A 57671-nucleotide genomic window follows, 5' to 3' on the forward strand; every position below is an offset into this window, starting at 1 on the left:
GGTCTTCAATTCCGAGGAGATTTAGGATAGAATTATTTAGGGACATCTGTATAACCTTCTTTACATGATTTTTGTGGTGAATTGATTGTACAACACGAGGGCAACAGTTGTCCTTTTTGTGTACAAAAAACTGGTATTGATTTTTCATCAATACCAGATAGTGTATACCCAAAAAGAAAAAGATGTGATGAAAGTTCATCACATCTTTTTTATTACTACTTGATTAAATAGTTAACTAAACCAACTTTAGTCATACCATCAGTAGCAACTTTCTTTAGAGCTTCAGATGACTTAGCCATCGCTTCACTCTCCCGTTCATTCAACGGAACTTCGATCACCTTTGAAACACCAGATGCATTAATTACAGCCGGAGTTCCTAGGTAATTATCCTTAATACCATACTCACCATCGACATAAGCCCCAACAGGTAATACAGCATTTTCATCCCGAAGAATTGCCCGTGTAATTCTCATTATGCAAGTTGCAACTCCATACGCGGTAAAGCCTTTACGATTGATGATTTCGTATGCCTTATGACGTACATCATCTTCAATCTTTAGCAATTCATCATTACTAATACCCCTTTCTTCACAAATTTGAAGAAGAGGCTTGCCACCAACAGTTGCACTGGAATACGCAGCGAATTCTGAATCACCGTGTTCTGCCATAATATTAGCACTAATATCTAATGGACTAACTTCAAGCTTCTTAGCTAAGGCAATCCGAAGACGTGCTGAATCAAGTGAAGTACCAGATGAAATAACACGATTAGTAGGTAATCCAGAAATCTTTTGAACCGCATAGGTCAAAATATCAACCGGATTAGTAGCTAACAAGAGAATTCCATCAAAACCGGTAGCCATAATACTCTTAGTAATTTGCTCCATAATTTTGAGGTTCTTCTCAACTAAGTCAAGACGAGTTTCGCCTGGCTTTTGAGCAGCACCAGCACAGATTACAACTAGGTCAGCATCCGCGCAGGCATTATAATCAGCCTGGTAAACTTGTTTAGGAGCAGTAAAAACAGTTGCGTCTTCTAAATCGAGGGCGTCACCTTCTGCGTGTTCCTTTGACAGGTTAACGATTGCCAATTCTTCAGCCAAGCCCTGTTGAACTAGTGCATAGGCGTAAGCCGAACCAACTTGTCCGTCACCAACAAGAACAACTTTTTGATGATTTTTTGACATAATTCAGTTTCTCCTTAACGATAAATTAAATTACATGAATAGGTGAGCGTAAATTGGTACCAAAATATCCATAGCCAGTGAAATAATCAAAACGGAAACACCGGCCATAGCACCTTGAACTTCACCAAGAGAAAGAGCCTTAACAGAACCAACAGTGTGCCCGGCAGAACCTAAACCTAAACCAGTAGCAACCGCAGAAATCTTCTTCAAGCCAAGAACCTTGATGAGGAATTCAGCCAATGCGTAGATAACAACGGCGTTAAGGATACATGCCATCGCAGTAACAGCTGGAACACCATGTACACCAGCAGCAATTGGCATGGCAACAGCAGTAGTTGCAGCTTGTGGCAACATTGATGCTGTTGAAGCAGCAGAAAGGCCGAACAACTTACATACAAGGTTGATAAGGAACAATGAAATAAATCCACCAACGAAGCAGATTACGATAATATCAAACCAGTACTTCTTGAAGATGTTGTTAACACGGTAAACTGGAATAGCGAAGGCCATAGTAGCTGGGTTCAAGAACCAGAAAATCATGTTACCACCAGGAAGGTAGAACTTCTTGTAAACAGCAGCGGTAGTAGAACCAGTACCCTTAGCCCAAATTGCTAAGACAACGATACCAAGTACCATACCAACAAGTAATGGGTTAAAAAGGAAGAATCCATTACTAATCTTTGTTAACCACATACCAATTAGGTAAACAATCAATGAAATGAAGATACCAGTAAATGGTAATGCTAGATTTGTAACAATCGTATTAGCCATAATTATTGTGCCTCCCTAGTCTTCTTTAGTACCAGTAATCTTGTGGTGAATGCTCATAACAAGGGCACCAACGTAGGCAATAACAACAAGAATGATAATCGTAGAAATAATGATTACGATAACATCTTGAAGTCCTTCCTTTTTCATGATGTCAAGGTGAGCGGCTAATTGGATACCTGATGGAACGAACAGGAATGCAATTAGTCCGATCATAAAGTCACCAAACTTAGCAACTTGGTGAAGCTTAACAATGTGACATGCCAACAGAATGTAAAGCAATACCATACCAATTAAAGGAGTTGGTACAACAAAGCTCTTTGGAAAAAGATCAGAGATCAATTGAGAAACAAATAAAATAGCAGCAAAGATTCCCATTTGAACATAAATGTTGGAATCCTTAGGTTGTTTGTCCTTTTCCATAACTTATTCCCTCCCACAGAAATAAAAAATTAATTTTGTTCAGCGTTATTCTAAAACGCCTCTTCGATTATTAATTTACACTTTTTTAACGATTTGTGTTCGCTTTCACACTTAAATAGCCATATTTTAAGATGAAATGCCCTAAACGAGGTGTGAAATGCCACTAGACTTTGTTACCATATTTACAATTTCGAAAATTAAGCAGCTATTTATATTAGAATTCTCTAACCAAACGTTGGTATATCAATATAATCATTGTCTATTCTTCTTCAATATATTTGTACACTATTGATCGAATATTAGTTTTTTGATTTCTCTTAATAATAGAAAAAGGAAGAAGTTCATGTAATCATTATCACGATCTTCTTCCTTTTTATTAGTTTAACTTCACTTTACTCCTAAAGCTTGCTTCGTTGCGGAAACAAATGACCGACTTACAGGAATTTTACTTCCATCATCAAGAGTTAACTCATAAGTATGGTTAAAACTTGGCTGCAATTCATGTACCTTATTAAGGTTAACAACAAAGCTACGATGAACCCGGATAAACCTGTTTGGATCTAATAAACTAATCATGCTATTTAACGTTTGTTTACTAATTATTTCCTGATCCTCAGTATGGACAACCGCTTTTCCATTTTGTGCCTGAACATAAAGAATATTTCGCTTCTGAATTACAATTGTTCGTTCATCATTGGTTAGTGAGATTCGAGGATTCTTCTGTTGAGGGGTAACTTCATTATTGTGCTGATTATTCTTCAACAACTTAGCAACCCGATTTACCGCATCGTTAATTCGCTCTTGTTCAAATGGTTTTAAAACATAATCAATCGCATCAGCCTCAAAAGCATCCAAAGCATATTGATCATAAGCCGTGGCGAAGACAATGTAGGGACCATTATTGATCTTCTTTAGCCGTTTAGCAAAAGCCATCCCACTACCATCACCTAATTGGATATCCAGAAAAATTAGATCAGGCTGGTTCTTTTCAACCTCCTCCCGAGCTGAATTAATTCCATCAGCCTCATTAATTTCATTAATGAGATCATTTTGTTCCAGTAAATAATGAAGCTCATCCCGCGCTAATGGTTCATCATCCACAATTAAGACTTTCATTCACTTGACCTCCTTTTTTAGTAAATGGAATGGAGATCATAACAGTTGTTCCTTGCTCACTACTCTTAAAATGAAGGCAACTATCTTCTCCATACAATCCAATTAATCGTTGATTTAAGTTATGTAATGCAGTTCCTGAACCGTGCTCAGACGGTACGGCTCGGTGTCCAAGATGGTTTATTAGGTCATGGGAAATTCCTTGACCATTATCTTTAACTTTAATAATCAATCGATCATTTTGTTTATTAATGTTTATAGTTACATAATTTTCGGTTTTTCGCTTTCCAAAAGCATGTTTTAACGCATTCTCAACTAGGACTTGGATTGTAAATGGTGGTAATAAAACATCGTCACTAACGGTACTATTTAGTTGAACATCATATTTATTTGGAAAACGGGTCATCTCTAAACTGAGGTAGGCATTAAGATGTTGACGCTCCTGAGTTAATGTTATCTGTGTTTCACGTGCACCAACAAGGTTTGAACGGAAATACGTACTCAACTGAAGAAGAAGTTGTCGAGCCTTTTCACTATCTCGCCGCATCAACGCACTAATTGTATTAATGGCGTTAAAGAAAAAATGCGGATTTACTTGTGCCTGAAGTGATTTAATCTCAGCGTCGCGAACTAATTTCGCCTGCATTTCCGCATTCCCTAAAGCAATTTGGTTAGCAAAAATTTCCCCTAGGCCAGTTGCTAATTGAATCTCAACCGGTGTTAATTTCCAACTATCCGTATAATACATCTTTAATGTCCCAACAACGCTATCCGCACCTCGAAGTGGGACAACAATTGCCGCCTGTAAAGGACAATTAATATGGGAACATCCAATTTCTTCCGCATTTCTTGCAACCTTTACCTGGCCACTTTGAATGACAGATTCGGACAAGGTCGTTACCATTGTCTTTCCTGAAATATGGTGATCGCTTCCTGCACCAATATGAGCGAGAATGGTATTGCGATCGGTAATACTAATTGCATCAAAGTTTGTATATTTTTTAATAATTCGGACAACTTGCTGGGCAGATTTGAAATTAAGCCCATTTCTGAAATATGGCAATGTTTGATTAGTTAATTTTAAAACCGAGTGAGTTTGGGTTGCCCGGGTTTCCTCTTCTTGACGAAGATACATTGTAATAATTGAAATAAAAATTGACGTTCCTAAAGAACTAATTAAAATCATGGGAATTGCAATATAGCGAACCAGGAGCCAACCAGTTGGGCTAAACAGGAATACAAAAATCATCTGGATTGATTCCATTGATAAACCAACGACAAAACTCTGCCACGGTGTCATAACAGTAAAGGAACTATTCTTATCCTTGTACAGATAACCAGAAAGGAGCCCAATTAACGTAGAACTTGGAATATAGAACCAGGCTTCACTGGCAAAACCAGCTTGAAAAGCCCGGTGGATCCCAGCAATTAAGCCAACTGATCCCCCTACCCATGGACCACCAATAATTCCCGCTGTTGTAACAGCAAGAATTCGCGCATTCACAACTGAATAATCATGTGATACAGCAGTTAGAAGAACCTTATTATGTAATTCATTGGTGGGGTCAATTTCAATCCCGGTAATATTCGCCATAATCGCAAAGAAGGAAAAGATTACTACTAATTGTAATTTTGCAGTAATCGTTTGGGCAAATAAACATCGCCGAAAGACGGGAATATTAACAAGAAGGAAGGCACAGATAATAACAAAACCGACCCTCTCGGCCATTAAAATTGTTAAATATAACATGTGTTTTTTCGCTCCAGTTACTGCTGAGTTCCGGTATTAATTACCGGTTGGGTTCCCCGTTCACTAATGATTGCCACCATAATATTATTGATAATTTGAAGACGCTGTTCATCAGTTAGCTCTAAATTTGCTTCCTTTGCTAAGCGATCGATTGCATCTTCAGTAATTGATACAGCACCCTCAACAATAATTTTTCTTGCTGAAAGGATGGCCGATGACTGCTGTTTTTGTAGCATCGCACTAGCAATTTCAGTTGCATAAGCCAAATGAGTCAATCGGGTTTCAATAATCTTAACCCCAGCAACGTTTAATCGTTCTTGCAACTCATTTGCTAACCGATCTGAAACTTCGGTTGGATTGCTCCGCAGGGTTAACGCATTTTCATTTTCAAACGTGTCATACGGGTACTCACTGGCAACATGACGAATTGCCGATTCACTCTGAATTTGTACAAATTGCTCGTAATCATCAACCGAAAATAGTGCCTTAGCAGTATCAACTACTTTAAAGACTATTACCGCTGCAATCTCAACCGGGTTCCCTTTAGAATCATTTACCTTAAGGATTTGACTATTAAAGTTCCGTACCCGAAGAGAAATAGATTCTTTATCAGTGAACGGTACGGTCATAAACAAACCGGCATCACGAATACTCCCAATATAGTTTCCAAAAAACGTTAATACCTTGGCCTCGTTTGGCTGAACAATAGTTAAGCTACTTGTCAAAATTAAGATAAGAATAACTAAGATGATTCCAACAATCATTGTTAATAGATGTCCTAATCGAAATCCACTATATACCAGCCAAAGACCAACTAAACCACCGATGATTGCCCCCAGTAAGCCAAGGTACCCATTAACATGAAATGCCCGTTTTTCCTTCATTTTATTTCCCCCTAAAACCGTAATCCTTTTGGATAGAAGTTTTTGACTGTCCCTTGAACTAACTTACCAAAACCACAGGGATGGTTATCACAAATTAATAGGTACCAGCCGTTAGGTAACTGGTCCTTAATTGTAAAGGTATCACCATGAACATATTGACGCCACTGCTCTTTATTTACTTCTAGAGACTTTTGGGTATCTTCTGGTTTTAATGCAAGTGCTAAAGCCAACGATGGTTCAAACCGCCGTTTTTTAAATGTTCCGAGATGTAAACCCGGGCGAAGAATATTTAGGTTATCAATTTCACTAATCCCTGCTGGCAAGTCATAAAGTTGATCTCCAAATAGGAGCAGTTTATTTGGCTGGTAGTTGGGAATTACCTTTTGCCGAAAATCATTAAATAACAATTGTTGTTCCCTGCTTAGGCCATACTTATTTTGCTGCTTCTTCTTTTTCCGTTCCTTTCGCTTTGAACCATCCACTGCTAGTGCGCTACCATAACGGAACTTCGAAATAAAGTGACCTTCTCCTTTAAGATGATGCGGAAATAAGCGAATTGCCTTTGTTAATTCAGGATTACCATCCGCCCATTCAGGACGTCCTCGATCCATTCCCGGATATGCTTTAATTTCTTCCATTCGCATCTCGAGGTAATTTTTAAGAATCCAACTCGCATTCTGTTCATCTTCTTCAGGAGCAAACGTGCAAGTCGAGTAAACCAGTATCCCACCTGGTTTCAACATCTTTATTGCCGAAGCGATAATTTTTCGTTGACGATTAGCACATTCAGCCGGATAGTCAGGATTCCAGTATTCAATTCCTGCTGGTTCTTTCCGAAACATTCCTTCTCCAGAACATGGTGCATCAATTAAGATTCGGTCAAAAAAGTGGGGGAATTGTTTTTCTAATTCTTCCGGACTCTCATTGGTAACTACTGTATGCCGAGTCCCCCACCGTTCTAAATTTTCGGCTAAAACTTGTGCCCGTTTTCGAAAGATTTCATTGGCAACTAACAGTCCTTGGTCCTTCATCAATGAAATTAAATGGGTCGATTTTCCTCCAGGTGCTGCGCAAAGATCAAGTACCTTTTCACCGGGCTGTGGATCAACTACCTCGCCTACATACATTGCTGATGGTTCCTGACTATATATCCACCCTGTAACATGATCAAGTGATTTTCCATTAACCTGTCCATAATACCCAGTCGGAACATAAGGGACTTTCCCTTCAGCTTTACTAATCGTTTCTTGCGGGAGACCATTCTTAAGAGGGTTAACTCGAAAGCCACTTACACTTTCCTCATTACTTAATGCTGTCAAAAATGCCGGCGCTTCTTCTCCTAACAATTGCTGATATTTAGCTTTAAATGCACTCGGTAGTTGCATTTCTTTCATCACTCCATCAATTTAATCTTAATCAAATTATAACTTATTTTAGCTGGTTCCTAAACATTTCCTCAGCGCATTCTTGCATTTCATTTAACTTTTTCTTAATTCCAGGTATAATATTTAATTATTCGCAATAATAAATCAAAGGAAGTGACAACTTCAATGGATCAACACCTAATTGCCATCGACCTTGATGGAACAACATTAAATAATCAATCAAAATTAACTGCTGAAACAATTAACACTTTACGTATTGCGGCCAAGAAAGGTCACATCGTCAGCATTATTACTGGTCGCCCTTATCGAATCGCTCAACATATTTATGACCAGATTGGAATTAAAACTCCAATGGTTAATTTTAATGGGGCTCTCACCCACATTCCTCATGAAAATTGGGATAAGGAATACGAAATTGAATTAACAAAAGAGCTTGCCCTTGATCTCTTAGTCCATAAAGCGGAACTAGGAATTGAAACAATCACCGTTGAAAGTAAGGAACGGTTCTGGGCAAACCAAGCAACCGAAGATGTTCCTGAATTTCTCCCAAACAAACTTAGACCAGAGCAATCTCTTAGTAAAAAAAACCTTAGCGACGACCCAATTGCAATGACGATCGAATACACGCCCGGTAGCAAAGATCGGATCATCAAAGCCGTTAACGAAAAATACGGGGAGTTTGTCGAACCACGGGTTTGGGGCGGCCCATATCATATTCTTGAGTTAATTCACCGCGGAACTCATAAGGAATCTGGCATGTTTTACATCGCTAAACAGTATGGAATTGACCGGACCCATATTATTGCTTTCGGTGATGAAAAGAACGATCTGGAAATGATTGATGCTGCTGGTCGTGGCGTTGCAATGAATAACGCCATTCCAGAAATTAAGTCAATTGCAGACGATGTAACCCCACTTGATAACGAACATAATGGTTTAGCTAGGTACCTCCAAGATTATTTAGAATTAATCTAATTTTCTTTTGTTAGGTCATCTCGATTAAAAAAGAGGGGCGGCGAAAAGTGATCTTTCGTCGCCCCTTATATATCTATTTCTTAAACTTCAGGATCGCCAGTAAACTTACCAACTACTGGTAAACTTTCAAGAACCCGCTTCATATGAAGTGAACGTTTAATTGCGGCGCTCACATCATGACCAGCCAAATTACCGTGATGTTTCCCGTTACGCCAAGCGGGAATATTACTAACATCATAAACCGTTCCTTCCACTGCGACATAGGCTGGATTACCATCTTGACCATTATACTTTGCAAGTTCTTCAGCGGAAAATGTCCTTGTAGTCATACTAAAATAGCTCCCTTCGATACCCATTGTTAGATTTATTATAGCACTTTTATAATTAACACTGGCCATTAGTGTTAATTAACAATACAATAATAATCTTAAAATTAAATTCACTTAAAGAACGTTCAATTATACAACAAGTATCAAAAATTTTGTTATAATGAAAACGAAAGTGATTCTGCAATTACTTTCGCTAAATACTTCTACTTAAGGATCGCGATATGTCATGTTATCGTGATCCTTATTTTCTATCTAATTAAACCGTCTAAAAAAGTGACAATATAATACAATAAAATTGCGGCAATAATGAGGGAAAGAACATCCCAGAGTTGACGCCAAATATTTTTCTTCATTTCCTTACCTTCCTCAAATCAATATTTCATATTATACACCAGATAACTTTTCCCCATACTATATTTCTATCCGAAAATCAAAAAAACGACATTCCAAAATAGGAACGTCGTTTTTTTACTTCTCATCTACTTCTTCATCGGTCTTAAGGACAGCCATAAAGGCTTCTTGCGGAATATCAACTTTTCCCACAGCCTTCATCCGTTTCTTACCACGCTTCTGCTTTTCCAAAAGCTTGGCCCGCCGATCGGGGTCACCAGTATGGATCCGTGCGGTAACATCCTTCCGGTAAGCCTTAATATTTGTTCTGGCAATGATCTTTGAACCAATTGCTGCTTGAATTGGAATTTCAAAGTTTTGTCGGGGAATAATCTTCTTTAACTTAGAAGTAATATCCCGTCCTCGCTCCGCTGCAAAGTCCTTATGCGCAATAAAGCTCAATGCATCAACCTTATCCCCATTTAGGAGGATATCAATCTTCACTAACTTACTTGGCTTGTAATCGTCAATCTCGTAATCAAGTGAAGCATAGCCACGAGTCGAACTCTTTAACTTATCGAAAAAATCAAAAATGATTTCGGATAACGGAATATGGTAGATCACGTTTACCCGAGTATCACTTAAATATTCCATTGTTTCAAAAATCCCACGTTTACGTTGGCAAAGCTCCATTACCGGCCCAACATAATCGTTTGGAACCATAATAGAAGCTTTTACGTAGGGTTCTTTAATATCCTTAATTGAGGAAGCATCAGGCATTTCTGCTGGGTTTTCAACTTCTTTTGTCGTGCCATCAGCAAGATCGACATGATAAGTAACCGAAGGCGCAGTGGTGATCAAATCAAGGTTAAATTCTCGTTCAAGCCGTTCCTGAATAACGTCCATATGTAATAATCCAAGGAACCCACACCGAAATCCAAAGCCAAGTGCTTGTGAAGATTCAGGTTCAAATGTTAAAGCTGCATCATTTAACTGTAACTTTTCTAACGCATCTCGTAAATCGTTAAACTTTGCGTTATCGGTTGGATAAAGTCCAGCATAAACCATTGGAGTCATTTGCCGATAACCTTCCAGTGGCTTATCAGTTGGAGTATCCGCATTTGTAACGGTATCACCAACTCGGGTATCCTTAATATCCTTGATCGCAGCAGTGATGTAGCCAACATCCCCCGCCATCAAGACATCCCGGGCAAGTGGCTTTGGTGAATTAATTCCAACTTCAGCGACTTCATATTCAGTTCCACTATTCATTAGACGAATTTTATCGCCCTTTTTAACGGTTCCTTCAAATACGCGAACACTAAGAACAACCCCACGATAATCATCATATTTTGAATCAAATATTAAGGCCTTCAAAGGTGCTTTTAAATTACCAGTTGGCGCTGGTACTTTCTGGACAATTTCTTCTAGTACCTTCTCAACACCTAAACCAGTTTTAGCACTAATATCTAAGGCATCATCGGTATCCAAACCGATTTCATCTTCAATTTGCTTCTTTGTTCCTTCAGGATCAGCCGATGGTAAGTCGATCTTATTGATTACTGGTAAAATTTCCAAATCATTATCCAAAGCTAGGTAAACATTTGCCAAGGTCTGCGCTTCGACCCCTTGCGTAGCATCGACTACAAGGATTGCACCCTCACAAGCTGCCAAAGAACGGGAAACCTCATAGGAAAAGTCGACGTGCCCTGGCGTATCAATCAAGTGAAAAATATAATCCTGACCATCCTTAGCATGATAGGTTAAAGCAACCGCATTTAGCTTAATGGTAATTCCCCGTTCACGTTCAAGGGGCATATCATCAAGAATTTGATCCTTCATCTCTCGCTTACTAATTGAGTCTGTCATTTCCAAGATTCGGTCAGCAAGCGTTGATTTCCCGTGATCAATGTGAGCAACAATTGAAAAGTTACGAATGTGCTTTTGCCGTTCTTTCATTTCATCAAAATCCATTGTCATGAATTAGTTCACTACTTTCTAAACTTGTAAAATAACTAGTACTAGTATACCAAAGACCGTCCTGCCTTGAAAAGTTAATCAATCAGGACATTAAAATACAATAAGCCAGTAATTTCAGTTAGCCACCGAAAATTACTAGCTTATTCTTTGTTTATTTATCTTCAAACGCATCTCGGAGCTTGTCTAAGACAGTCTTCTTAACTCCCTTAACCTCTTCACCACTCGCAGCAGCAAATGCCATCATAGCTTCCTTTTGACGCTTGTTAAGACTCTTCGGCGTATGAACGTGGACAGTTACATGTTCATCACCGTTACCATTACCGTTTAAATGCGGAACACCCTTCCCCCGAAGACGGAAGTTTGTCTCTGATTGGGTACCAGCAGGAATCTTCAAGTTAACGTCACCATGAACGGTCTTTACTTTAACCTCATCACCAAGTGCGGCTTGAGCAAATGAAATATCTTGATCAACATAAATTGTCGAACCATCTCGACGGAATTCACGACTTGGGGTTACTCGGAACACAATGTAAAGGTCACCATAAGGACCACCATTTTCGCCAGCATCTCCCTGGTGTTCCAAGCGCATTTGCTGACCGTCATCAACCCCAGCAGGAACCTTAACTTCCAATTCGTGTCGTTCATGAACATGACCTGTACCGTGACACTTAGTACATTGATCTTCTGGCTTAATAATCTTCCCAGTTCCGTGACAGTCAGGACAAGTTGTTTGCGTCTGGATATTGCCAAGTGGCGTCCGTCGTACGGTAAATATTACCCCACTACCATGACAACGTGAGCACGTTTCAGGAGACTTACCAGGTTTAGCACCAGTCCCATGACAAACATTACATTGGGCATCCCGTTCATACTTGATCGTGGTCGTCTTTCCGAACACAGCATCCATAAAGTCTAGGGTCATTGAATATTGTAAGTCACGACCCTGACGAGGTGCCGTTGGATCAGCCTGACGACGACCACCACCACCAAAGAATTGGCTAAAAATATCGCCAAAGTCACCACCAGCAAAATTGCCGTAACCTTGTTGACCACCAAAGCCACCGAAACCACCATCAGCATTAGGGCCCGCAGAACCAAATTGGTCATATTGAGAACGCTTCTGCGGATCACTCAAAATTTCATGTGCTTTATTAATTTTCTTAAACTTTTCTTCAGCACCAGGTTCATGGTTAATATCTGGGTGGTATTTTGCGGCTAATTTCCGGTAAGCACGGTTAATTTCTTTTTCCGACGCATCCTTTTTTACACCAAGGATGTCGTAATAACTTTCTTCTGCCATACGGAGATCCTCCATTTTTATTGCTTGTTTAGTTATACCACAGGTAACAAATGAAAGTAAAAGCCAAAGTCCTCATCCCGGCCTTTGGCTTTTAACAATTGTTTACTAACGTATCCTAACGTTATTTCTTGTCATCTGGAGTAACATCCTTGAAGTCACCATCAACGGTCTTACCATCATCGGAACCAGAATTATTGTTATTTCCAGTTGCACCATTGTTACCGGCAGCGCCAGCTTGACCGCCTTGAGCACCTTGAGCTTGTTGATAAAGCTTTACACTAAGGTCTTGGATAACCTTATTTAAGGCGTCCTTCTTAGCCTTCATGTCATCTAAGTTGCCGCTTTCTTTAGCCTTCTTCAAGTCGTCACGAGCACTTTCAGCCTTCTTAATATCTTCTTCAGGAACCTTACCCTTAACTTCCTTTAGAGTCTTATCAACTTGGAAGAGTTCTTGGTCAACCTCGTTCTTTAAGTCAACTTCTTCCTTCTTCTTCTTATCGGCTGCGGCGTGTTCTTCAGCATCCTTCTTCATCCGTTCAATTTCTTCATCACTCAAGCCAGAATTAGACTTAATAGTGATATTTTGCTTCTTGTGGGTTCCTTGATCTTCAGCTGAAACATTAACAATCCCGTTCTTATCGATATCAAAGGTAACCTTGATTTGAGGCACACCACGAGGAGCAGCCGGAATGTCTGTTAGTTGGAAGTTCCCTAAGGTCTTGTTATCAGCTGCCATTGGACGTTCACCTTGAAGAACGTGAATATCAACGGCTGATTGGTTATCAGCAGCAGTTGAGAAGATTTGACTCTTTGATGTTGGAATCGTAGTATTCCGATCAATCAACTTGGTGAAGACACCACCCATGGTTTCAATCCCAAGTGAAAGTGGAGTAACATCAAGCAAAACAACATCCTTAACATCACCAGTTAGCACACCACCTTGGATAGCAGCTCCAAGAGCAACGGCTTCGTCTGGGTTGATAGAGTGGTTAGGTTCTTTACCAGTTAATTCCTTAACCATTTCTTGAACAGCTGGAATACGAGTAGAACCACCATTAAGGATAACTTCATCGATATCATCAAAAGTCAAGTCAGCGTCTTTTAAAGCGTTGATAACTGGTTGCTTAGTCCGTTCAACCAAGTCATTAGTTAATTGATTAAATTGGGCACGACTCAAGGTCTTTTCAAGGTGGAGGGGACCATTTTCACCAGCAGAAATGAATGGCAAGCTGATTTGGGCTTCTTGAACACCAGATAAGTCTTTCTTTGCCTTTTCCGCAGCATCCTTTAACCGTTGAAGAGCCATCTTGTCCTTAGATAAGTCAACACCATTTTCTTCCTTAAAGCCTTCGATTAACCAATCCATAATCTTCTTATCGAAGTCATCCCCACCAAGGTGAGTATCACCATTAGTTGAAAGTACTTGGAAAACACCATCCCCTAATTCAAGGATAGAAACATCAAAAGTACCACCACCAAGGTCGTAAACCAGAATCTTTTCATCCTTGTCCTTCTTGTCAAGACCATAAGCTAATGATGAAGCAGTTGGTTCATTAATAATCCGCTTAACATCTAAGCCGGCAATCTTACCAGCATCCTTAGTTGCTTGACGTTGAGCATCATTGAAGTATGCGGGAACAGTAATAACTGCCTTATCAACAGTATCTCCAATGTAATCTTCAGCGTACTTCTTCAAGTACTGAAGAATCATTGCAGAAATTTCTTGTGGAGTATACTTCTTACCATCAACTTCAACTGTGTATCCTGCTTCACCCATGTGACTCTTGATTGATGAAATGGTGTTAGGGTTAGTAATCGCTTGACGCTTTGCAACTTCACCAACTTGAGTTTCACCATTCTTAAATGAGACAACTGATGGAGTTGTCCGACTACCTTCCGGATTTGTAATAATCTTTGGCTCGTTACCTTCCATAACGGCAACGGCGGAGTTAGTAGTACCTAAATCAATACCAATAATCTTGTTACTTGCCATTGTTTATTCCCTCTCTTATTTTTATTGTGCAACTACAACCATTGCGGGACGAAGAACCCGGTCCTTTAATTGATAACCGGCCTGCAACACTTTAACTACTGTTTCAGCCTTCTGATCACCTTCAACCGGAACAGTTTGCACTGCCTGGTGGAGGGTCGGATCAAACGGCTTACCGTCGGCCTCAATTTCCGTAATTCCATGATCCTTTAACGCGCTAATTAAGTGATCATGAACCATTTGGATCCCCTTCTTTAGTTGTTGACCATTTTCATCATGAACTTCAATTGTCAACGCCCGCTTAAGGTTATCTAAAACTGGTAAAATAGATTTTGCCAAATCTTGACCATCGTACTTTAATAACTGAGCACGTTCCTTTTTAAAGTGAGCATTCATATTTTGAATCTCTGCTTCAGCGCGTAAGTACTGGTCATCCTTATCACTTAATTGCTGTTGTAGATCTTTAACTTGATCTTTTAACTTGGTTACTTGACTTTGTAACTCTTTAGCATCAAGTTTACCATTCTTTTCAGGAGCAGCACTCTTAGATGCTTGCTTTTCATTCTTACTTTGTTTTGCAGCTTTGTCTTCTGCCAATCGACTCGCCTCCTATGAATCGTAATAGTGACGGTAAAAGTCCAAAAGTCGCTTTGCAAGTTCCTGACGGAATGCGTTCACTAACCCAATTGTCCGTGAATAAGGCATCCGTGTAGGACCTAGCACCGCAATAATTCCCTTACCATATTGGTCAACATCATAGGTTGCCGTGATCAAACTATAGTTATCCAAGGCCTTCTCCTTAGAAATTTCAGAACCAATCTTAACATTTACCTTATCATCAGAAACGTTTGAATCTAGTAAGTGCGATAATTGATCGTTGTGATCAAGTAGACTATACAATGTTTGCAAGTCTACAGCATCATGTTTTTCTGAGAAATCTAATAGGTTTAACCGGCCGCCAACAAAGAATTGTTCACGTGCTGCCCTTGATACGACACTATCAAAAAGATCCAAGAAGCCATCCGCACTTTGCATGTAGTTCATTACCCGAAGTGGAATATCATCATTCAACCGTTTCATTACATCAGCTAATGGCTGTCCAACTAACTGATCATTAATCATGCGGATAACTGCTTGAAATGCATCAGTATCATAATTTCGTGGTAACGTAAATGCTTGACTTTCAACATCCCCACTATCGGTAACCAGAATAGCAATAACTTTCCGATTACCTAACGTGACAACACGAAACCCACTTAAACGGACATCTGCCTGTTCAGGTTTTAAAGTAAAAGCAGTGTAGGAAGTAAGATCGGATAAAATATCAGCCGAGTGCGAAATGATTTCATCGATCTTTTGAAAACTGGTTCCTAACGAATTTTGAATTACCACTAAATCATTGTTAGTAATTGCTTCCGAATCGAGCAAGTGATCAACATAATAACGGTAACCCTTTTTTGACGGCACCCGTCCAGAAGATGAATGCTCCTTAGCAACAAAGCCACTATCTTCAAGAACACTCATCTCGTTACGAACTGTAGCTGGACTAACCTTAAATGGCAATTTCTCAGCTAAGTGTTTCGAACCAACGGGTTGACCGGTTGAGGTATATTGACGTACAATCGCTTGCAGGATCTTGTTTTGACGCTGTGTTAGCATTTTTATCACTTCCCCTTTTAGCACTCTATAGGGTTAAGTGCTAAACACATGTATAATATACCAATCTGGTAAGTAAAAGTCAAGAAACGTCAAATGAAAATTTAGGAGTTTTTGAATGAAGCATAAAAAGCAACGATATATTCAACCAAGTGGTCCTGAAGACGCCATGCGGATTATTCAGAAGCTCTTTAACAGTTACCGGAATGCTCCGTTAACTAAAGAGCTCTTAGATTATCATAATAATCTAATTAGTCGCCTTCAATCAGACATTCGCGAAGCAGCAGTTAAAAGCAATAACAAACATCTGCTCAAGCAGCTTGATGAGATGACCGATATCCTACGACGGTGGGTTTCAATTCGACTATCGAACCGACCATTTAACGCAAAAATGCGTCACTTTAAGTTAGTTTCAGATGGTCGGATAAAGTTTAAGCGACATGTTCATAAAATTAATCAAACTGGTGATCACCGTTCAAGTCACCATTAATAAAATAGGGTTCCAAAGCTCGGAAAAATCCGAATTGGGGAATCCTATTTTTTATATTAAAGAAAAGTTTTTAGTTGCTGTCTTCTTAAGGTACTTGCGTGATACTTGTTCATCATGGTTCATCTGAGCAACCAAGTCATCAGCACTATTAAACTTTACCTCACCACGTTGATAGTAAAGCCAACGTACTAGTACTTCTTCGCCATAGACCAATTGGTTAAAATCAAAGAGAAAAATTTCAACTGTAAGTTTATTTTGATCGCCAAAAGTAATATTATGGCCAACACTTGCCATTCCACCATACCACTTTGAACCGATTTTTACCTGTACCGTATATACACCAATTCCTGGAAGACGCTCAGTCTCTGGCGTTTCAACATTAATCGTTGGGAAGCCTAAAGTTCTTCCTCGAGCTAAGCCATGTACAACAATTCCTGTTGTCATATAACGATATCCGAGCATCCGGTTAGCTTCTTCGACATCGCCGTCGTCAATTACCTTGCGAATGCTTCTTGAACCAATCTTTCGTTTATCTTTACCGGTAAATTTAGGAACAGTTACCACATTAAAACGCCCCTTTGCATATTCAGGTAATTTTCCCATAGTGGCAACCGTTGCTTTACCATAAGTATGATCAAACCCTGCTACAACTGTACTAGCATGAAAGCCGATCAAATATTGGTCAACAAATTCCTGAGGTGAAAGACTAGCAAAAGCAGAAGTAAAGCTAACAAGATATACTAAGTCAACACCAAGCTGTCTAAATAAAGATAATTTTCGGGTGGTTGTTGACAAGTATTTGAAACCACCGGAATACTGTCGATAAACAATTCCAGGAGCGTGGTCATAAGTTAAAACCGCTAAAGGAAGGCCTTCTTTATTAGCAATTCTTTGGGCAGTTTTAATTACTTGCTGGTGACCACGGTGAACGCCATCAAAAAATCCCATTGCCAAAACTACTTGTCCTGTAGGAACTAACTCTTTTTGCAATGGGTGGTGGATTTTTACAACTTCCACTAGTCCTTCCTCCTTTATTTTACTGAGAACATTTTGGTTGGTTTATACCCTTGAGAAGTTAAATGATACAACGCCTTAGTTGAACCATTATATTTCAAAGCAACTTCATTAGCAGTCGTTGACAATTCATTCTTTTTCAACCACCCACCATGTTGAACAACCTGCCATTGATTTTCGGTTAATTCCACTGATGGATACTCTTTCAAGGCATAGTCGAGTGGATAAAGGTGCCGATCAATCGTCTGGTGAGCAACTGCGTCTTGGACATCACTTAAACTCATAGTTTGATCAAGCGTAAAGCCACCACTTTCTAATCGAGTTAACCATTTCATTGTACCGGGATAGCCAAGTCCACGGGCCAAATCAGCAACCAACGTCCTGATGTAAGTTCCCTTACTACATTTCACCTTAAAGTAAACATGTTGCTCTTGAGCCTTATCATCATACTCATTCCGACACATTACAAATTTACTAATCACAGCTTTTCTGTGAGGACGCTCAACCGTTTCGCCCGCACGAGCATATTCATAAAGACGTTTCCCATTAACCTTTACAGCTGAATACATGGGAGGAATTTGGATAATCTCTCCCGTCATTTTCTCCATGGCTGCCGTAACTTTTTCATCACTAATCGATGTCGTGACTGGTTTAGTTTCTACCACTTCACCATCAAAATCTTCAGTTGTCGTTGCTTTACCAATTACCAATTCACCCTGGTATTCTTTTCCAGACTGCATCAGGTATTCTACTACTTTAGTCGCATTTCCCACACAGATCGGCAAAACACCATCAACTGAGGGATCCAATGTTCCAGAATGACCAATTTTTTTAGTTTTTAAAATCCGTCTTAATCGACTTACGCAATCAAAACTTGTCATTCCTCGTTCTTTGTATAAAGGAATAATTCCGTCCATCTACTCTCACTCCATAAAAAACGGGCCAAGAGTGGTTCCTCCCAGCCCGTTCATTTAATTACTTATCTTGTTCTTGCTGGTGAAGCTTGTTGATCAATTGATCAATTCGACTTCCATAAGCAATTGACTTGTCTCGTTCAAATTTAATTTCGGGTGTCTTAAAGATGTTTAACCGTGCACCTAATTCACTCCGAATCAAGCCCGTTGCCTTGTCTAACCCGGCTTGAACCTTTTCCATATCAGAAGCCTTATCAGACAAGATGCTGTAGTAAATAGTTGCCTGTTGAAGATCACCGGTAACATCTACCCCAGTAATGGTTACCCCTTGTACACGAGGATCACGAACCCGTTTCAAAAGAATTTCGTCAACGTCTCGTTGAATTTCTTGAGATAACCGATCAACACGATATTGTTTATTAGGCATTTTATTCACCTCGGTTTTATTTAACTGGTACTTCCTTCATTTGGTAAGCTTCAATAACATCGTTTTCCTTGATGTCATTATAATTTTGAATTGTCAAACCACATTCAAAACCAGACTTAACTTCCTTGACGTCATCCTTAAACCGCTTCAAACTACCAAGTTCACCACTGTAAACAACGATTCCATCACGAACTAACCGCACTTTTGCATCACGGGTAATCTTACCGGATGTGACCATTCCACCAGCAATTGTTCCAACCTTAGATGCCTTGTAGATTTGCCGTACTTCAACCTGACCAATTGTTTCTTCTTTATAAACAGGTTCAAGCATTCCCTTCATAGCATCTTCAACTTCTTCAATTGCATTGTAGATAACTTGATGAAGACGGATATCAATCTTATTAGAATCTGCTAACGACTTAGCAAGAGACGTTGGACGAACATTGAAACCAATAATAACCGCATTGGAAGCTTCAGCCAATGTAACATCGGATTCATTAATTGCACCAACAGCTTGGTGAATAATATCAACCCGAACACCATCGACCTTAATCTTTTGGAGACTTTGACTCAATGCTTCTACTGATCCTTGAACATCAGCCTTAATGATCAATGGAAGAGTCTTCATTTGTCCCTTCTTCATCGTATCAAATAAGTTGTCCAAAGTAACGTGAGAAGTCCGTTTCCGTTCTTCTTCTTGTGCTTGTTCGGCACGTTTTTCACCAGCAGCCCGGGCCGTCTTTTCATCATCAAAGACTACAAAGCGGTCCCCTGCTTCTGGAACAGAATTTAGACCAGTAATTTCAACTGGTGTTGATGGGGTGACTTCTTTGATCCGCCGACCATTTTCATTTATCATGGTCCGAACCCGTCCATAGGTGTTCCCAACAACAATTGGATCACCGACATGTAAGGTCCCTTGTTGAACAAGAACAGTAGCAACTGAACCTTTACCTTGGTCAAGACGAGCTTCAACTACAGAACCTGCAGCATTTTGTTCCGGATTAGCCTTTAATTCCATCATTTCAGCTTGAAGTTGAATCATATCTAGTAATTCATCAATATTCTTACCAAACTTAGCTGAAATGTTAACAAAGATGGTGTCACCACCCCAGTCCTCGGGAATTAAGTTATACTTAGCTAATTCTTCAATTACTCGTTCTGGATTAGCACCTGGCTTATCAATCTTGTTAACAGCGACAATAATTGGGGTCTCAGCAGCTTGAGCGTGGTGAATTGCTTCAACAGTTTGTGGCATAACCCCATCATCAGCGGCAACAACCAGTACAGTAATATCAGTAATGTTAGCACCACGCGCACGCATTTCGGTGAAGGCCGCGTGCCCTGGAGTATCCAAGAATGTGATCAAGTCATCCTTGTAGTGAACTTGGTATGCACCAATTTCCTGAGTAATCCCACCGGCTTCATGTTCAGTAACATGGGAATGACGAAGTTTATCTAGTAACGTGGTCTTACCATGGTCAACGTGTCCCATAACTGTAACAACTGGTGGCCGATTAACTAGGTGAGCCGTGTTGTTTTGTTCTTCTTCGAACATCTTATCGATATCAGAAATATCTTCTTCAACCTTTTCCTTAGCTTCAATTCCATAATCTGTTGCTAATAGTTCGATTGTATCCTTATCTAAGGATTGGTTTTGGTTAATCATTACACCAAGCATAAACAGTTTCTTAATAATTTCCGCTGGTGAACGGTGAAGAAGCTTACCAAGATCTTGGGCATTCATCCCTTCAGTGTACTCAAGAACATCTGGTAACGGCTTATCCTTTCGTTGAGTTGGTTGTTGGTGTTTAACCTCACGAAGACGACCATTATTATTGTGCTTCTTATTCCGCTTCTTGTTCTTCTTATTAAAACGTTTACCCTTACGACCAGATTCATTTAAGCTACCGCCAAAGCGACCGTTATTATCATTTTGGTGCCGGTTATTGTTTTGGTTATTTTGCTTTGAAGAATGGTTATTATTTTCATGATGTTTCTTATTATGATCAGAGTGCTCATTCTTCTTATTGTTATGGTTATTAGACTTGTTTGTTGGACGTTGGTTATCTTTATGACTAGCCTTAGCTTGAGAATTCTTCTCGTGCTTTTGAGACTGGTACTTAGGTTGCTTAGGTTGACCATTGCTGCTATTGTTTCCCTTAACAATTTGACGCAGCTTTTGAGCTTGATCTGGGGTTACGGATGACATATGACTCTTAATATCCATTCCTTGATCCTTAGCTACCTTTACTAAGTTCTTGCTTGGCATCTTGAGTTCTTTGGCTAATTCATAAATTCGTTCTTTGGCCATGTACTCACGCTCCTTAATTCATTGTTAGTAATTCCTCAAACTTTCTTGCAAATCCAGATTGCGTAACACAAATAACAGTTCTTGACTGTCCGATTGCTTGACTTAGCTGTTGCTTTGTAAATAATTCACACAACGGAACCTGATAAAAGGTACACTTATCAGTAAACTTTTTTATCGTTGCTGAACCAGCATCTTTTGCTAAGAAAACAAACTGGGCTTTTCCTGTTTGAATTGATTTTAATACACTACCTTCGCCACTTTGGATTTGTTTAGCGCGGCGTGCTAACCCGAGTAAATTTAAAATAAATTGTTGGTTATTTTTCATTATTACCAAATAATGCTTGTCGTGCTTGTAAATGATCTGTATATTTGATCAATTCATCATAGAATGAATCATCCATTTTAACATGGAAAGCTTTTTCAAAGGTTTTTTCATCCTTTGCACGCTTTGCGATCTCAACATCAACCGCAATGTATGCACCTCGACCGGCCTTCTTACCGGTAGGATCGATCGAAACCTCACCTTCCTTGTTTTTTACTACCCGGATCAATTGTCGCTTAGGCATCATTTCACCAGTAACAATATCTTTTCGCATCGGTACTTTTCTCTTTTTCATTTATTTCACCCCGCTGCTTTATTCTTCTGAAGCGTTAGTTTCATCTACATCAGTGCTATCTTCCATTTCAGAAGCTGGCTTAATGTCAATCTTGTACTTTGTCAAACGTGCAGCTAAGCGGGCATTTTGACCCCGCTTACCAATTGCAAGAGAAAGTTGACTATCAGGAACAACAACGGTACAAGAGCGTTCTACAGAAGTAGTCATTGCTGGTCCTTCTGCATTCTCTTCACTGTTTTCAGTTGCTACTGAATTATCACTTGTTTCTTCTACAATTTGTTCCGCACTTGTTGGTGTTTCTGGTTCATTAAAGATCACATCAAGAACTTCTGCCGGATTAAGGGCATTAGCAATAAACTGTGCTGGATCCTTCACGTATTCAACAATGTCCATGTTTTCACCATCAAGTTCATTAACAATTGCTTGAACTCGTGAACCTCGCGGACCTACACAAGTCCCAACAGGATCGACGTTTGGATCATTAGAGTACACCGCTACCTTAGCCCGGTCACCAGCTTCCCGCGCGATATTTTCAATTAAAACAGTGCCATCCTTGATTTCAGGAACTTCACGTTCAAATAACCGCTTTAATAATTCTGGTGCTGTCCGACTAACGAAGATTTGTGGGCCACGACGATCGTCATTTACTTTTGAAACATAAACCTGGATCCGGTCATGGATGTGGTAGTGTTCGTTTGGCATCTTATCACGATAACCCATTGCACCCTCAACACCATCACCAAGATCGACCCATGTAAAACGCTTATCCTCACGTGAAACTTCACCAGTGATGATTTCGTTTTCGTAAGTCTTGTACTTGTTATAAATGATCTTACGTTCTTCTTCACGTAATCGTTGCATAACTACTTGTTTGGCAGTTTGTGCGGCAATTCGCCCAAAATCTCGTGGGGTAACTTCTTCACGGATTTCATCACCAACATCGTATCCTTGACCGTGAGGTAACTTCCGTGCATCAGCGAGACTCATGTATTCGTTGTCGTCTTCTTCAACTAAATCTTCATTATCAGTAATAGTCTTAACTGCATAAACTTTAATGTTACCAGTAACTCTGTCGAAGTCTACTTCAACGTTTTTTTCACCGTAGTTTTGCTTATAAGCTAATTCGAGAGCTTGTTCCAAAGCCTCAACCACAACATCTTTCTTGATCCCTTTTTCCTTTTCAAGGTAATCAAGAGCAGCGATCATTTCAGTGTTTACTTTTGTTTTGCTCACCTTTTAACACTCCCTTTAAATCTTACTAAAGTCGATTGCTAACCGTGCTTGTGCAATCACTTTACGGTCAATCTTTACTTGACGCTGACGGGTCTTATCCATGTATTCCAGCGTTAATTCATCCGGCTTAAGGTCAACCAATGTCCCTTCATATACTTTCTTCCCTTCAACTTGTCGATAAAGGGAAACGTGAATATAATCGTTCACTGCACGTTCATAGTCGGCTTCCTTCTTTAATGGCCGTTCGGCACCTGGTGAAGAAACCTCAAGGAAATATGCCTGAGGGATCGGATCCGGTTCAGTATTGTCGAGTGCTTCACTCAATTCATCACTAATATCTGCACAGTCTTCTAAAGTTACTCCCCCATCCTTATCAACATAAACACGTAGGTACCAGTTTTTACCTTCCTTAACGAATTCAAGATCATAAAGATAGCAACTATGGTTTGCTAAGATTGGTTCTGCTAATTCAGTTACTGTTTCAACGACACTGCTCAACTGCGTCACCTCCATTGTTTGCAATAAAAAGAGCGAGCATTTCTGCTCACTCCAACGAGTTATTTACCATGTATATTGTAGCATGAACAATTACAACTAGCAAGCCGTGATGATTAGAAGAGGCTTAGTTGGTTTTCATCAGGCAAACCATCCAGAACATGATTCTCCGTTAAGAAATCAATAATTGTTTGTGAAACCTTTCCGCGTTCAGCAAGGTCCTGCTTAGACAAGAATTTCTTTTCTTCCCGTGCAGCAACAATTTGCTTAGCAACGTTTAACCCTAAACCAGGTATTGCCCGGAATGGTGCAATTAATGAATCACCATCAATTAGCCAGTTACTTGCATCTGACCGTTCGAGATCCACCATCTTAAATTTAAAGCCCCGCTCTAACATCTCATTCGCCAATTCAAGAATGGTCAATAAACTCTTATCCTTTGCACTAGCATCATTTCCTTGGTCATTGATTTCCTTCATCCGTGTTTTAACCGCATCCTTACCATGAGACATAGCAACGACATCGAAGTCATCAGCCCGAACAGAGAAAAATGCACAGTAATAAACGAGCGGGAAGTAGACCTTAAAGTAGGCAATTCGTAACGCCATTAAGACATATGCTGCCGCGTGGGCCCGCGGGAACATGTACTTAATCTTCAGACAAGAATCCATATACCATTGTGGAACATTTACATCTCGCATCTTCTTTTGCCACTCATCTGGAATACCACGTCCATGTCGCACTGATTCCATTACCTGGAAGGATGTTTCAGAATCAAGGCCATAGTGAATTAGGTCGGTCATAATGTTATCACGACATCCGATCACATTGGCAATTGTTGCAACTCCCTGCTTGATCAATTCTTGTGCGTTATCCAACCACACCCCTGTTCCGTGGGAAAGTCCAGAAATCTGTAATAACTGAGAATAGTTTTTCGGATGAGTGTCTTCAAGCATTCCCCGCACAAAACGGGTCCCGAACTCTGGCAATCCAAGTGTCCCTGTCTTACTTTGAATTTGTTCTTCCGTTACTCCTAATGCTTTGGGACTAGAGAAAAGACTCATCACCCCAGGATCGTTCATTGGAATGGTCTGCGGATCAACCCCAGATAAATCTTGTAGCGCACGAATCATCGTTGGGTCATCATGTCCCAGAATATCCATCTTCAAAATATTATCGTGAATTGAGTGGAAATCAAAGTGGGTTGTTTCCCAGGCAGCATTTTGATCATCTGCCGGATATTGAACCGGTGTAAAGTCATAAATCTCCATATCATCGGGAACAATAATAATTCCCGCTGGGTGCTGACCGGTTGTTCGTTTTACCCCAGTAGCACCGTGGGAAAGACGGTCTTCTTCTGCCCCGCGGAATTGCTTATCGGTGTCTCGTTCATAAGCTTTAACGTATCCGTAGGCAGTCTTATCAGCAACCGTACCAATCGTTCCCGCACGAAATACGTTCTTTTCCCCAAACAAAACTTTCATATAGTTGTGGGCAATCGGTTGGTAATCTCCAGAGAAGTTCAAATCAATATCCGGAACCTTATTTCCCTTAAACCCTAAGAAAGTTTGGAACGGAATATCATGACCATCTTTAACCAGTAATGTCCCACAACGCGGGCAATTCTTTTCAGGAAGATCAAAGCCAGAACTATATTCTCCCTTAGTGTAGAAGTGGGAATAGTGACACTCGGGACACCGATAATGTGGTGGCAATGGGTTAACTTCCGTAATTCCGGAAAGAGTCGCAACCACACTTGAACCAACAGAACCACGAGAACCTACCAAATACCCATCTTTATTCGACTTTGCTACCAACCGCTGGGCAATTAAGTAGATAACTGAGAACCCGTTTTTAACAATACTATTTAGTTCAAGTTCAACCCGGTCCTTAACAATTCTTGGTAATGGATCACCGTACCATCTTTTAGCTGTATCCCAAGTCCGGTCCTGGATTTCTTGTTCTGCCCCCTTCATGTGTGGGGTATAAAGTTTATCCTTAACTGGACTGATATTACCATCAATCATATCTGCAACTTTATGGGTATTCGTAACAACAATTTGGTGAGCTAGATCATCACCAAGGAAGCTAAATTCATTTAGCATCTCGTCAGTTGTCCTGAAATGAACATCTGGTCGGCTCGTTCTATTTAATGGGTTTGCACCACCCTGGGAATTGATTAAAATCTTCCGGTAAATTGCATCATGGGAATCCAAATAATGGACATCCCCGGTTGCAACTACTGGTTTGTCTAGATTATCACCAAGTTTAACCATGTTCTTCAAAATATCTTCTAGGTGGGCATCATCCGCAATTACCTTTTGCTCCATCAATGGAAGGTAATTGGGCTTCGGTTGAACTTCAATAAAGTCATAGTATTTTGCCTTTTGTTCGGCCTCAGCAAAACCCTTCTCCATCATTGCAGTAAATACTTCACCAGATGAGCATGCAGTACCCAAAAGCAATCCTTCCCGATACTTAGTTAGAACACTCCGGGGAATCCGTGGTACCCGGGCAAAGTATTTAACATTCGACATTGAAACTAATTTATAGAGGTTCTTCAATCCGGCTTGATTCTGGGCCAAGATAGTAACATGGAATGGTCGAGCATGACGATAAGCATCATTATCTGCCATATGCTTATTCAGATCACTAACTTTTTTGATCCCATAACGCTTTTCTGCATCCTTCAAGAAAATATGAAGTAATTTCCCCGTTGCTTCAGCATCGTAATTTGCTCGGTGGTGATGTTCAAGCGCAACTTTAAATTTTTTACTCAGAGTATTTAACCGATAACCCCGCATGTGTGGATAAAGGAAGCGAGCAAGAGGAAGAGTATCAATAACTGGCGCTGTAATTTCTTCCATATTGTGCCGTCGATATCCGGTATTCATGAACCCCATATCAAAGGAAACGTTATGTCCAGCAATGAGACAACCTTCACAGAAGTCCTTAAAAAGCTTAAAGACCTCTTCCTCACTTTTTGATCCCCTCACCATCTCGTCAGTAATAGATGTTAAATTGGTGGTTTCTTCAGAAAGTGGGAACCCAGGATCGATAAATTCATCGAATCGCTCTAAGACTTCCCCATCTTTCATCTTCGAAGCAGAAAGTTCAATCACTTTATCATAGATTGCGGAAAGACCTGTTGTTTCTACATCAAAAATAACGTATGTTTGACCGTCAAGGGGAGTGTCATTTTCGTTGTAAACTAACGGAATTCCATCATCAACAACGTTGGCTTCGACACCATAAAGCATCTTAATTCCGGATTTCTTGGCAGCCTTAAATGCTTCCGGAAAGGCCTGGACATCAGCGTGGTCCGTAATCGCAATTGCCGGATGTCCCCATGAATGAGCACGCCCAGCCAGTTCGGTAATTGAATTAGTGGCATCCATCTGACTCATTTCAGAGTGAGTATGAAGTTCGATCCGCTTATCGTCAGCTGGAGCCTTATCTTGGCGTTCTTCATGTTTAACTTCGTTCACGTCAAATGCATTAATAACTAAATCATGCATCCAGGTATCTTCCTGAACGGGCCCCCGAACCTTAAGCCACATACCAGCTTTAATATTGGCAAATTGAGCCTCATCCGCCTCATTCCGAGAAAACTTCTTTACGGCAAACGATGAAGTGTAATCGGTAATTTCAAACGTAAGCAGTTGTCTTCCAGAACGTAATTCACGAACCTCGGTATTAAAGACATATCCTTCAACAACGACCGAGCGTTCTTCTTCAACGATGTCCTTCATCTGTTTAATTTCTTGAGAATCATTTATAACTCGCCCTAGTTGGACTGGTCCGTCAGCAGGAGCAACCGCCTTTTGCTGCTTTTTCTTTTTGGCAACGTTATTCTTTTTAATTTGCTCCATGGCCTTAGCTGCAAGTTTGGCATCCGCAGCTTCATGCTTAGCCTTTAGTTCCTTGATTCGTGCTTCAGAAGCTGACTCATCAACAAACGGATGAATCCGAAACTTAGGGAAACCAAGTTCAACATAGTATTCTTCGATCTTTCCCAGAACGTTCTTGGTAAGAAATTCCTTCATCATTTCATTTTCAATGACAAGGGTAACCCGTCCATCTTTTACTTCCGGAGCAGTTTGGGTACAAACTTGCTGAGTCATTGGTGAATCAGGGGCAGTATGACGAACTACATATTCCCAGTAGTCGCTAATTAACTTAGGATCAAGGTCAGTCATTGGGCTACTGATTTTTACCTGGGTATTGGCAATGTCCCGAAAACCAATTTGTAAGGCATTTTTAAAATCATTAAAGAGGTTAAACGATAATGGTTGACGGAGCATTAAATGAAATTCCCATAGGCGGGAATCCTTATGCACAACAACCGATTGAATCTTTGCATCACGAAAGGCTGGATTATCTTTTTCTGGAAAATGAATTTGTTCAAGTAACTTTTGAAATAATTCTTGTCGCGATAAGTTCACTTGTATCCTCCTACAATAAAAAAGTGGTGCGTTGATAAGTTAAACTTTACCACCGCTACCACAAATTAATGATTAGACTAATTATTTAGCTTCATTAGCATCTTGTCCACTAAGTTGCTTAAGCAAAATACCAACAGTATTAGCAACTTCTTCGGTCTTAACTTCGACTGTTTCGCCCGTCTTCCGAATCTTAATCTCAACGATCCCGTCAGCAGCCTTTTTACCAACAGTAACCCGAATTGGTAACCCAATCAAGTCAGAATCAGCAAACTTAACACCGGCACGTTCTTTACGATCATCTAACAAAACCTCGTAACCAGCTTTCTCAAGGTTAGTAGTAATTTCATTAGCCATTTCCATTTGATCGGCCTTCTTGGCATTTACAGGAATAACGTGAACATCAAATGGCGCAATGCTATCAGGCCAAACCAAACCACTTTCGTCGGCAGTTTGTTCCGCAACAGCAGAGAGTAACCGACTAACACCAATTCCGTAACTCCCCATGATAACGTCAACTAAACGACCATTGTTATCAAGAACTTGAGCGCCCAGCTTATTGGAGTAATGAGTCCCTAATTTAAAGATGTGACCAATCTCAATTCCGGGGGTGAACTTAATTGGGTGACCATCCGGGGCAATTTCGCCTTCCTTAACGTTACGGAAATCACCAAATTTATCAACGCGGAAGTCTCGGTCAATATTAGCATTGATATAGTGATAGCCATCTTCATTTGCACCGCAAGCCATGTTAACCATAACCTTAACGTAATTATCGGCATAAATCTTAATGTTTTCATCAACATTAACTGGTCCAAGTGAACCTGGGTGGGCACCAAGATACTTCACAGTATCTTCTTCACTAGCCAGAGTTAATTCTTCACACCCCAATTCATCCTTCAACTTTGCTTCGTTAACTTCATCATTACCACGCATTAAAACAAGAACTGGTTCTGCTTCTTCCTCACTCATCTTAGCAATGTAGAACATTGTCTTAATGATTTGGTCTGGCTCAATTCCAAGGCTTTCTGCCGCCTCGTCTACGCTGTGAGCACCAGGAGTCGGCTTTTTTTCAAGTTCCTTTGGTTCCGCAGTTTGTTGAACGCCAGTGAACTTGCTAGTAGCCTTTTCCAAGTTAGCAGCGTAGTCACCATCAGTATAAGCAATAATATCTTCCCCTACTTCGGCTGGAGCAGAGAATTCTTGAGAGTTCTTGCCACCCATTGTACCTGAATCAGCCAAGATCACCTTATAGTCCAAACCAATCCGGTCAAAGATATTCCGGTATGCTTTTGCTTGAAGTTCATACGCTTGATCTAATCCCGCTTGATCAGCAGAGAATGAATAACCATCAAGCATTTCAAATTCTTTACCCCGAAGGATTCCGTAACGCGGACGATCCTCATCACGGAACTTGTCTTGCAATTGGTAAACAACAAGAGGCAGCTTCTTGTAAGACTTAATACTATCCCGGATAACTTCAGTAAAAGTTTCTTCATGGGTTGGCCCCATAATGAAGTCTCGATCACGACGATCCTTTAGTTTAAAGAGGTTATCACCATAGCTTTCGTACCGGCCGGATTCCTTCCATAAATCAGCGGGAAGCAATGCTGGCATCATCATTTCAACGGCACCTGCTTTGTCCATTTCTTGGCGAATAATATTTTCCACTTTCCGAATAACCCGGTAAGCCATTGGTAAGTACGCCCAGACTCCAGCAGATACTTGATAGATATATCCAGCCCGAACCATCATCTTGTGGCTAAGTGCTTCTGCATCACTTGGTGCTTCCTTTTTCGTTGGAATTAAAATCTTTGATTGTAGCATACAAATACTCCTTTTCCCTTATCGAATGAAATAACGTTGAATGTCATTCCACGTAACCAAAATCATTAATACTAGTAGCAAGAAAAAGCCGATCATCGTTACAATTCCCTCAGCTTTTTCTGGAATAGGACGACGAATAATTGCTTCGATGATGTTTAGTAATAATTTTCCACCATCAAGGGCTGGAATTGGCAATAAATTAACGATCCCCAGGTTAATCGAAAGTAATGCTAAAAAGTTCAATACTCCCGTAAAGCCAAGCGAGGTTGCCTGCGATGTTCCAGCATAAATAGCAACGGGGCCTCCAAGATCATTTAATGAAAAGCCATGGGTAAACATGTGCCCAAGAACACTAAAAATTAATGTTCCAGCTTCAACAAACCGCTGCCAGCCGAAATTAATTCGCGCTGAAAAACTCTTATCCGTTTTTTCAAGAATCCCAATTTGACCAATTTTCTGATTTGACTGTTTAACAGTTTTAGGAACCATTGAAGTAGTGTACCGTTTACCATTGTGCTCATAGTTTACCGTAATCTTTTTTCCAGGATGACTTGAGATTGCGTTCGAAAGATCTGTCCAGTTCTCAATTTTAGTGTGGTTAACACGGGTAATTCGGTCACCACTTACAATTCCAGCACGAGCAGCAACTGAGTTTGAATTAACGTGACCGATCTTATTGCTATTTACCGGAACACCACCACTAAGAAGAAAACCAAGAATAATGAAAACAACAAGAGATAAGATAAAGTTATTCATTGGTCCCGCGAAGTTAGTCATCATCCGAGCAGGCAAACTAGCAGAATTGAATTGAACATCCTTGGGCGCAATTTGGACAACTGTCCCATTATGCTCCGTAATTAACGCATCATGAGCAACGTTATACGTCTTAAGATCGTTCTCATCACCGTTAACATACCCCTTAATCCATAAGCCATTGACTAAATCAGAATCAACAACTTGTAATGGAATACCTTGAAAAAGAGTATTTTTTTGACTTGCGTTAATGTTAGTAACAAGATCTTGATCATTTAATTGAATTGTTACCGGTGTTCCAGGACGTAATTCATCTTCGTCCTCGTCATCTGCACCGGCCAGACGGACGTAACCACCTAATGGTAAAATCCGGATCGTATAAGTTGTTCCCCCTGATTGTTTCCACCAGATCTTGGGCCCCATCCCAATTGAAAATTCACGAACGAGGATTCCCGCACGTTTTGCAAAATAATAGTGTCCAAATTCATGAACTAAAACTAATATCCCGAAAACGATTATAAAGGTGATGATTGTTATTATCACAAAATCCCTTCTTCTTTCAGAATTAAATAATGCCTAAGAGATGCATCATTGGCATAACAATTAGCATGCTATCAAACCGGTCAAGAATACCACCATGTCCTGGTAAAATCTTTCCAGAATCCTTCACACCATAAAAACGCTTGAGTGATGATTCAATCAAATCACCAAATTGTCCCATAATTGATAAGACTATTGTCAAACAAACCATCGGGATGAATGAACCGCCAACTGGAATAAAGTAGAGGTAAATAGCAAGAATGATTGTTGCCGCAACTGTTCCACCAATTGAACCTTCCCAAGTCTTATTAGGACTAATTTTTGGTGCCAATTTATTTTTTCCGATCTTTCGCCCAATAAGGTAAGCACCACTATCGGTAATCCAGACGATTAACATCCCATACAATAATGTTTGAAAATTTACAGCTCGTGCTTCCACAAAATAACGGAAACCAAGGCCAATATAAAGCATCGCTAACGTTAATACCCCGGCATCATCAAAAGTAAAACGCTGTTTACGAATTACGGTATGTAATAGCAACAAGATTACTAAAAAGTAAAATGTAAGCCATCGGGTAGCGACACTCGGCAAGAAATCTAACCAACCATCAGGAAGGACTAAAAGGGCCACTCCTAAGTAAGAGACAATCGCCTCAAATGAAATTAGAAACATTTTCTTCATTGCCAGGATTTCACTCATCGCAACAATCCCGAGTACAATTGCGGCAATTGTTAATGGCCAATAACCATATACAATTAGCGGAATAAAGATGGCTAAACCAACAACAGCAGTAATTATCCGTGTTTTCAATATTTTTCTCCCCAAACTTAATTATTTTTTAAGCCGCCATAACGACGATGACGCCCTTGAAATTCAATAATGGCATCTTCCAAGGAAGTGCGATCAAAGTCGGGCCAATAAACATCAGTAAATTCCAATTCACTGTAAGCAATTTGCCAAAGCATAAAATTACTAATTCGTTCTTCACCACTAGTCCGGATAAGGAGATCAGGATTAGCTAAATCGCCCAGTTTTGCTGACATCATATTCTGAGAAAGTAGTTGTTCGTCAATCTGCTTACTACTAATCTCACCAGCAGCTACCCTTTCGGCAATGTGCTTAGTGGCTCGAATAATTTCATCACGACTACCATAATTCAAAGCAAAATTCAAAATCATCCCGTCACAATCGGCGGTATCTTTAATCGCATCGTTAACCGCCTTTTGGGTTCCAGCAGGTAACTTGGTAATATCCCCCATTACCATTACCCGGACGTTATGTTTAACCAGGTCCGGAACAAAGGTTGAAAAGAACTTGATTGGTAATTGCATTAAATAATTAACTTCACTCGATGGTCGTTTCCAATTCTCAGTTGAAAAAGCATAGAGTGACAGAACTTTTACCCCTAATTCACTAGCAGCAATCGTTACAGTCTTAACAGTTTGCATTCCCTGCTTGTGACCAGCGATCCGTGGCAAGTGACGCTTTTGCGCCCACCGACCGTTTCCATCCATAATAATTGCAATATGGTTCGGAATTCGCGTTGGATCTAAATTTGCATTACTAGTTGAGGATACTTCTTTTTTGCCAAACAAAATAGTTCCTCCAGACAAATTTTGGATTTAAAGTAAAACTACTTGTCAATTATAAATGTATTAAGACGAAAAGCCAACCCTAACTAAAAAAAGAGCAAGAACGAACTATTATCTAATTCGTTTCTCGCTCTCTTAAAGTGAAGATTAATTTAACCCATTAATTCCTTTTCCTTATCAGCAGCAATGCCTTCAAGATTCTTAATTCCATTATCGGTTTCTGTTTGAACCTTCTTTTCAAGATCATGGAATTCATCATCATTGAAGTCACCATCTTTGTTTCCCTTCTTCAAATCATCCATTGCCTCACGACGGACGTTTCGAACGGCAACCTTAGCCTTTTCGAGTTCAGCCTTAACGTCCTTAACGAGTTCTTTTCGCCGTTCTTCAGTAAGTTGTGGAACCAAAATTCGGATAGCTGAACCATCATTTTGTGGTGTCAAGCCAAGATTAGCAGCATAAATTGCCTTTTCAATATTATCTAATGAACTTTCATCATATGGGGTAACAAGTAATTGTCGTGCTTCAGGGATAGTAATTGACGCCACTTGATTCAATGGAGTCGGTGCACCATAGTAGTCGACCTTAACACCATTAAGTAAGCTTGCGTTTGCTCGCCCTGCACGAATATCAGCTAACGTCCGACGTAAAGCATCGCCTGACTTGGCCATTTTATCCTTTGCTTCGTTTAATATTTGTTTTCCTGTAGCCATAAGTTAATCCCTCTCAATCGTGGTTCCAACTTCTTGTCCCTTAACAACCTTCATAATATTGCCGGGAGTATTCAGGTTAAATACAACTAATGGAATATGGTTATCCATTGAAAGAGAACTTGCAGTGGTATCCATAACGTGTAAGTTCTTTTCGATTAATTGCATGTGGGTTAAGTGATCAAACTTAACTGCGCTCGAATCCTTATTTGGATCTGCACTATAAACACCATCAACACCATTCTTACCCATAAGAATAGCATCAGCATTAATTTCGGCAGCCCGCAATGCAGCAGTAGTATCAGTTGAGAAGTAAGGACTTCCAGTCCCACCAGCAAAGATTACGATCCGATCCTTTTCAAGATGACGAATAGCCTTCCGTCGAATGTAAGGTTCAGCGATTTGGCGCATTTCAATAGAAGTTTGAACCCGTGTTGGAACATCAAGTGATTCCAATGCGTCTTGAAGTGATAATGCGTTCATAATTGTGGCTAACATTCCAATGTAATCAGCCTGCGCCCTTTCCATTCCAAGTTCCGCACCGGTAACACCACGCCACATGTTTCCACCACCAACAACAATGGCAATTTGAACACCTAAATCATGGACTTCCTTTAATTCCTTAGCGACATCTTTAAGCACTGGGGGGTTAATCCCAAAGCCCTTTTCACCTGCAAGAGCTTCACCACTAAGCTTTAAAATGACACGATTGTATTTAATATCTGACATAAACCAGCCTCCTAATGGTATTGTTTTCAAAAAAAGACGCACTTCAAAGAGTACGCCCTTTCTAGCCGAACGTTGTTTAGTTCATTTGGTCCTTAACTTCTTGAGCAAAGTCATCTTGCTTCTTTTCGATTCCTTCACCAACTTCGTAACGAACAAATGACTTCAACTTACCATCGTTAGCAGATACGAATTCAGCAACGGTTTGGTCTGGGTTCTTAACAAAATCTTGGTCAGCCAAGCAAATTTGTGAAAGGAACTTGTTTAAACGACCTTCAACGATCTTATCAACAATCTTAGCTGGCTTGCCTTCATTCAAGGTTTCTTCCTTGAAGACTTCACGTTCATGATCAAGACGATCTTGAGATACATCTTCACGAGTCATGAATTCAGGGTTGATAGCAGCAACGTGCATAGCAACATCCTTGGCTGTATCTTCATCTCCACCTTCAAGAACAACAAGGGCAGCAATTTGACCACCTTGGTGAAGGTAGGCACCGAAACTATCGCCGTCTTCCTTTTCAACAACTTCAAAACGACGAAGACTAATCTTTTCACCGGTCTTTTGAGTAGTGCTGATCAAGTCATCATTTAAAGTACCGTTTTCAGTCTTCATAGCAAGAGCCTCTTCAACGTTAGCTGGCTTGTTTTCACTGATTAACTTAGTAACCTTCTTCAATAAATCCTTGAATGGGTCACTTGCAGCAACAAAGTCGGTTTCTGAATTTAGTTCAACGATAGCAGCTGTGTTCCCACTAACAGCAATTTCAGCTAAACCTTCAGCAGCAACGCGGTCACTCTTCTTAGCAGCCTTTGCAATACCCTTTTCACGTAAGTAGTCCATTGCCTTATCCATGTCACCATCACTAGCAACTAATGCCTTCTTGGCATCCATGATACCAGCACCTGATTTCTTACGTAATTCCATAACTTGAGCAGCTTTAATTTCAGCCATGATTAGATCTCTCCTTCGTTAACTTTTTAATTAAAAAGGCCATTTGGTACTCAGGCCACAATGGTCCGTACGCAAACAGCCCAAGTATTTAATACTTAATTATCGTTTAAATTACTTACCTTCAACACTGTCCTTAAGGTTCTTTAATGAATCTTCAGAAACTTCTTCATGTTCTTCAGCAGCGTTGTTAGCATCGTCTTGCTTGTTGTCATCTTGACCTTGCTTACCTTCGATAACAGCATCAGCCATCTTTGAAGTGATAAGACGAACGGCACGAATAGCATCATCATTTGATGGAATTACGTAGTCGATGTCGTCTGGGTCAGTGTTAGTATCAACCATGGCAACAATTGGAATGTGAAGCTTTTGGGCTTCCTTAACAGCAATTTGTTCCTTGTGTGGATCCACGATGAACATTACATCAGGAATCTTTGGCATATCTTCAATACCACCTAAGAAACGTTCAAGCTTTTCACGTTGCTTAGTCAAAACAGCAACTTCCTTCTTTGGGAGGACATCAAAAGTGCCATCTTCAGACATCTTCTTTAATTCCTTCAAACGAGCAATCCGTGATTGGATGGTCTTCCAGTTGGTTAAAGTACCACCTAACCAACGGTGGTTAACGTAGTATTGACCTGCACGGGTTGCTTCTTCTTCGATTGAGTCTTGAGCTTGCTTCTTAGTACCAACAAAAAGAACAACACCGCCATTAGCAGCAACGTCCTTCATGTAGTTGTATGCAGTATCAATCAACTTAACAGTCTTTTGTAAGTCGATAATGTAGATACCATTACGTTCAGTGAAGATGTATTCTTCCATCTTTGGGTTCCAACGGCGAGTTTGGTGACCGAAGTGAACACCGGCTTCAAGCAATTGTTTCATAGTAACAACAGACATAAAATATGTACCTCCAAAATGTTTTTTCCTCCCCAATAATCATCTGGCAGTCAAACTGAATCAGCACATTGCCACCATCCTATTGGGTGTGAAATTGGCGTTTAGCACCGAAATATAGTATACAAAAAAGCTTCGCCTCTGACAAGCTTTTATCCTCAACTTCATAGAATTAATTTAAATGCTAATCCCTCTCAAGTGTAAGTAGTGTTCTTTCTGCTGCCTACTTTGATGTTTGAAATAATATTCAGCGCTTAATGCATCATGTTTAGTTGGGTATTCGCACCAATAAATTAGTTTGAGTGGATGGCGTGACTTTACCCGCGTATATTTTGCTCCTTGATATGCTTGATGAGTGTGAAACCGTCGTAGCACATTGGTAGTAAAACCACAATAAAGACTTTTATCGGCACAATGCAAAACATACATGTAATAATGTTTACTTTTTATCGCCATAGAGTAACCGCTGCACCTCAGTTCCGTATTCGCCGTTAGCTTGATTAACTACTAGTGGTGGAACAACGCGTACGCCACCATCTCCCCCATCTTTAATTGCCTCAATCAACACGATATTTGCTTCTCGATCCGGTTTTGGGTGGATAAAGCGAATCCGTTTAGGGGCAAGACGATGACTAGTTAATGTTGTTAAAATTTCAGCCAAACGATCTGGACGGTGAACTAAGTATCCCCGACCATTCATCTTTAAGAGGCCACTCATTTTTTCGACAACCATCATTAAATTAGTTTTAATTTCATGACGAGCAATCGCTAGGGCTTGATTAGGGTTCTTTTGACTATGTTCATTAGTGGGAAAGTACGGTGGATTACACAAAACGATATCTGCCGAATCCTTTGGTATCTTCTCATAAACATCCTTAATATCCATATTCAAAACATCATAGCGTTCTTCTAAATGGTTCAACTTGACTGTTCGTTCTGCCATGTCTGCAATTGCCTGTTGAAGTTCGACCTCGGTAAAGTGACCACCAAGTTTCTGATGGAGAAAAAGGCCAATTGCTCCGTTGCCAGCGCAAAGATCAACAATTTTGGTTTGACGTTTCTTATTTGGTCGAACAAAATCAGCTAGAAGGACTGCATCTAGCGAAAATGCAAAGCAGTTTGGATTTTGAATAATTTGCACATCCTGACTGTATAGTTGATCAATTCGTTCATTTGCTTTTAGTAATTTATCATTGTCCATTTACCATTCACCTCTTTTAAAACTTGCAAGAAGTTGATTTTTTCGTCATAATAATGCCAGTTATTATTCAGAATGAGATTGGATGATTTTATGTTATATTCATTTCTTGTTGCCATTGTTCAACCATTTTTAAACTTAATTAATGGCAAAGCCAAAATTTATAATAAAGAAAATATACCCGACGGCAATTATATCATTATTGCCCCCCATCGGACATGGATGGATCCGGTCCTAATCGCTCTAGCAATCTACCCAAAGAAGTTTAGCTTTATGGCAAAAAAGGAAATATTTGAGAATCCCTTAGCCGCCTTCTTCTTAAAAAGACTCCACGCTTTTCCGGTTGACCGTAAAAATCCCGGACCGTCTGTTATTAAGAAGCCGGTTCAGATCCTGCGGAAAACTGATTTATCAACAATTATTTTTCCCTCAGGTTCTCGTTATTCAAGCAAGTTAAAGGGGGGCGCTACTCTGATTGCTAAGTTAGCAAATGTCCCCCTTGTCCCGGTTGTTTATCAGGGACCACTTAAGTTTGGTGAAATGTTTAAACGACAACCTCGTCACATTGCTTTTGGTAAACCGATTTATGTTGACCGAAAAAACAAATTAGATGAGGCAAGTCAGGCAAAGCTAGAAGATGAAATGCAAAAGTCCTTTGACGAATTAGACCACCAAATTAACCCGAACTACAAATATATTGTTCCCCCAAAGCCAAAGGATGACGACTTCTAATTATAATTACAGGAACTGTGGCATCGTTAAAGAGCGATCGCCAGTGTAGGACACACAAAAGGCTCTAGTATTCGGTAAATCCGAACGCTAGAGCCCTCTTTGTGTTTGGGGAGTTTCCCATAGAACTAGCTTCGCATTGAAAACGAATAAGCAAGCTAGTTCTAACTCACGCTCCCTTTAAATTACTTGTTTGCTTTTTTGGCTTGTGCCTTCATGGTTTGCATCATTTGATGTAACTTTCGGCTAGATGGCTTCTGGCCCATTTGTAACATCATTGTCCGCAACATTTCTTCACTAATAGGTGGATTATTGCGAAGATAATTTTCCATGTAACGACGAGCACCAAAGAAACCGCCAACTAAACCGATTAGTAAGGCGAGGATTACCAATGAAATTGTTAATGCCACAACTACTTTCCTCCTTTTTTAGTTACTGTTCAATAGTACACGAAAGTAGTCGACTTGAAAAGGGCTAAACAATTTTAGTCATCCCGTAATCCTTTTTTTCGTTGGATTTCACGAACCTTTTCCGGAGTAACTTCTTTACCATTATCATCAAAGATCCGCATCATTTCAATGTTACTCCGCATAGCTTCCCGGAAATTCTTAAGATATTCTTTTCTTAATTTTGCCCGTTCCTCGGTTTCGGCTTCCGTTAAACCTTCTTCCTTATTTTTGTGGGCAAGTTCATTAATTCGTTTTAATAACTTTTCTTGGTCTGTAGATTCAGCCATAATTATCTCCTCACATTCCATATATTCTCACATCACTACCTTGATCTTAACCAAATTGATGGCTATTTTCAAGATATCTACTAACTTAGCTATTATCGCGAACGTACGTTTGAAAATCGTCACTCACTATGATATTCTAAGAATAATATTAATAGCCAAATGAGGTGTCAAAATGGCAAAAGCTGCAAGTCAAAAACAAATTGCCGTATTAAATTGTATTTATAAGCACGTTAAAGATCATGGTTATCCACCAACAGTCCGCGAAATTTGTGGAACCGTTGGCCTTTCTTCCACCTCAACCGTCCATTCTCACTTAACTAACTTAATTAAGGAAGGATACCTCCAAAAAGATCCTTCTAAGCCACGAGCATTAGAAATCACTAAACGGGGCCTTGATCTTCTCGGAATCGAACCAGAACAAAAGGAGATCCCAATGCTCGGTGTAGTCACAGCTGGTCAACCAATTTTAGCTGTTCAAGATACTACTGACTACTTCCCGCTTCCTCCTTCGATTAAAGATGCGTCTGGATTATTTATGTTAAAGATCCACGGAACGAGTATGATCAAGGCGGGAATCCTTGACGGGGATGACGTCATCGTCCGTAAACAGTCAACCGCAAAAGACGGTGAAATTGTGATTGCCATGACGAGTGATAATGAGGCTACTTGCAAGCGTTTCTATCGTGAACCAGAAAATAAACGTTACCGTCTTCAACCCGAAAACGATACAATGGCACCGATTTACTTAGATAACGTTACAATTCTTGGAAAAGTGATTGGTTTATACCGCGATCATATATTTTAATCTAGATAAAACATAATTAAAGCATAGCAGAAACTCTTTAAAAGAGTTCTGCTATGCTTTTTCATTTTCAACTAACCGGAGATTAAAGTTCCACTAATTAATAAGTTGCGATTATCAAAATGGAAACTAATGCTCGCAAAGTCGAAGATTAATTTTCCCCTTTACCGTAAAACCGCTTGTAATTTTTTTGTCCCTTAAGCACAAACGGTGCTGGATCCTTTTCCCAGTCAAGCTTAATATCATCGGAGTTCATTCCCAATTGAGAATTAAATTGCCGTTCGTACTCTTCAATTGATACCTGATGACGATCTGCCAATTCCGCCTTAACGTTACTGAGGTACTTTTCAAAACCTGCTTGTAAAATTCCACTGTAGAATTCACCTTCAGCTCCTGAGCCATAGCTAAAGAGTCCAATTCGGTCACCAGCTTTAACTTGACCATTTTGTAGTAAGGACATCAAGCCAAGGTAAAGTGAACCGGTATATAGGTTTCCCACTTCACGACAGTATTTTTGACTTGCAGTTAATTGTTCTCGCATCTTCTCCGCAATTAGGGAATGATCATCTTGAAGTAATCCTTCGAGCGCCTTCTTCCCCATCTTAGTAAACGGAAGGTGAAACGCAAGTGCAGCAAAATCAGCGAGTTGGCGCCCTGTTAATTGACGGTAGCGTTGCCAGCATTGGAGGAAGAATTCAATGTAAACGTTAGTCGAGTACTTTCCATCGACATGCGCTTCAGTGGCATATAGTGGCCGCCAGAAGTCCATTAGATCCTTGGTATATGAAACTGTAGTATCTTCAAGAGCTAAAACATGTGGGTTAGCCGTAATTAACATTGCGACTGCTCCAGCACCCTGAGTTACTTCTCCCGATGTCTCTAACCCATACCGGGCAATATCACTGGCAATTACTAAGACAGCTGACTGGGGATCCATTGTTACCAATCCCTTAGCAAATTGGATCCCGGCCGTTGCGGAGTAACAGGCTTCCTTTAATTCTACAGTCCGCACAAAATCGTCCAAACCTAAAAGATGCTTCACGTAAATTGCACTAGCCTTAGAATTATCGATTCCTGATTCCGTAGCTACAATGATAGTTGACAGGTGCTTCTTGTCATCATCCGTTAGCAATTTTTCTGCCGCTGACGCTCCTAACGTTACGATATCCTGACTTGCGGGCACAACAGCTTGACGATCCTGGCCAATCCCAATCGTGTATTTATCAGGCTCATCTCCCCGCTTCCGGGCCAATTCCCGCAAATCAATGTACTCATCAGTTGTAGCAAACGCCATTTTATCAATTCCAATTTTCATTTCTCTTCCCCCATCTTATCCATCGTTTCATTTAAGAGATGGTCAACAATGATATTCCCATCGTTATCAGCATGACCCTTTGTCCACTGAAATTCGAGCTGGGTAAATTGTGGCAGCAATTTAACAACTTCCTGCCATAACTCCTTATTAGCGACCGCTGACCCGCTACTCGTTTTCCAGCCCCGTTTTTGCCAACCATTTAACCAGTGCTTCATAATTGGATCCAAAACGTAGTGGGAATCAAGGATCGCAATAATTGAACTATCCTGCTTTTTATTTTTCAACAGAATTTGGAGGGCATTCCGCAATGCCATTAGCTCCATCCGATTATTCGTTGCCCCAAATTCCCCACCAGTTTTAGTAAAAGACTTGTCACCTTTCCTAATTAATAATGCCCAGGCAGCTTTATCCGTCTTTTTAACGTGTTGGCCTAACTTATTTCCGTGATTTCGCGATCCACCATCCGTAAAAAGGTAAATCGCATCGGGATTATTTTTATCTATTTTTCCTTGATCGATATCTCGGCTGCCAAGCCAAGCGTTTGCGGTATGCCTATCCAAAAAACTTTTATACACCGCACCATGATAACCGCTAATCTCACGCTGACACTCGGCCCAGGTTTGGTAGATTCCAGGATGCCGCCCCTTCTTTACTGCATAGTATTTACTCATAATTAACCTCTTCTGAAACTAATACTACAATTATAGCGGAAAAACTGCGTAATTTTAACTGGATTATATCGACTAAAGCATTATTTTCTCCTGGTTTATATTTAAAAGGGACGTTAACTAGATGATAAATTATAATCATCACCAACAGTAGATCCACGGCGCAATAATCAGTTAACTAAGCCATTAATACCAAAATAAACTGCCGCTCGAGTGTAATTCGAACGGCAGTTTATTCATGTTCATATCTAAGAAATTACTTTCCGTGAACCTTTGCAAAAATGCAAACCGGTAAAGCAATTGCACCAGTAATTAAACTAATTGCAGCAACTTTTTGCTTTTTTGAAAGTGGTTTATTAAACATTTTCATTTGAAACAACTCCTTTGCGTGAACAACCATCTAATCCTTTCCACACTTTTATTTTAATGGAGATTGACAATAATATAAAATGATATGCATTCTAAGTATGGTATAGTAGAAAATGACAAAGTTGGAGGAGGAAAACTATGTTTAAAGCTTATAAATATTATTGGGAAAACTCATTTAAATATCAGGCTACATCTACACGAGCTGATTATTGGTGGCCCGTATTAGTCAACTTAATCATTTATGCGATCCTATGGCTATTACTCGTTGCCTGCGGTGTTTCATCGTTCAGCTCACTAGTTAACGGTAGTACCCAGGGATTAGGAGCAATCCTAATTATCACGGTCTTAATGGTAGTCTTTGGGATCGCCAACATCTTCCCCGAAATCGCAATTGCTGTTCGCCGGCTTCGGGATGTTGGCATCTCTGGCTGGTTCCTGTTTGCTGCTTGGTTACTGTCAATCATCTTGGGTAATGTTGATAACGAATTCTGCAACGGTCTAATGGCCATCTTAGAAATTGTTATCTTGGTTTTCATGTGCCTACCAACCAACTACATCAGCAAGCAAGGCTGGTGGAGTCCAAACAAGAGTGAAGATAAGGAAATTCCTAGTTTGCGGAATGAAAATGAATTTGAAATTTAAACCCAAGTGTCGATAAACATGACGCTCGGGTTTTGTTTTAAAGTTGTTTTATATAGAAATAGTTTAAATGACGGACTCTTTCTTTTAGATTTGTACGATAGAAATTTTATCTAGTTCTGGATGAGCTTTCAAATAATCAGTTAGCCTCTGTGAAATCGCACTAATCAAAACAAATACATAATTTTCAGTAAACATGTAGAATCGGGCCCAATTGACTACACTGTTGAATTATCCACTCATTTAGATGACCAAAGGTTACATAGAAAGACATCATCTAATTGTCATTAGTAAAGAAGTCATCCAACTCATACGTAACCACTGGTTTTACATACAACTGATATTTAGCTACTAAATCAATTAACTTTGAACCGTCAATGAGTGTAATAATTCTTGTCCCAGTTCTTGAAGCTTTAATTGCATCTCTAGTAAATGATGAAGTTGTAATAAAAATACCATATTCTGAACGGTATTTATCCATTGCCCCACGAAACTTATCTATTTCTGGTGATGAAACAAAATGATTAGGGTTCCACTTTTTTGCCTGGATTGCTACCCGAGTTGTTCTAAAATCATTAGTAGTCATATAACCATAGCCATCGATTCCTCCATCGCCACTTAGCTTTACCCCAATATTCTCATCAATATCAACACTCATTTTCCGAACTAAAGCACGACAAAATAATTCAAATTTTGCTGGCGAAAGATTACTCAGAGCTTTCAGAAGTTTGGTTCGCCAAGGCTCATCAGCTAATTCAATATCATCACTTTCTACTTTATCATTCTCATGAATATTTTTAACTTTAGATTTTGTTTTCCACATTGGTAACGTAATATTATAAACCATTTCATTTAATTCTTGCTGGGTGCCATCAAAGGTTCTACCCTTTTCTGTTAGTAAAACTTCTCCAGAATGTGGTCGATCCAAAAGTTTAGCCATAACTAAGTTTGCTACTGCAAAATTAAACGGAAAGTTAAAGGGCAAATATTCATTTCCTTTACGTGATTTTCTTATAGTAACCAATACATTTTCTGGAATATAACTATCATTAGCTACTACAATATTTTTCAATTCCTTTGTACTAGCCTGGCCTCCTAATTTCTTCAGTCCCTTAATAATTGGTAGCATTAAGTACGCTTCCTGCTCTCGCCGATTCAGTTTATTAAATGTTTTCATTAACCTATAGCCTACACTTTCGCTTCAATAATTAAACTATTAAAATTAATATAATTTCTGATTTCAATTATACAATTAAGTAATCTACTTTGGTATTAGAACTGGCTTATGGGAAGCATACTGAATAATTTGGAAATTAAACCTTTCGTTTATTGTAAGGAATAATATTTCACAGAACTAACTAATTATTTTTTCTTATTGATAATAATAATTGTATGGGAGCAGCGTAAGTTGGGGGAATTTGGTTCAGTAGCCATGAACAAGAGAATTTTTAAGAAACAAACTACTAAGTTAGGTGATGTCCCATTCTATAAAATAGGAACTTTTGGTAAAAAACCTGATGCTTATATCTCTAATGAGCTCTTTGAAGAATATAAATCTAAGTATCCATATCCTGAAACGGGAGACCTACTAATATCAGCCTCGGGAAGTATCGGACGAATAGTTGAATATAAAGGACAAAAAGCTTATTTTCAAGATTCAAACATTGTTTGGCTAAAGCATAATGATCAGCTTAATAATCTGTTTTTAAAAGCTTTTTATCATATAGTTAAGTGGGATGGTACAGAAGGTAGCACCATAAAAAGACTTTATAATAAAAACATTCTTAGAACAAAAATCTCTTTACCTACTGTTCTAGAACAGGAAAAGATAGGTGAGATTATTGAACACATTGAACAGCTTACCGCTCTCCAGCAACGAAAAATTGATTTATTAATACAAATATCTAAGGTATTATCGAAAATTACTCAACCAAAATTAACAACGATAAATGGTATCATGTTGAAGGAATTTGTTAATGTAAAAATAAAAACAATTAATACTAGTAAACTTAAGAAAAATAAATACTTAGAATACAGTATGCCCGCCTTTGATAATAACGAAGTGCCACAAATTATATCATCGAAGAACATAAGAAGCTCTAAAATCCTAATTGAAAAACCAGTTATACTTTTTAATAAATTAAATGTACGAAAGAGGAGAGTATGGAATCTAAAAAAGATACAAACCAATGCTATTGCTTCTACCGAGTTTATCCCTCTTGAGCTAAAGCCGAGCATAGATCAAAATTATTTATATTTTTTGCTAAAGTCAGATTATGTAACTGCGCAAATGATTGCACGTTCTACTGGTTCATCTAATAGCCAAAAAAGAATTAGAAAAGAAGATTTGTTAAGTATTAGGATTAGAAATCTCCCTTCCATTGAAAAACAAAGAAAAATTGCAAATATCTTATTGAACTATGAAAAGCTTATTCATCAGAATAAAGAAATTAAAAAAATCTTGCTTAGCCTGAAAAAATCACTACTTCAACAAATGTTCATTTAATAAATAATTGGCGACACCAATATCGATTAGTGCCGCCATTTTTTATAACTGTGAAAGATGATGAAGGATCTTATCATTATCTTTATTTTGCAGTTCTTCGATAATGTGTAGGCATGTTTCCTGCGTTGTGATTTTATTAGCATGGCCTAACCGACGAACAACGCTGGCGATTGAAACACCTTCATATAGTAATAACGACGTGTGTGTATGTCGTAATCCATGGATCGAAATAACATGAATACCTAAATAAATACAATATTTTTTTAGTAATTGATTAATTGTGGAATTAAAAACTCTTTTAGTTGGTGATACGAAGATTGTCTGATTTTCTTCAATTCCGCTTGGCAGTGTTCTAAACTGACCCATTAATTGCCGGTCCACAGCTACGTAACGATTGGAAGCTTCATTTTTTGTCGGCTGGAAGCTTCCAATTTTTTCTTTATAATTCCAAGATTTATTAATCTCTAATTGATTGTTTTTCATAATTGAAATCACAAGGGGTTAACGCTAGTGCCTCTGCAAAACGTAATCCAGTTTTAGTAATGAGGAGAATAAACCAATCCCAATTAATATCTGTTCCTAGATTTAAATGACTTAACAATTGTCTTAGTTCATATAAATTCAAAAACTTTGCTTTTTTAATTTAGGATTACGCCCTTTAATAATTGCTCTACGTGTTGGGTCATGTTTAAGATCGCCCATATCCAAAGCATCCACTAATGCTGCTTTTAAATGATGATGAAAATCAAGAGTTGTTTGCCGTTCATGGGTAATGGCATAATCATTTAATAATTTCTGATACCTTTGTCGATCTAATTCATTCATATGTAAATTCGGCGCTAATTCTCTCAACTTACGATAGGTAAGATAATATTTATCCAAAGTGACCTTTCTAACCGCATCATCTTTATAAAGATGAATCCAGTTCAAATAGTACTTATAGAATAGTTTGGTACTATAGTAATTTTGTGACATAAAATAACCTCCAATAGATAATACTTTGTGTTAAAACACGTAGTTATTATTTATTGGAGGTTATTTACTCACAATATTTTAGATGAACATTTGCTGAAGAAGAAACTTTTTAAGCTTTGTAAAATATTGAAGTTTTGATTTATGATAAGCCACTAAACTTTCTAAAAGATTAAATATTAAAGATATATCATTTTCTTCTTTTATGTCAAATGGCTTGTATATTTTTATTTCCAAAAAGCTCTTCAAATCTAAATTTCTTCGAACTACGCTAGCGCCCTGGGTAGAAGCGTTCTCATAATTAAAGAGCATTCTTTTTGTTCGAAGCTGTGGCTTAATAAAATCTGGATTAATACCATTTTTAAATTTAAATGTTTTATAGCTAGGGCTAACAATCCCTACGCCAATCTTATTTATATTTATATTTCCTAGCCATAGATTTTGTGGTGAAAGGACAAGGTCTCCATTTTCTATTATTTTATATCCAATATTAGATTTGCCATCTACTCGACCATTTCTGTTTTCCATGCCCTTATTAGTACTAGACAACGTTGGATATTCATCCTCAATTTGTGATTTTTGTGAAAACTCTTTAATAAAATCCCCCATTTTATTTTGACACCAATTTCCAGAAAATGGTTTAAATCGCAAAGAAGGTTGAACCTGTGCTTTATCAGCAAACATCTTTTGCAATAATCCCTTTTTAAGTTGCTTTAGCAGGTCTAATTTTCGTTGCTGGAGAGAAATATCTTTATCTATTATGTTAAATAATTTACCAATTTTAGTTTGCTCATTTTGTATAGGTAACATAATGGGCATTCTTTGAAAAATGGAATCCTTAATTGCGAATCTGTCAGATCTTGCGCCTGTATTACCATTCTCAATCATAAATTTATACCATGTACTAGAAATAAAATAGTAAGATAAGTAATCTTTATTTGTATTACTTTTTAACGAAAAAACATAGTATAAAGGTGACATTACGCCTGTTATTTCTAATTTATTACGGCGTATTGGGCCATATGGAGCTAACTTTGATATTCGTGGATTATAGACAAAATCATCTGGCTTTACAATGTAATAATCATTAGTATTATTAGCTATTTTTCTGTCAAAGAAAGTTTCCTGATTTACAATGCCGTCTTGGGCAGAATTAGTTAGAACAGGAAAATCTTGATGTTCTTTGTTTTTCAAAGTCACTTTGTTAGATATTGATTTTAACTTACGCTGCTCCCATACTTTTAAAATTATCAATTAAGAAAATTATATTTAATAACTTTATTTAAATTATTTTTTCAGATTATCAAAAAGTATTAAGAAACTAAAAAAGACACCTCATTTTGAAGTGCCTTTTTTAGCTAATAGCTATTGGTTTTATTTGATTAAATTCATTACTACTTTTTTCCTCAGCATTACGAATATCAATATCATTTTGCAAGTTTAGGAAGTATCGGTCAGAAACATCAAATAATCTTCCTAAGCGAATTGAAGTATCAACTGTGATTTGCCTTCTACCATGAAGAATATCTTGAATTCTTGAAGTAGGAACATCAATCTCTTTTGCAATACGATATGCTGAAAGTCCAAATGGTTCCATAAACTCCTCTTTTAGGATTTCACCAATTGTTGGTGTTGGAATCTCTTTCATAACAAAACTCCTTTCTAATGATAATCAACTATCTCAACATCTTTAATATTATTTTGGCCTTGAACAGTAAAACAAATTCTAAACTGACCATTAATTCTAATGCTGTATTGTCCAGCACGATCACCAGATAGTTTCTCCAAATGATTGGCAGGTGGCACTCTTAAATCATTGACATTTTCCGCATTGTCAATCATAAGCAGTTTTCTCAATGCAATGTGCTGAATTGATTGAGGTAATTTTTTTGAAAACTTTTGGTTATAGACTCTTTCTGTTTCCTTATCAGCAAAGCTTAGTATCATAATTATTCTCTAACTTATTTTTAAATCAATTATATCTTTATTACGTGTATATGTAAAGAAGATAATGATAGCATATTAAATTCATGTAAATCAGAGTTTATTAAATACTTCATCCTTTATTTATGTTGAACTAGAAAGATAATATTAAATAAATCGGAAAAGATTATTCTTTTAATTCATAATTTAAAAAGTATGGGAGCAGCGTAAGTTAGGTGAGGTAGCAGAAATAATTCGTGGCGCATCTCCTAGACCAATAAAAGACAAAAAATGGTTTGATTCTAATTCAACAATTGGTTGGATCAGGATCTCTGATGTTACTGCCCAAAATGGTAGAATTCATCACCTTAGTCAACATATTTCAAAATTAGGTCAACAAAAGACTAGAGTGGTAATACAACCTCATTTATTACTTAGTATTGCTGCTTCAGTTGGTTATCCTGTAATTAATTATATTCCTACAGGCGTACATGATGGATTTTTGATTTTTAACAATCCAAACTTCATGATAGATTATGGGTTCTACTGGTTAGAAAAATATCAAACCAGTTGGAAAAAATATGGGCAGCCAGGAAGTCAAGTTAATTTAAATAGTAATATCGTTTCTAATACTAAGATAAACTTGCCATCCTTAAATGAACAGAGTGACATTATTGCCATTTTTAAACAAGTATCCAAAATTATTTCTCTCCAGCAACGAAAATTGGACCTGCTAAAGCAACTTAAAAAGGGATTGTTGCAAAAATTGTTCGCTGACAAGGATGCTAAACAACCAGTATTACGGTTCGATGGTTTTAGTGGCGATTGGGAGCAGCGTAAGTTAGGAGAAATATCTACTAGTTTTTCAGGTGGAACTCCTTCTGTGAAAAATAAAAGTTACTACGGAGGAAAAATACCATTTATTAGGTCAGCTGAAATTCATAAAAATAAAACTGAATTATTCATTACTGAGAGTGGATTAAAAAATTCATCAGCAAAACTTATTAGAAAAGGTACTTTATTATATGCACTATATGGTGCGACAAGTGGAGAAGTAGACGTTTCTAATATTGATGGTGCTATTAATCAAGCAATTATGGCTATCTTTTTACAAAAAGACAATGTAAGCTTTATAAAATATTATTTAGAGAAAAATAAAGATAAAATTATTGCAAAATATTTACAAGGAGGGCAAGGTAATCTTTCTGCAAGTATTATAAAATCAGTTTATATTAATCTTCCATTTACTGAAGAACAATTAAAAATAAGCAATTTAATTAAAAAAGTTGAATCTCTTATTTCTCTCCAGCAGAGTAAACTAGATAAATTAACCTTCCTAAAAAACTTTCTCCTCCAACAAATGTTCATCTAATCTCTTGAAAGTAAATATCCTCCAACAAATAATACACTTGTGTTCCTAACACAAATTATTTATTGGAGGTTTTAATATGTCTCGGAAACACTACAGTACAAAATTATTCTATAAGTATTATATTGGTTGGATTCGGTTATATAAAGAGAAAGCAGTTAGAAAAGTTACACTTGATAAATACTACTTAACTTACCGAAAGATTAAGCAGTTAGCTCCAGAATTACACATGAATGATTTAACTCGGCAATCATATCAAAAATTGTTAAATGATTATGCAACTACTCATGAGAAACAAACTACTTTAGACTTCCATCACCATTTAAAAGCTGCTCTAGTTGATGCGCTTGATGAAGGACTCCTAGAGCACGATCCAACAAGACGAGCAATCATTAAGGGGTGTGTCCCTAGTCAAAAGAAAAATAAGTTCCTTAGTCTATACGAACTACAAAAACTTTTGCGTCATCTTGATTTAGGTAATGAATTAAATTGGGATTGGTTTATCCTGTTAGTTGCTAAAACTGGTTTACGTTTTGCTGAAGCATTAGCTTTAACGCCAGAAGATTTTGATTTTGAAAAGCAACAAATCATTGTTAATAAGTCTTGGAATTATAAGCTTCCACAGGGACAATTTCAAAAGACAAAGAATGAATCTTCTAATCGAACCGTAATGGTTGATTGGCACCTAATGAATCAATTTAGATCGCTAATTCAAGATAAAGAGCGTAATTGGCCGGTATTTGTTCCACATCATAAACGAGTCTTTAATTCAACCGTTAATGGACTACTAGAGAAGTACTGTTATAAGTTAGATATTCCAACAATTTCAATCCATGGACTTCGTCATACTCATGCTTCATTACTACTATATGAAGGCGTTTCGGTAGCAAGTGTTGCTAAACGTCTTGGGCACGCTAATACAACTACTACTCAGGAAACTTACTTGCATATTATCGAAGAACTGGAAAATAAAGATAATGATAAAGTATTACATCATTTGTCACAATTAAGCTAAAGAAATAGTGGCATCAGCATAATTTACTGATGCCACTATTTTTAGATGAATAGTTTTTGGAGAAAAAACTTTTTGAGATAAGTAAGTTTACCTAATCTTCTCTGCTGGAGAGAAAGAAGATGCGAGATTACGTCCATTAACTTAGAAATACTATTTCTTTCATTATCTTTGGGTAGAGTAACTTTTAATTTCTTTATGTCATTTGAACTTATCGATTCAAACGTAGAGCCAGAGCTAATTCTTTTCCACGTATTGTTCATTAACTTTGTTTGTAGCAAATAAAATAAATACTTGTCACCTTCAATTGCTGCTACTCCACGACCTATAACAGCATTCATGGATGCAATCGCTAAATAACCCACAGGGGCACGTACAGTCATTATTATTTCACCATTATGAACAGATTTTGTTATTTCTTTTGTCCAAACTCTTGGAACTACTTTACCTGATTTTAGATCAGCGTTTCCCTGTATGAGGATGTGATCATTTGGATTTGTAGTATAATACTTGCTACTTGGAGACTGTCCCATTGTTACTTTAGCTACCTCACCCAACTTACGCTGCTCCCAATCGCCACTAAAACCATCGAACCGTAATACTGGTTGTTTATTATTCTTGTCAGCGAACATCTTTTGCAACAATCCCTTTTTAAGTTGCTTTAGCAGGTCCAATTTTCGTTGCTGGAGAGAAAGAAGTTTATTAATTATATTTAGTAAATTTGCAATCTTATTTTGCTCTTTAACTTTAACGGGTATTATTAAAGTTGTGTTAAAAAAATCTTCTGCACTGATATTTAGAAGGCCATGGTTTCTGGCACCTTCAGCGGCATTACGATAAATTTCTGAATACCACTTACTAGTATCATAGTAATGTTCTAAGAAGTCAGAATTGACACTATCAAGAGGTTTAAATACTAAATATAATGTGGAAAGGACACCGTTCTTATATCTATTTAATCGTTTTATAGCGCCATAAGGAAAATCCACAGAATAGCTTTTATTATAAGCAAAATCCCCTCTTGTTAGCAGAAAATATTTTGTTAACTGTTTACTAGCTATTTGTTTGTTAAAATAATCTGTCTGATCAACGAGCCCGTCTTGAGCAGAAATAGTTAATGGACGATCGCTTTGTAAATCTTTATTTTTTCTCAGTATACGAGTAGAGATACTTTTTAACTTACGCTGCTCCCAATCATCAGTGAAACCTTTAAAACGAACCTTAGGCACCATTCCTTTAGGCTTTTTATCCATTACGCTTTACCTCGTTTTCTAGCATTTTGATAAAATCATTTAAGTCGTTTTGTGTCTTCTCGTCTTTTGAAGTTAGCTCTTTCATCATCCCCAAAAGTTCACTTTGGGTCTTTTCAATCTCTTGTTGTGTTTCTTCCATTTTTTTAGTTAACTTACCAAGGTCAACAGGTGGTTCCGGTTCAAAAGTATCAACATATCGTGGAATATTAAGATTATAATCATTCTCTTTAACCTCATCGATAGTAGCTACATGCGCATACTTATCGACATTTTTTCGTTCCTTATAGGTATTGATAATCTTATCAATATCTTCGGTCCGTAAAACATTCTGATTTTTGCCCTTTTCAAAGTCCTTGCTTGCATCAATGAATAACAAATCTTTATTTTGCTTATTTTTCTTTAAGACAAGGACGACAGTCGGAATACCGGTTGAATAAAATAAGTTAGCTGGTAATCCAATAATCGCATCAATTTGATTTTTCTCTAATAACGCTTGACGAATCTTACCCTCCTTTGCACCACGGAATAATACTCCATGAGGTAAAACAATTGCCATTGTCCCGTCTTGCTTCAAGTGATATAAACCGTGAAGCAAGAAAGCATAATCAGCTTTAGTCTTAGGCGCTAGCGCCCCATACTCCTTGAAACGTGGATCCTTTAATTTATTATCATTATTATCCCAGCGAGCTGAATATGGTGGATTAGCTACCACCATATCAAAGCTATGTGGATGATCAACACCATGTTCATCAACACCATCAGGCCAATCCATCTCTAATGTATCTGCATTCTTTAAGGTCATATTTTGATAACGAACATCGTGCATCATTAAGTTCATCCGTGCCAAGTTGTAGGTCGTTGTATTTAATTCTTGCCCAGCATATTTTAACTTTTTTTGTGCTTCTTTATCTTGAATTTGATCTTTTACTGTCAATAGTAATGAACCACTACCACACGCGAAATCATAAACCTCTGGATTTTCTGACTTCAAATTCTGTGTAACTAGTTTAGCTAAAACTTCTGAGACTTCGTGTGGTGTGTAAAACTCTCCAGCTTTTTTTCCTGAATTTGAAGCAAATTCTTTAATTAAATAAGTATAGATATCGCCTAGAATATCGTGCCCATTCTCATCCTTGTATTCAATTTGATCAACTAAGTTAACAATATCTGTCAATGCCTTAGCTCGCGCCGCTGTTGAATTACCCAACCGTGAGTTACTAAGATTCATATCATCAAAAATACCATGAAAATCTACCCTCGAATTTCGATTAAGGTTTAAATTACGATTAAAACTATCAAGCATATCCTGATAATCAGATGGAGCAATTGTATTATTATTTACTTTATCAACGATTGTCGCCCATGTATATTGCGGTGCAATTGCATAACCAAGTGAAAAGGCAATTTCCTCTAAGTAATCATTCAAATCATCGCCACTTGCCTGTTCTTTATATGCTTCATTAACACTTTGTCCTTCATTAACATCAATTACTTTCTTTTCTACGATGTTTTTCTCCTGATGCTCAGATAAATACCGGTAAAACATAAATCCTAAAATGTAATTACGGTATTCGCTAGCATCCATATTACTCCGCAAACGGTTAGCCATTTCCCATAATTTACTTGTTACTTCTTTTGCTTTATTCATTTCTAAAACTCCTAATATTCTTTCTTTAATTTATCCGCAAATTCATTAATATTGCGTCTTAAGTGCGTCCGATATTTAATTTTACTTAATTCCTTTACATTAGCAGACTCCGCATCAGTTTTATAAACAGCTTGTCCTTCCATTACGATGTTATCAAGTTCACCATTTCCGTTTAAATCATCAGCACCGATAACATGCCGCTCTAGAATTTCATTGACCAAGTGAGAATCTTTAATATCGGCTAATCCCCACTGCTTTTTATAGTCAAAGATCGCCGTCCTTTGCTGATCATTATTATTTCGATCAATTAACTTCTTAATATGCCGCTGCTGAACCGGATATTCTTTAGGTTTTACTTTTCCCCTAAAGATATCATCAATAAAACGAAGAATCTTAGCGGCATATCTGCGATCTTCTAACTTATCCGAAATATTCTTAACTTCTTCAGCTGACTTTTTAGCAGCCTCAATATTGTTGTTATGATATTGATTCATCACTTCAGCAATCAGACCTTCAAGATAATCCCAATTAACTTTCACTTCTTTTACGTGCTCCATTTGCAAGTCAACTTGTGAAAAGTCGATATGGTGTTTCTTAGCGATTTTAGCTTTTAATCGGTTAGCTAAAGTAGTTGTTAAAATTTCTTCATCATCCTCTGACATCCCCAACGTCATTAATAATTTCTCTGGGTGCCTATCGTCATAACGATCATCTTGTTTAGCAATCGCCATTAAATGATTGTATTGGCGCAAGTCCTTATACATCTGCTCTTGTGCTGCTTCACTTGCTGGAATATCAGTAAAGTCTTCAGAAAAACTAGCTAAACTATTAACTACTTTATGAAGTTTATTCTTTATTTGATCATAACTAGGTGCAATAACCCCCTTACTCTCGCCATCATCACCAAATAAAGTCGTTTGGATACTAGCTGAATTACGATTAGCATATTTGGCCAGTGCTCTCTTCATTAGCATTTCTGTATGATTAGGCCAACGGTAATTAATGATCCGACCAAACGGTTTCGTCTGCATGTCATAAACTCTGTTCGTTCTGCTATACGCCTGAACAAGAGCAGCTCCTTTCAATGTTCGATCAACATATAAAGTATTCAATTGTGGAGCATTAAAGCCTGTTAATAACTGATCAACAACAATCACGATATCAAAATATTTTCCATCATTAATCGTCCGATTTAGTCGTGAAACAACCTGTTCTGTATATTCTTTAACCTGCTTGTCATCAAAACTAGTGCCAAACATCTTATTATAGTCCTTCATCGCTTCTTGCAACGACTTGTTGGTTTCAAGCTGACTATCACTATTCGAAGTATCTTGACTAAAAGTAATACCTATTCGTAATGGATGTTGACGCTCTGCATTTTGCTTCTTAAATTCACGGTAATACTCCATTGCCATAGGTGTGGATGCCTTCCCACCACCAACATGAGTAGTTAAAATTGCATTATATTTTCCGTTTACCGATCGTTTATTCCAATTTTTTAATATATCTTTAACAACCAGTTGGATATGCTTAGGATTTTCATCATAAACACTTGGTTCAACTTTATCGTCCATATCATCATCGTTCATATTAGCTATTCGTTCTTGAACTTCTTCATCCGTCATTTTTGGATAACGGGCTTTGAAATACTCTGGTAAATATTGTTCGCGTAGAACTTTTTCTGTTAAGGTTGTTTCAAAATCAACCTTAAACCCAAGAACATTTCCATCTTTAATCGCATCTTGAATAGTATATGTATGAATAACATCCCCAAAAATATCACGAGTAGTCAAGATTTTTGATTTTCCATTTTCCGGTAGAAAGACTGGTGTCCCAGTATAGCCAACCCACGCTGATTTTGGAAAAGCTTGGCGAATTCGTTGTAGCATTTCTCCCGAGGTTGAGCGGTGAGCTTCATCCACAATAAAGACAATATTCTTATCAACTGCCTTAAAATCTTTACTACGAACCACCGCATCCATCTTTTGTGTGGATGTAACAATAATTCCATTGCCCTTACGTCTTAACCTATTAACCAAATCCCACCGATTAGCTGTATCGGTCACTACTCCACCCTTACTATCATCAGTATTTTCAGGATCATAAGCTTTATATTCATCAACTGTCTGGTTTGTTAACGCAATCCGATCAACCATAAAAACAACCTTATCAACATTGGGTAACTTTGAGGCTAACCAAGCAGCCTTAAATGAACTAATGGTCTTCCCAGAACCAGTTGTATGCCAGACATAGCCAATCCGTTGATCATCAATTCCAAAAGTATGTTCACGAATCTTATTAATAACTTTTTTGGTAGAATAAACTTGGTATGGACGCATAATTTTAATCATCTTATGTTTAGGAGTTCCATCCAAAATCATATAATTAGTCGCCATCTGATGAGCCATTGGAATAGACAACACTAAATCAGCAAACTGCATTGCATCTAATACTGGTTTATTATCCTCAGCTCTTTGCCACTGAAAAGCAAAATCAGTATTAAAACTTTCAGCAGTCGTATTAGCCATATATCGGGCATCATGTGGCGTTAACGCTACTAAAACTTGAACTGTTCCAAAAATATCAGTATATTGCTCTTCTTCAATATACTGACGCATTTGGTTCAAGGCCTCTTTAGCATCCCGACCATCAGCTTTTTCTTCAATTTGAATAATTGGCAAGCCATTAATTAGCATCGTTACGTCAAAACGACGATCTTTTCGTCCAGGTATAACTGCTGGGCGATCAATTTGATTCACGATCTGGTAAACTGTATTCCCTGCACCAATTTGTTGTTGATCAAAAATTTGCAAGTAAATATGCTTACCATCATCACGTTCAATCTCTACTTGTGATATTCCATTAATTCCGTAAAGAAACTGGCCGGCTTCATATGGCGTCTTCGTTTGCTTTTGAATTTCGGCTTTCACTTGATTGAACTCGGTACTAGATAAAGGCTGCTCTAAACGATCTTGGTTATGTTGTTCAAGAATATGTTTGAAGTTCGCCCATAACTGATCAGTCGTTTTTATTTGTGGTAAATACTCCCACTGCTTACTTCCACCTAAATTAACTAAATGATTGATTAGGTCATTTTCGAATTTTAATTCATTATGTTCTACTGTCATTAATAATTTTATCTCCTCACCATTTTTAGCAACGATTAACAAAAACAATAAAATAAAGTATTTATTGTTTATCCTTTATTTTTCTTAAAAATGCCTTACTTCTCACTAATTCCATATCTGACAATTTCTTTTTTAAATAATTATTGTAAATAGATTTTACATAAATTTTTCCCATTAAACGCTGTTCTTTCAAACTCGGCAACTGAATTTCTAAATTAGAAAGAATAGAAGGTTGAAGTCGTTCAATAAATGACCCTTGTAAAAACGAATTTTTCTGTTTCTTTACAGACTCATCTTCATTTAACAGATAACAAATGTAATAAGCTGATGCTATAGTACCATCAACAATGATTTTACACATTTTTTGATTCAGAATAATCTTTGAAGAATTCTCTTCTGAAATAACTCTAGCACTAGAATTACCAATTTTAGGGTATAAATCAAATGCTATTATGTTAGAGCATTGTTCTGTTTCTTTTCCCATTAAATAAAAATCATTTTCGGCATCTAATGATGTATATTGATTTGCTAGTTTATTTTTATTTAATCTGTTAACGTTTTTTCCAGATTCAATTCTAGATACTTCTTTTAGTTTCATTTTGCTCTCCTTTTATGTAAGAAATAATATTACACTCATCGCAAATTGTCAATAGTAAAATATCATTTCTTACATAAGTGATGTTGATTAATGATATAGTATCACTATACATAAATAATTTATGATACTGTAATTACACTTTAAAAATAAAAAGAGAACCCTTATATCTTAAGGATTCTCTTTAGTTAAATAAGGAGAGTACAGGATTTGAACCTGCGCGCCCGCTCAACACGGGTTCGCCGGATTTCGAGTCCGGTGCATTACCACTCTGCCAACTCTCCATAATAGGTTGTTCAGAATAACCCCGAATAACCAAATTGTATCAGAATAATGTCCTGCAGTAAAGATAATTATTGATTTGCAATATCATAAGTTGTCTTACCATTTTTTGCTGTATACATGGCTTGGCTATCATCGCCTGGATTCATGATACTGATTGAGTAATCAGTTCCCATCGCCTTGTCGATGTCTTTTGAGTTCTTCTTGAAAGAATCGGTCAACTTACTCCAACCCATTTGCTCCGCCTGGCTTGGATCCTGGGCCAGCTGCTTTAGTGCATTGACAGTATCATCATCAGTCGGTGTTACCTTATAGGTCTTGGTCTTACTATCAAAAGAAACATCCCCAAACTTAGCATATCCCTTTTGCAATTGCCGTAAGATTGCCATTTCCTTATTTTCTTGAGAAGCTGAACCATTTCCAGAGCCGATATTTGCTTTATTAGAAAAAGCTGCGCGCCCGCTAGTAGTCGTTACTTGAGAAGAGCTTGCTGCAGATGAGTCCTGCTTATTA

At 38.2% G+C, this 57671-nt stretch carries 52 protein-coding genes, 1 tRNA gene and 4 pseudogenes (1 of these 57 running past the window's edge); 9 read left to right on the forward strand and 48 right to left on the reverse strand.

Annotation, left to right across the window (positions count from 1 at the left end; all coding sequences use genetic code 11):
- Positions 1-215 precede the first annotated feature (215 nt).
- The 7 genes from H5R64_RS00270 to H5R64_RS00300 form a co-directional block, all read right to left on the reverse strand.
- On the reverse strand, positions 216-1187 hold the full coding sequence (locus tag H5R64_RS00270; RefSeq protein ID WP_182582485.1) for an L-lactate dehydrogenase: 972 nt from the start codon (positions 1185-1187) through the stop codon (positions 216-218).
- A 30-nt stretch (positions 1188-1217) separates the two neighbouring features.
- Positions 1218-1958 (reverse strand): LrgB family protein, encoded by a 741-nt coding sequence (locus H5R64_RS00275; protein WP_182581543.1) that lies wholly within the window; start codon positions 1956-1958, stop codon positions 1218-1220.
- Between the two features lie 15 nt (positions 1959-1973).
- Positions 1974-2378 (reverse strand): CidA/LrgA family protein, encoded by a 405-nt coding sequence (locus tag H5R64_RS00280; RefSeq protein WP_182581542.1) that lies wholly within the window; start codon positions 2376-2378, stop codon positions 1974-1976.
- A 387-nt stretch (positions 2379-2765) separates the two neighbouring features.
- A complete protein-coding gene (locus H5R64_RS00285) occupies positions 2766-3494 on the reverse strand; it encodes a LytR/AlgR family response regulator transcription factor (RefSeq protein WP_182581541.1) in 729 nt (242 codons plus the stop codon).
- Positions 3472-5241 carry a sensor histidine kinase gene (locus H5R64_RS00290; protein WP_182582487.1) on the reverse strand — a complete coding sequence of 590 codons (1770 nt, stop codon included), beginning with the start codon at positions 5239-5241 and terminating at the stop codon, positions 3472-3474. Before H5R64_RS00290 ends, H5R64_RS00285 begins: the two co-directional genes overlap by 23 nt.
- A gap of 17 nt (positions 5242-5258) precedes the next feature.
- A complete protein-coding gene (locus tag H5R64_RS00295; protein ID WP_182581539.1) occupies positions 5259-6125 on the reverse strand; it encodes an SPFH domain-containing protein in 867 nt (288 codons plus the stop codon).
- An 11-nt stretch (positions 6126-6136) separates the two neighbouring features.
- The gene (locus tag H5R64_RS00300) at positions 6137-7510 is read right to left on the reverse strand and encodes an RsmF rRNA methyltransferase first C-terminal domain-containing protein (RefSeq protein ID WP_182582489.1); all 1374 of its coding nucleotides are present in this window, start codon (positions 7508-7510) and stop codon (positions 6137-6139) included.
- A gap of 165 nt (positions 7511-7675) precedes the next feature.
- On the opposite strand from H5R64_RS00300, the gene H5R64_RS00305 reads away from it, so the two are divergent.
- Positions 7676-8485 carry a Cof-type HAD-IIB family hydrolase gene (locus H5R64_RS00305; RefSeq protein WP_182581537.1) on the forward strand — a complete coding sequence of 270 codons (810 nt, stop codon included), beginning with the start codon at positions 7676-7678 and terminating at the stop codon, positions 8483-8485.
- An 80-nt stretch (positions 8486-8565) separates the two neighbouring features.
- Here H5R64_RS00305 and H5R64_RS00310 read toward each other — a convergent pair whose 3' ends face one another.
- From H5R64_RS00310 to hrcA, 6 genes are all read right to left on the reverse strand, one after another.
- Positions 8566-8814, reverse strand: a complete 249-nt coding sequence (locus H5R64_RS00310; protein ID WP_182581536.1) for a cytochrome b5 domain-containing protein — start codon at positions 8812-8814, stop codon at positions 8566-8568.
- Positions 8815-9282: 468 nt separating this feature from the next.
- Positions 9283-11118, reverse strand: a complete 1836-nt coding sequence (gene lepA / locus H5R64_RS00315; RefSeq protein WP_182582548.1) for a translation elongation factor 4 — start codon at positions 11116-11118, stop codon at positions 9283-9285.
- A gap of 157 nt (positions 11119-11275) precedes the next feature.
- Positions 11276-12424, reverse strand: coding sequence for a molecular chaperone DnaJ (gene dnaJ / locus H5R64_RS00320; RefSeq protein ID WP_182582491.1), 1149 nt, complete (start codon positions 12422-12424; stop codon positions 11276-11278).
- A gap of 121 nt (positions 12425-12545) precedes the next feature.
- On the reverse strand, positions 12546-14417 hold the full coding sequence (gene dnaK / locus H5R64_RS00325) for a molecular chaperone DnaK (RefSeq protein WP_182581534.1): 1872 nt from the start codon (positions 14415-14417) through the stop codon (positions 12546-12548).
- Between the two features lie 21 nt (positions 14418-14438).
- Positions 14439-15011 (reverse strand): nucleotide exchange factor GrpE, encoded by a 573-nt coding sequence (gene grpE, locus H5R64_RS00330; RefSeq protein ID WP_182581533.1) that lies wholly within the window; start codon positions 15009-15011, stop codon positions 14439-14441.
- A gap of 12 nt (positions 15012-15023) precedes the next feature.
- Positions 15024-16073 (reverse strand): heat-inducible transcriptional repressor HrcA, encoded by a 1050-nt coding sequence (hrcA, locus tag H5R64_RS00335; RefSeq protein WP_182582493.1) that lies wholly within the window; start codon positions 16071-16073, stop codon positions 15024-15026.
- Positions 16074-16188: 115 nt separating this feature from the next.
- On the opposite strand from hrcA, the gene H5R64_RS00340 reads away from it, so the two are divergent.
- Positions 16189-16560: a hypothetical protein gene (locus tag H5R64_RS00340; protein WP_182581531.1), complete on the forward strand. Its 372-nt coding sequence runs from the start codon at positions 16189-16191 to the stop codon at positions 16558-16560.
- 51 nt (positions 16561-16611) lie between these two features.
- On the opposite strand, the gene ribF is transcribed toward H5R64_RS00340, so the two are convergent.
- The 20 genes and pseudogenes from ribF to H5R64_RS00435 all read right to left on the reverse strand — a co-directional run bounded on the left by ribF (position 16612) and on the right by H5R64_RS00435 (position 37215).
- Positions 16612-17577 (reverse strand): riboflavin biosynthesis protein RibF, encoded by a 966-nt coding sequence (ribF, locus tag H5R64_RS00345; RefSeq protein WP_182581530.1) that lies wholly within the window; start codon positions 17575-17577, stop codon positions 16612-16614.
- Positions 17578-17591: 14 nt separating this feature from the next.
- Complete coding sequence (gene truB / locus H5R64_RS00350) at positions 17592-18491, reverse strand: tRNA pseudouridine(55) synthase TruB (protein WP_182581529.1); 900 nt, start codon at positions 18489-18491, stop codon at positions 17592-17594.
- A gap of 58 nt (positions 18492-18549) precedes the next feature.
- Complete coding sequence (rbfA, locus tag H5R64_RS00355; protein ID WP_182581528.1) at positions 18550-18915, reverse strand: 30S ribosome-binding factor RbfA; 366 nt, start codon at positions 18913-18915, stop codon at positions 18550-18552.
- Between the two features lie 16 nt (positions 18916-18931).
- Positions 18932-20968 (reverse strand): annotated as a pseudogene (gene infB, locus H5R64_RS00360) (translation initiation factor IF-2); the annotation flags it as partial.
- 104 nt (positions 20969-21072) lie between these two features.
- Positions 21073-21229, reverse strand: a pseudogene (locus H5R64_RS08680) (translation initiation factor IF-2 N-terminal domain-containing protein); the annotation flags it as partial.
- 13 nt (positions 21230-21242) lie between these two features.
- Positions 21243-21554 carry a L7Ae/L30e/S12e/Gadd45 family ribosomal protein gene (locus H5R64_RS00365; protein WP_220476642.1) on the reverse strand — a complete coding sequence of 104 codons (312 nt, stop codon included), beginning with the start codon at positions 21552-21554 and terminating at the stop codon, positions 21243-21245.
- The gene (gene rnpM / locus H5R64_RS00370; protein ID WP_182581526.1) at positions 21544-21846 is read right to left on the reverse strand and encodes an RNase P modulator RnpM; all 303 of its coding nucleotides are present in this window, start codon (positions 21844-21846) and stop codon (positions 21544-21546) included. Before rnpM ends, H5R64_RS00365 begins: the two co-directional genes overlap by 11 nt.
- A gap of 18 nt (positions 21847-21864) precedes the next feature.
- Positions 21865-23079, reverse strand: a complete 1215-nt coding sequence (nusA, locus tag H5R64_RS00375) for a transcription termination factor NusA (RefSeq protein ID WP_182581525.1) — start codon at positions 23077-23079, stop codon at positions 21865-21867.
- 15 nt (positions 23080-23094) lie between these two features.
- The gene (rimP, locus tag H5R64_RS00380) at positions 23095-23592 is read right to left on the reverse strand and encodes a ribosome maturation factor RimP (RefSeq protein ID WP_182581524.1); all 498 of its coding nucleotides are present in this window, start codon (positions 23590-23592) and stop codon (positions 23095-23097) included.
- Between the two features lie 98 nt (positions 23593-23690).
- Positions 23691-28019 (reverse strand): PolC-type DNA polymerase III, encoded by a 4329-nt coding sequence (locus H5R64_RS00385; RefSeq protein ID WP_182582497.1) that lies wholly within the window; start codon positions 28017-28019, stop codon positions 23691-23693.
- A gap of 81 nt (positions 28020-28100) precedes the next feature.
- Complete coding sequence (locus tag H5R64_RS00390) at positions 28101-29843, reverse strand: proline--tRNA ligase (protein ID WP_182581522.1); 1743 nt, start codon at positions 29841-29843, stop codon at positions 28101-28103.
- A gap of 18 nt (positions 29844-29861) precedes the next feature.
- Complete coding sequence (gene rseP / locus H5R64_RS00395; protein ID WP_182581521.1) at positions 29862-31139, reverse strand: RIP metalloprotease RseP; 1278 nt, start codon at positions 31137-31139, stop codon at positions 29862-29864.
- Between the two features lie 22 nt (positions 31140-31161).
- Entirely contained in the window at positions 31162-31947 is a 786-nt protein-coding gene (locus tag H5R64_RS00400) for a phosphatidate cytidylyltransferase (protein WP_182581520.1), read from the reverse strand.
- 17 nt (positions 31948-31964) lie between these two features.
- Entirely contained in the window at positions 31965-32732 is a 768-nt protein-coding gene (locus H5R64_RS00405; RefSeq protein WP_182581519.1) for an isoprenyl transferase, read from the reverse strand.
- Between the two features lie 149 nt (positions 32733-32881).
- The gene (gene frr, locus H5R64_RS00410) at positions 32882-33442 is read right to left on the reverse strand and encodes a ribosome recycling factor (protein ID WP_182581518.1); all 561 of its coding nucleotides are present in this window, start codon (positions 33440-33442) and stop codon (positions 32882-32884) included.
- A 3-nt stretch (positions 33443-33445) separates the two neighbouring features.
- Entirely contained in the window at positions 33446-34168 is a 723-nt protein-coding gene (gene pyrH, locus H5R64_RS00415; RefSeq protein ID WP_182581517.1) for a UMP kinase, read from the reverse strand.
- 76 nt (positions 34169-34244) lie between these two features.
- Positions 34245-35120 (reverse strand): translation elongation factor Ts, encoded by an 876-nt coding sequence (gene tsf / locus H5R64_RS00420; protein ID WP_182581516.1) that lies wholly within the window; start codon positions 35118-35120, stop codon positions 34245-34247.
- Between the two features lie 111 nt (positions 35121-35231).
- Positions 35232-36017: a 30S ribosomal protein S2 gene (gene rpsB, locus H5R64_RS00425; protein ID WP_182581515.1), complete on the reverse strand. Its 786-nt coding sequence runs from the start codon at positions 36015-36017 to the stop codon at positions 35232-35234.
- A 174-nt stretch (positions 36018-36191) separates the two neighbouring features.
- On the reverse strand, positions 36192-36464 hold the full coding sequence (locus H5R64_RS00430) for a GIY-YIG nuclease family protein (RefSeq protein WP_182581551.1): 273 nt from the start codon (positions 36462-36464) through the stop codon (positions 36192-36194).
- On the reverse strand, positions 36454-37215 hold the full coding sequence (locus H5R64_RS00435) for a tRNA1(Val) (adenine(37)-N6)-methyltransferase (RefSeq protein WP_182581514.1): 762 nt from the start codon (positions 37213-37215) through the stop codon (positions 36454-36456). The genes H5R64_RS00430 and H5R64_RS00435 overlap by 11 nt, the downstream gene beginning before the upstream one ends.
- A 90-nt stretch (positions 37216-37305) precedes the next feature.
- On the opposite strand from H5R64_RS00435, the gene H5R64_RS00440 reads away from it, so the two are divergent.
- Positions 37306-37944, forward strand: coding sequence for a lysophospholipid acyltransferase family protein (locus tag H5R64_RS00440; RefSeq protein ID WP_182581513.1), 639 nt, complete (start codon positions 37306-37308; stop codon positions 37942-37944).
- 182 nt (positions 37945-38126) lie between these two features.
- On the opposite strand, the gene H5R64_RS00445 is transcribed toward H5R64_RS00440, so the two are convergent.
- Together H5R64_RS00445 and H5R64_RS00450 are read right to left on the reverse strand one after the other, a co-directional pair.
- The gene (locus H5R64_RS00445; protein ID WP_003716917.1) at positions 38127-38351 is read right to left on the reverse strand and encodes a YneF family protein; all 225 of its coding nucleotides are present in this window, start codon (positions 38349-38351) and stop codon (positions 38127-38129) included.
- Positions 38352-38425: 74 nt separating this feature from the next.
- Positions 38426-38677: a DUF896 domain-containing protein gene (locus H5R64_RS00450; RefSeq protein WP_182581512.1), complete on the reverse strand. Its 252-nt coding sequence runs from the start codon at positions 38675-38677 to the stop codon at positions 38426-38428.
- 172 nt (positions 38678-38849) lie between these two features.
- Between H5R64_RS00450 and lexA the strand changes: the two genes are divergently transcribed.
- Positions 38850-39482, forward strand: coding sequence for a transcriptional repressor LexA (gene lexA, locus H5R64_RS00455; protein WP_182581511.1), 633 nt, complete (start codon positions 38850-38852; stop codon positions 39480-39482).
- 148 nt (positions 39483-39630) lie between these two features.
- Here the strand turns inward: lexA and H5R64_RS00460 are convergent, their stop codons facing one another.
- Positions 39631-40794, reverse strand: coding sequence for a hydroxymethylglutaryl-CoA synthase (locus H5R64_RS00460; RefSeq protein WP_182581510.1), 1164 nt, complete (start codon positions 40792-40794; stop codon positions 39631-39633).
- Entirely contained in the window at positions 40791-41468 is a 678-nt protein-coding gene (locus H5R64_RS00465) for a ribonuclease H family protein (protein ID WP_182581550.1), read from the reverse strand. The genes H5R64_RS00460 and H5R64_RS00465 overlap by 4 nt, the downstream gene beginning before the upstream one ends.
- 501 nt (positions 41469-41969) lie before the next feature.
- On the opposite strand from H5R64_RS00465, the gene H5R64_RS00470 reads away from it, so the two are divergent.
- A complete protein-coding gene (locus H5R64_RS00470) occupies positions 41970-42473 on the forward strand; it encodes a DUF805 domain-containing protein (protein ID WP_182581509.1) in 504 nt (167 codons plus the stop codon).
- A gap of 274 nt (positions 42474-42747) precedes the next feature.
- Here H5R64_RS00470 and H5R64_RS00475 read toward each other — a convergent pair whose 3' ends face one another.
- Positions 42748-43647, reverse strand: coding sequence for a restriction endonuclease (locus H5R64_RS00475; protein WP_182581508.1), 900 nt, complete (start codon positions 43645-43647; stop codon positions 42748-42750).
- A gap of 198 nt (positions 43648-43845) precedes the next feature.
- Between H5R64_RS00475 and H5R64_RS00480 the strand changes: the two genes are divergently transcribed.
- Positions 43846-44976, forward strand: a complete 1131-nt coding sequence (locus tag H5R64_RS00480) for a restriction endonuclease subunit S (RefSeq protein ID WP_267905280.1) — start codon at positions 43846-43848, stop codon at positions 44974-44976.
- 42 nt (positions 44977-45018) lie between these two features.
- On the opposite strand, the pseudogene H5R64_RS00485 reads toward H5R64_RS00480, so the two are convergent.
- From H5R64_RS00485 to H5R64_RS00500, 4 genes and pseudogenes are all read right to left on the reverse strand, one after another.
- Positions 45019-45951, reverse strand: a pseudogene (locus H5R64_RS00485) (site-specific integrase).
- Between the two features lie 78 nt (positions 45952-46029).
- Entirely contained in the window at positions 46030-47202 is a 1173-nt protein-coding gene (locus H5R64_RS00490; protein ID WP_182582502.1) for a restriction endonuclease subunit S, read from the reverse strand.
- 100 nt (positions 47203-47302) lie between these two features.
- The gene (locus tag H5R64_RS00495) at positions 47303-47596 is read right to left on the reverse strand and encodes a HigA family addiction module antitoxin (protein ID WP_182582504.1); all 294 of its coding nucleotides are present in this window, start codon (positions 47594-47596) and stop codon (positions 47303-47305) included.
- Between the two features lie 14 nt (positions 47597-47610).
- Positions 47611-47895: a type II toxin-antitoxin system RelE/ParE family toxin gene (locus H5R64_RS00500; RefSeq protein WP_182581503.1), complete on the reverse strand. Its 285-nt coding sequence runs from the start codon at positions 47893-47895 to the stop codon at positions 47611-47613.
- 205 nt (positions 47896-48100) lie between these two features.
- Here H5R64_RS00500 and H5R64_RS08570 point away from each other — a divergent pair.
- The 3 genes and pseudogenes from H5R64_RS08570 to H5R64_RS00510 all read left to right on the forward strand — a co-directional run.
- Positions 48101-48598, forward strand: a pseudogene (locus H5R64_RS08570) (restriction endonuclease subunit S); the annotation flags it as partial.
- 39 nt (positions 48599-48637) lie between these two features.
- Positions 48638-49243 carry a restriction endonuclease subunit S gene (locus H5R64_RS08575; protein ID WP_233445919.1) on the forward strand — a complete coding sequence of 202 codons (606 nt, stop codon included), beginning with the start codon at positions 48638-48640 and terminating at the stop codon, positions 49241-49243.
- A 76-nt stretch (positions 49244-49319) separates the two neighbouring features.
- Positions 49320-50255, forward strand: a complete 936-nt coding sequence (locus H5R64_RS00510) for a site-specific integrase (protein ID WP_182581501.1) — start codon at positions 49320-49322, stop codon at positions 50253-50255.
- Positions 50256-50296: 41 nt separating this feature from the next.
- On the opposite strand, the gene H5R64_RS00515 is transcribed toward H5R64_RS00510, so the two are convergent.
- From H5R64_RS00515 to H5R64_RS00540, 6 genes are all read right to left on the reverse strand, one after another.
- Positions 50297-51505 carry a restriction endonuclease subunit S gene (locus H5R64_RS00515; protein WP_182582506.1) on the reverse strand — a complete coding sequence of 403 codons (1209 nt, stop codon included), beginning with the start codon at positions 51503-51505 and terminating at the stop codon, positions 50297-50299.
- Complete coding sequence (locus H5R64_RS00520; protein WP_182581499.1) at positions 51498-53153, reverse strand: type I restriction-modification system subunit M; 1656 nt, start codon at positions 53151-53153, stop codon at positions 51498-51500. The genes H5R64_RS00515 and H5R64_RS00520 overlap by 8 nt, the downstream gene beginning before the upstream one ends.
- Before the next feature lie 11 nt (positions 53154-53164).
- Complete coding sequence (locus H5R64_RS00525) at positions 53165-56281, reverse strand: type I restriction endonuclease subunit R (RefSeq protein ID WP_182582508.1); 3117 nt, start codon at positions 56279-56281, stop codon at positions 53165-53167.
- Positions 56282-56342: 61 nt separating this feature from the next.
- Complete coding sequence (locus H5R64_RS00530) at positions 56343-56879, reverse strand: restriction endonuclease subunit S (RefSeq protein WP_182581497.1); 537 nt, start codon at positions 56877-56879, stop codon at positions 56343-56345.
- Positions 56880-57071: 192 nt separating this feature from the next.
- Positions 57072-57160, reverse strand: a tRNA-Ser gene (locus tag H5R64_RS00535).
- Between the two features lie 69 nt (positions 57161-57229).
- Positions 57230-57671 carry the 3' portion of a DUF308 domain-containing protein gene (locus H5R64_RS00540; protein WP_182581496.1) on the reverse strand. The gene runs 164 nt beyond the window's last position, so only the last 442 of its 606 coding nucleotides appear in the window; its start codon lies beyond the right edge, outside the window; its stop codon occupies positions 57230-57232.

It is taken from the genome of Limosilactobacillus fastidiosus, assembly GCF_014145505.1.
Taxonomy (GTDB): Bacteria; Bacillota; Bacilli; order Lactobacillales; family Lactobacillaceae; genus Limosilactobacillus; species Limosilactobacillus fastidiosus.

Coding starts and splice junctions, on each gene's coding strand:
- truB (WP_182581529.1), bottom strand. CDS start 18,491: ATGGACGGAATTATTCCTTTATACAAAGAACGAGGAATGACAAGTTTT.
- lepA (WP_182582548.1), bottom strand. CDS start 11,118: ATGGATTTTGATGAAATGAAAGAACGGCAAAAGCACATTCGTAACTTT.
- H5R64_RS00270 (WP_182582485.1), bottom strand. CDS start 1,187: ATGTCAAAAAATCATCAAAAAGTTGTTCTTGTTGGTGACGGACAAGTT.
- H5R64_RS00450 (WP_182581512.1), bottom strand. CDS start 38,677: ATGGCTGAATCTACAGACCAAGAAAAGTTATTAAAACGAATTAATGAA.
- H5R64_RS00460 (WP_182581510.1), bottom strand. CDS start 40,794: ATGAAAATTGGAATTGATAAAATGGCGTTTGCTACAACTGATGAGTAC.
- H5R64_RS00390 (WP_182581522.1), bottom strand. CDS start 29,843: ATGCTACAATCAAAGATTTTAATTCCAACGAAAAAGGAAGCACCAAGT.
- H5R64_RS00275 (WP_182581543.1), bottom strand. CDS start 1,958: ATGGCTAATACGATTGTTACAAATCTAGCATTACCATTTACTGGTATC.
- hrcA (WP_182582493.1), bottom strand. CDS start 16,073: ATGCTAACACAGCGTCAAAACAAGATCCTGCAAGCGATTGTACGTCAA.
- rbfA (WP_182581528.1), bottom strand. CDS start 18,915: ATGCCTAATAAACAATATCGTGTTGATCGGTTATCTCAAGAAATTCAA.
- frr (WP_182581518.1), bottom strand. CDS start 33,442: ATGGCTACAGGAAAACAAATATTAAACGAAGCAAAGGATAAAATGGCC.
- H5R64_RS00295 (WP_182581539.1), bottom strand. CDS start 6,125: ATGAAGGAAAAACGGGCATTTCATGTTAATGGGTACCTTGGCTTACTG.
- H5R64_RS00435 (WP_182581514.1), bottom strand. CDS start 37,215: ATGGACAATGATAAATTACTAAAAGCAAATGAACGAATTGATCAACTA.
- tsf (WP_182581516.1), bottom strand. CDS start 35,120: ATGGCTGAAATTAAAGCTGCTCAAGTTATGGAATTACGTAAGAAATCA.
- rpsB (WP_182581515.1), bottom strand. CDS start 36,017: ATGTCTGTTGTTACTATGAAACAATTGCTTGAAGCCGGTGTTCACTTC.
- H5R64_RS00500 (WP_182581503.1), bottom strand. CDS start 47,895: ATGATACTAAGCTTTGCTGATAAGGAAACAGAAAGAGTCTATAACCAA.
- H5R64_RS00495 (WP_182582504.1), bottom strand. CDS start 47,596: ATGAAAGAGATTCCAACACCAACAATTGGTGAAATCCTAAAAGAGGAG.
- H5R64_RS00305 (WP_182581537.1), top strand. CDS start 7,676: ATGGATCAACACCTAATTGCCATCGACCTTGATGGAACAACATTAAAT.
- H5R64_RS00365 (WP_220476642.1), bottom strand. CDS start 21,554: ATGAAAAATAACCAACAATTTATTTTAAATTTACTCGGGTTAGCACGC.
- H5R64_RS00280 (WP_182581542.1), bottom strand. CDS start 2,378: ATGGAAAAGGACAAACAACCTAAGGATTCCAACATTTATGTTCAAATG.
- H5R64_RS00300 (WP_182582489.1), bottom strand. CDS start 7,510: ATGCAACTACCGAGTGCATTTAAAGCTAAATATCAGCAATTGTTAGGA.
- H5R64_RS00525 (WP_182582508.1), bottom strand. CDS start 56,281: ATGACAGTAGAACATAATGAATTAAAATTCGAAAATGACCTAATCAAT.
- H5R64_RS00285 (WP_182581541.1), bottom strand. CDS start 3,494: ATGAAAGTCTTAATTGTGGATGATGAACCATTAGCGCGGGATGAGCTT.
- rimP (WP_182581524.1), bottom strand. CDS start 23,592: ATGGAGGTGACGCAGTTGAGCAGTGTCGTTGAAACAGTAACTGAATTA.
- H5R64_RS00440 (WP_182581513.1), top strand. CDS start 37,306: ATGTTATATTCATTTCTTGTTGCCATTGTTCAACCATTTTTAAACTTA.
- H5R64_RS00515 (WP_182582506.1), bottom strand. CDS start 51,505: ATGGATAAAAAGCCTAAAGGAATGGTGCCTAAGGTTCGTTTTAAAGGT.
- pyrH (WP_182581517.1), bottom strand. CDS start 34,168: ATGTCAGATATTAAATACAATCGTGTCATTTTAAAGCTTAGTGGTGAA.
- H5R64_RS00290 (WP_182582487.1), bottom strand. CDS start 5,241: ATGTTATATTTAACAATTTTAATGGCCGAGAGGGTCGGTTTTGTTATT.
- dnaK (WP_182581534.1), bottom strand. CDS start 14,417: ATGGCAAGTAACAAGATTATTGGTATTGATTTAGGTACTACTAACTCC.
- H5R64_RS00520 (WP_182581499.1), bottom strand. CDS start 53,153: ATGAATAAAGCAAAAGAAGTAACAAGTAAATTATGGGAAATGGCTAAC.
- H5R64_RS00475 (WP_182581508.1), bottom strand. CDS start 43,647: ATGAAAACATTTAATAAACTGAATCGGCGAGAGCAGGAAGCGTACTTA.
- H5R64_RS00530 (WP_182581497.1), bottom strand. CDS start 56,879: ATGAAACTAAAAGAAGTATCTAGAATTGAATCTGGAAAAAACGTTAAC.
- H5R64_RS00340 (WP_182581531.1), top strand. CDS start 16,189: ATGAAGCATAAAAAGCAACGATATATTCAACCAAGTGGTCCTGAAGAC.
- H5R64_RS00470 (WP_182581509.1), top strand. CDS start 41,970: ATGTTTAAAGCTTATAAATATTATTGGGAAAACTCATTTAAATATCAG.
- H5R64_RS00510 (WP_182581501.1), top strand. CDS start 49,320: ATGTCTCGGAAACACTACAGTACAAAATTATTCTATAAGTATTATATT.
- rnpM (WP_182581526.1), bottom strand. CDS start 21,846: ATGAAAAAGAGAAAAGTACCGATGCGAAAAGATATTGTTACTGGTGAA.
- dnaJ (WP_182582491.1), bottom strand. CDS start 12,424: ATGGCAGAAGAAAGTTATTACGACATCCTTGGTGTAAAAAAGGATGCG.
- lexA (WP_182581511.1), top strand. CDS start 38,850: ATGGCAAAAGCTGCAAGTCAAAAACAAATTGCCGTATTAAATTGTATT.
- H5R64_RS00310 (WP_182581536.1), bottom strand. CDS start 8,814: ATGACTACAAGGACATTTTCCGCTGAAGAACTTGCAAAGTATAATGGT.